Origin of the sequence: Burkholderia sp. Bp9090 (assembly GCF_003857985.1) — a bacterium.
Taxonomy (GTDB): Bacteria; Pseudomonadota; Gammaproteobacteria; order Burkholderiales; family Burkholderiaceae; genus Burkholderia.
The window spans coordinates 1-54512 of record NZ_QTPV01000045.1; the positions used below are offsets into that span (position 1 = coordinate 1).

The following is a 54512-nucleotide window of genomic DNA, read 5'->3' on the forward strand; positions in this document are numbered from 1 at the left end:
GTCGAGAAGATCTTCGAAGTGGTGCGCGAGATCTCGAAGGAGGGCATCACGGTGCTGCTGGTCGAGCAGAACGCGCGGCTCGCGCTGCAGGCGGCCGACCGCGGCTACGTGATGGATTCCGGCACGGTCACGATGGAAGGCGACGCCAAGCAGATGCTCGACGATCCGAAGGTGCGGGCTGCGTATCTGGGTGAGTAAATGAGCGGGCCCGGCGCGGCGGCGGATGCCGGCGTGCCGCGCAAGGGCTTTCGAAAGGCTGTCACGGGATACCGTGACAGCCTTTTTTTCGTGCGGCGCGCCCGGCGGCGAACTGCGCACGCGGATGCGACTCCATGCATTCGACCGTGACGCCGACCATGCGGTGCGGGACACGGTAGCACGAACGCCGTCCGCTACCTGCCGTCCACCAACCGTCACGCAGGCTGCGTAGCATGGTCGGTTCATCGGGACACGGAGAGCACCCATGAGTCTGGATTACGGTTTCGTGAAGGCGAAGGTGACGTCGGTGGCGCAGCTGAAAGGCTCGCCACACGGCAGCGAGATCCAGTATCACATCCACCTGACGCTCGCATTGCCGTCCGGCGACTGGGACGTCGCGATCAACGTCGGCACCAACGACGCGGACGACCTGCTGAACTACAAGCTCGTCTACGATTTCCATCATCCGGTCACGGCGACGCTCGCGGCCGCGGCCGAAGGCTATACCGATCTCACCGGGCAAACCGCGCTGCCGGCGCTCGACTATCTGCGCAGCGACATCCTGAACGAGACGGGCGCATGGCGTGCCAGCGCGGTGATGGACGGCACCGAGAACGCGGAGCCGATCCCGTCGCTGCTGCGACTCGTCAATGCCGCGCAGTCGCAGGGGCTCGACGTCGTCGTGTTCGGCCGCACGTATAGGGAGGGCAACGGCATCCACGACACGCACATGAACCAGGGTTCGACAGGCGCGAACTACCTGCATCGCGCGGGCAACGACCACAACGATCACAACGACGTGTGGCAGGACGGCGCGTTGATCGTGCGCGTGAGCGAGTCGCAGTGGGCCGCGTATTTCGCGGCGTTCGAGCAGCAGGCCGTGCCGACCGACGCGCTCGGCAATCCGCTGCCGGACGCGGGGCCGATCACGCGCTGAACGTGGCGGCTGCCGGCGGCGTCACGCGGCCGGCAGCGTCTTGCCGAACGAGATGCGTTCCTCGACGCGATAGCCGAGCGCCGCATAGAAGCGGCATGCATCGTCGTTGCCGGGCAGCACCTGCAGGTTGATCTTCAGGCAGCCGCGCGCGGCGAGCGCGCGTTCCGCATGCGCGATCAGCGCGCGGCCGATGCCGAGCCGCCGCGCGTCGTTCGACACGCCGAACGAGTAGAGCCAGCCGCGATGTCCGTCGAAACCCGCCATCAGCGTGCCGACGACCCGCGCGCCGCACGTCGCGACGAAGAACAGCTCCGGCTGCGTCGCGAGCTTCAGCTCGATCGAGCGCAGCGGATCGCGGTGCGGCGGCGCGCCGGCTTCGTCGTACTGCGGGAACGCATCGCGCCACACGGCCAGCACGGCATCGGTGTCGGTGCGTTCGAACGGGCGGATCGCGACAGCATCGGCGGCGGCATCCATCGCGGTGGTTTCCTTAGAGCGTGTCGAGGATCGACCGCAGCATCGCCATCATCTGGTCGATTTCCTCGGTCGTGACGTTCAGCGCGGGCATGAAGCGCAGCAGGTTCGGGCGCGCAGCGTTCAGCAGCAGGCCGTCGGGCTGCATGTCGCGGGCCTTCTCGACGATCTGCGGGCCGATGTCCTTGCCGAGCAGCAGCGCGCGCAGCAGGCCTTCGCCGCGTTCGCCCTCGAAGCCGCGTTCCTCCGACAGTTCGAGCAGCCTGCGCTTCAGGTATTCGGCGCGCTCGCGCACGCCTTCGAGGAAGCCGGGCGCGACGAGCTGCGAGATCACCGAATAGCCGACCGCCGTCATCAGCGGGTTGCCGTTGTACGTGCCGCCCTGGTCGCCGGCCTCGAACACCGCGACGTCGGCCTTCGACAGCAGCGCGCCGAGCGGTGCACCGCCGCCGATGCCCTTCGCGAGCGTCATGATGTCCGGCTCGATGCCGGACAGCTCGTACGCGAACAGCGTGCCCGCGCGGCCGCACCCGCTTTGCACTTCGTCGACGATCAGCAGCAGGTCGTGCTGCTTCGTCAGCGCGCGCAGCGCCTGCATGAATTCACGCGTGGCCGGGATCACGCCGCCTTCGCCCTGGATCGGCTCGAGCATCACCGCGACGGTCTTGTCGGTGATCAGCTTCTCGACGGAGTTGATGTCGTTCAGCTCGGCCTTCGGGAAGCCCGGCACCTGCGGTGCGTAGATCGTGTCCCAGCCCGGCTTGCCGCTGGCCGACATCGTCGCGAGCGTGCGGCCGTGGAAGCTGTGGTCGAACGTGATGATCTCGTACGCGCCGTTCTTGAACTTGCGGCCCCACTTGCGCGCGAGCTTGATCGCGCCTTCGTTCGCTTCCGCGCCGCTGTTCGTGAAGAACACCTTGTCGAATACGCTGTGCTGCGTGAGCAGGCCGGCGAGCTTCGCCATCGGTTCGTTGTAGAACGCGGGCGACGGGTTCAGCAGCTTCTCCGCCTGCGTCTTCAGCGCTTCGACGATGCCGTCGTTGCAGTGGCCGAGGCTGTTGACGGCCCAGCCCTGAATGAAGTCCAGATAGCGCTTGCCCGTGTGATCGTAGAGCCACGAACCCTTGCCGTGCGTAAACACGATGTCGGGGCGGTTCGTGATGTACATCAGCGAGTCGATCGGGTAATCGTTCAGGGGCATGGCAGCAGACTCCAGCGGACGTTGAAAGGTAAGCGGGCAATAAAAAAGCCACGGAAGGCCGTGGCTGGTGGGTCGAACAGCTTGTGCGTAACCGGTGAAGCGGAGGAGTAGGTTACGCGCGAGTCCGTGACGAGCCGGCGGCATCCGGGCGGAGCGGCGAGCGGCGACGTCGAAGTGCGGACAGGAAGCGGTTCATGTGCGCAAGCATAAGGCATCCCGCGCCCCACTGTAAACCGCCGCGATGCCACGGATGTGACACGGCGGCGCGCAGCGGGGCGCGCGGGCGCGTCCGGTGCTCAGACCGGATGCGCGAGATCGGCGGCGCTCGTGAACGAGTCCGCGTAGAACTCGTCGGCCGGCAGCGCGTGGTGCTGCGTGAAGTCGCGCTGTGCGGATTCGACCATCACCGGCGCGCCGCATGCGTACACCTGGTGGCCCGACAGATCGGGCAGGTCCTCGATCACCGCGCGATGGACGAAGCCGGTGCGGCCGGTCCACTGGTCGGCGTCGTCCGGCTCGGACAGCACCGGCACGTACTTGAAGTTCGGGATCTCGCGCGCCCATTGCTCGGCGAGCTCGCCGAGGTAGATGTCCTTCTTGCGGCGTGCGCCCCAGTAGAGCGTCATCGGACGCGTGATGCCCCGGTGCTTCACGTGCTCGACGATCGCCTTGATCGGCGCGAAGCCGGTGCCCGATGCGAGCAGCACGATCGGCTTGTCGGAGTCCTCGCGCAGGAAGAACGTGCCGAGCGGGCCTTCGAAGCGCAGGATGTCGCGTTCCTTCATCGCGCCGAACACGTGGTCGGTGAACTTGCCGCCCGGCATGTGGCGGATGTGCAGCTCGATCGGGCCTTCCTCGTGCGGCGCGTTCGCCATCGAGTAGCTGCGTCGCGAGCCGTCCTTCAGGATGAACTCGACGTACTGGCCCGCGAGGTATTGCAGGCGCTCGTTGGCCGGCAGCTGCAGCTTCACGACCATCACGTCGTCGGCGCGGCGCTCGAGCGCGGCGATCCGGCACGGCAGCTTCTTCACCTGCACGCCGTCGACACCGGCGATTTCACGCACGTCGATCTCGAGGTCGCATTGCGCCTTCGAGCAGCACAGCAGCGCGAGGCCGCGCGTGCGCTCGTCGTTGGACAGTGCCGACGCGGCGTGCGGGCCCTGTTCGATCTGGCCCGACACGATCTGGCCCTTGCAGGAGCCGCACGCGCCGTTCTTGCACCCGTACGGCAGATGGACGTTCTGGCGCAGCGCCGCCGCCAGCACGGTTTCGTCCGACTCGACCTGGAACTGCCGGCCGCTTTGCTTGAGAGTAACGTTGAATGCCATAGAACCAAATAGAACAAAATGTGGGGACCGTGCATATCGCGCACGGCAGCTACAATGCAAACCCGTTGCGCGCCGCGCAACGGTGGCTACTGATTTCGCAACCAACATGATCGCGACTCGAATCCTGCGCCGGCCGCGCGTCCTGATCGTCGGCTGCGGCGACGTCGGCCTGCGCTGCGTCGCGCAATGGCGCGATGCGCGCCGCAACCTGCGCATCGTCGCGCTGACGAGCCATCCGGGCCGCCGCGACGAACTGCGCGCGGCAGGCGCGACGCCGCTCGTCGGCGACCTCGATCGCCGGGCGACGCTCGGACGTATCGCGGGCCTCGCCCGCACGATCCTGCATCTCGCGCCGCCGCAATCCGACGGCCGCGACGATCGCCGCACCCGTGCGCTGATCGCCGCATTGTCCGTGCCTGCGCGGCGGCCGTCCGCACCGGCGGTGTCGTCGGTCGGCCGGCTCCGCACGCTGCGCGCCGCGACCCGACAGGCCGGCGTGCCGGTGCGGGAAGCGCGTATTGTACCCGACGCCCTTCGCGCGCCGACGCTCGTCTACGCCAGCACGACGGGCGTCTACGGCGACTGCGGCGGCGCCCGAATCGACGAAACGCAGCCGCTGCGCCCCGCGAATCCGCGCGCGTTCCGGCGCGTCTCGGCCGAGCGTCAGCTGCGGGCGGCGACGGTGCGCGGCGTGCTGTCCGCGCGCATCGTGCGCATTCCCGGCATCTACGCGGCGAACCGGTTGCCGCTCGCGCGGCTCGAGCGCGGCACGCCGGCACTCGACGCGGCCGACGACGTCTACACGAACCACATCCACGCCGACGATCTCGCGGCGATCCTGCGTCGTGCGGCCGTGCGGGGCAAGCCGGCGCGCGCCGTGCACGCGTCGGACGACAGCGAACTGCGGATGGGAGAGTATTTCGACCGGGTCGCGCAGGTGTTCGGCCTGCCGCCGCCGCCGCGGATCAGCCGCGCGGACGCCGAGCAGCAACTCGAGCCGGCGCTCCTGTCGTTCATGCGCGAGTCGCGGCGCCTGTCCAATGCGCGGCTCAAGGCCGAATTGTGCGTGACGTTGCGCTATCCGACCGTAGACGAATTCCTTCAAACGCTCGCGCCGGGCGGCGCGTCAGGTCAGCGCCGGTAACGCCTCGATCAGCAGGAAGCACAACAGCGCGCCGATCAGCGCGCCGATCAGGTTCGGATGGTATTTGTGCTTCATGTGCATCATGGCCAGCAGCGCGCCGATCACGATGGCACCCACGACCGCGAACGCGATCGTCACGTACGACAGTTCGAAAGAATGGTTGAAGTTCATGATGTCTCCCCTGCATTGCTGCTCGTACAGCTTGTGATTTCAGTATAGCGGGGGATCGGGCGGCCGCGACGCGGCCCGACATCGAACGATCGTGCGGATTTTCCCTTACAGGGTTTTGACGGGATTGCGCAGGGCTGAAAGGTCGTCTTCCCCGAGCCAGCGCCACGCGCCCGGCGCCAGGTCGTCCGGCAGCCTGAACCCTCCGATGCTTTCGCGGTGCAGCGCCTCGACGCGATTGCTCGCGGCCGCGACCATGCGTTTCACCTGATGATATTTGCCTTCGAGGACGGTCAGCGCGAGCGCGTGCGTGTCGCGCGCGTCGGCGGCGACCGCCGCGATCGGCTTCGGCTCGCCGTGGAGCTGCACGCCGGCGCGCAGTGCGTCCAGCTGGGCGTCGTCGAGCGGGTGGCGCACGGTGGCGACGTAGGTTTTCGGCACCTTGCGCTTCGGCGACGTGTACGCGTGCACGAACTGGCCGTCGTCGGACAGCAGCAGCAGGCCCGTCGTGTCCTGGTCGAGGCGGCCGACGCACTGCACGCCGCGTGCGACGAGCGGCGCGGGCAGCAGGCTGAACACGCTCGCGTGGTGTTGCGGCTCGCGCGAACACTCGTAGCCGGCCGGCTTGTTGAGCGCGAGATACGCGCGGGCGTGGAACGGCCACGCGGTGTCGTCGACCGTGAACACGAGGCCGTCGGTGTCGAACGACGCGTCGGGGTCGGTCGCGCTCGCGCCCGCGACGGTGACGCGGCCCGTTTCGATCAGGCCGCGGCACTGGCGGCGCGAGCCGAAGCCCTGCGTGTAGAGAATGCTTTCGAGATCCATAGCGCGCGCATTCTATCAAGCCACGCGCCGGCACCGGCACGAACCCGCCCGCGCTGGTAAGCTGCCGGAGCGCCGCGCCGCACGTTTGTTCTTCACGGAAAGTGGACGTCGCATGCAAGGGGCGTACGGCTTCAGCGTGAAGTCGCGCCACGACGGCGGCACGCCCGTACCCGGGCTATCGCCGTCTCCATCCGACACGGAGTTCGCCGCATGAATCCGACGACGCTCGATGCACTCGCCGATTTCCCCCGTCAGCTCGAAGCCCATTTCGCCGCCGTGCCGGACGGCTACGCGCGCTGGACCCCCGACGACTGGAGCGGGATCCCGAGCGAGCATTTCTCGCCGCTCGGGCAGCTCTGCCACGTGCGCGACATCGAAATCGACGGCTACCACGTGCGGCTGCGGCGGATGCTCGACGAAGATCACCCACTGCTCGTGTCGGTCGACGGCGATGCGCTCGCGCTCGAGCGCCGCTACGACGCCGCGTACGCGTCCGACGTGCTCGCGGCGATTCGCGACGCGCGGCGCGAGACGCTCAACCTCGTGTCGCGCCTCACGCCCGGGCAGTTTGCGCGCACCGGCGAGTTCGAAGGCTACGGCGCGCTGACCGTGCGCGGTCTCGTCCATTACCTGTGCAGCCACGACCAGCAGCATCTGGCCGGCATGCAGTGGCTGCTTGGCAAGATCGACGCCGCGCTGTACGCGCGCTGAACCGTACGGCCCGGCGGCCGTGCATCGTGTCGCGTCGAGCGGATTTCGTCGCGTTCGTCGGTGGGGCAGCCCACCGTTCCGGATGCCTGATTGGATCGTTTTTCTGGATAATTCATCCAGCCGTGCCCGGCTGACCGGCACGTCGCGCGTGCCTACACTCCTAGCTTCATTCAACGCAAACAGGAGTCAACCGTGGCTACTCATACGCTCGCAGACAAGGTCGTCCTGATCGCAGGCGGCGCCAAGAATCTCGGCGGGCTGATCGCCCGGGACCTGGCCGGCCACGGCGCGAAGGCGGTGGCGATTCACTACAACAGCGCGGCATCGCAGGCGCAGGCCGAAGAGACGGCCGCTGCCGTGCGCGCGGCCGGCGCGGAAGCCGCGACGTTCCAGGCCGACCTGACGACGGCCGCCGCGGTCGAGAAGCTGTTCGGCGATGCGAAGCAGCGCTTCGGCAAGATCGACATCGCGATCAATACCGTCGGCAAGGTGCTGAAGAAGCCGTTCACCGAAATCACCGAGGCCGAGTACGACGAGATGTTCGCGGTGAACAGCAAGTCGGCGTTCTTCTTCATCAAGGAAGCGGGGCGGCACCTCGAGGATCACGGCAAGCTCGTCACGCTCGTGACGTCGCTGCTCGGCGCGTTCACGCCGTTCTATGCGGCCTACGAAGGATCGAAGGCGCCGGTCGAGCACTTCACGCGCGCGGCGTCGAAGGAGTACGGCGCGCGCGGCATCTCGGTGACGGCGGTCGGGCCCGGCCCGATGGATACGCCGTTCTTCTACCCGGCCGAAGGCGCCGACGCGGTCGCGTATCACAAGACGGCCGCCGCGCTGTCGCCGTTCAGCAAGACGGGCCTCACCGACATCGAGGACGTCGTGCCGTTCATCCGTCATCTCGTGACCGACGGCTGGTGGATCACCGGGCAGACGATCCTGATCAACGGCGGCTATACGACCAAGTAACCGACGCGGTAACGGGCCGTGCCGGCGGTCGTCGTGTGCGCGGCGACCCGCAATGGACCGTTTGCATGGACAATGGACGGGCGCGCGGACACAACGCCGCGCGCCCGTTTCATCTGTGCCGCCGGAATCGGCCGCGACGCGCGGCGCCTGCCGGCCGCGGTCGTCCGAACCCACGTTCTCTGCCTGCCGATGGACAAGCTGGATCAGGTCAGAATCTTCCTTCAGGTTGCCGAGATGGGCAGCTTCATCAAGGCCGCCCACGCGCTCGACGTGCCGCGCGCGACCGTGTCGGCCGCCGTCCAGCAGCTCGAGACCGCGCTCGGCACGCGCCTGTTGCACCGTACGACGCGGCAGGTCCAGCTGACTGCGGACGGCGCGCTGCTGCTGGAGCGTGGCCGGCGCCTGCTCGCGGAAGCCGACGAGCTCGACCGGCTGTTCCGGCGTCGCGATCGCGACGTGATCGGGCGGCTGAACGTCGATGCGCCGAGCCGCATCGCGCGCCGCGTGATCGCCCCCGCGCTGCCGTCGCTGTTTCGCCGCTACCCGAAGCTGCAACTGTCGCTCGGCTCGACCGACCGCTCGATCGATCTCGTGCAGGAGGGTGTCGACTGCGCGATCCGGGTCGGGCGGCTCGCGGACAGCAGCCTCGTCGTGCGGCCGCTCGGGCAGTTCGCGCTGATCAACTGCGCGAGCCCCGACTACCTGCGCGAATGCGGCGTGCCCGAGCATCCCGATGCGCTTGCGCACGGGCACTGGGCGATCGGCTATGCGTCGCCGACGACCGGCCGCGAGCTCGGCTGGGAATACTGCGCGGACGGCGGGCGGCATACGCTGACGCTGCCGAGCCGCGTGATCGTCAACAACGCTGAAACCTATATCGCGAGCTGCATCGCAGGCATGGGGCTGATCCAGATTCCGCGCTTCGACGTCGTGCATCTGCTCGACAGCGGGGCGCTGGTCGAGGTGATGCCCGGCCATCGGGCCGCGCCGATGGACGTGTCGGCCGTATATCCGCATCGGCGGCACCGGTCGAGGCGGCTCAACGCATTCGTCGAATGGTTCGGGGCGTTGATGGCGGATGCATTGAACGACACGGGCGCGGCCGGCAGCGGCGACTGAAAGCGGCGTCGTGGCCGCAACTGCGGGCCGCCCGCCATTCGCCGGCCGGTGACGCCGATCGATCGGCGTCGGTGCGACGCGGCATGCGCGGGTATGTCCGGCACGTGCGGCCATCGCGTCGCGTGCACTCAGGCGGCGAACTGCCGCGTGCGCCCGGTCGTCCGCACCGCGTCGATCAGCGCGGCGCAGGCGCCGTCGGGCTTCGACGCGAACGCGTAAAAGCACGCGGCCGGCAACGCCGGCAGGCCGTCATTCGCCCCGCACGTGCGCAGGCCGTCGCGCAACTGGCTGCGTGCGAGCGCCGTGACCGCGAAGCCGGCGAGCGCGGCCGATATGCAGCCGGCCATGCTGGCGCTTTCGAACAGCACGCGAAAGGGCCGCAGCGCGGCCGCGAGCGAGGACACCGCGGCTTCCCGGTACACGCACGGCTCCGGAAACAGCGCGAGCGGCACTTCGCCTTCGGTGTCGATTGCCATATCCGACGCGAACGCCCATACCAGTGGTTCTTCCCACAGCAGTTCGCCCGGCGCGTCGACCTGCCTGCATTGCTTGCCGAACACGACGTCGAGCCGGCCCAGCGTCTGCTCGCGCAGCAGCGCCGCGGTGATCCCGACCTTCAGTTCGATCGACGTGCGCGGATGGCTGTCGCGAAACGTGCGCAGCACTTGCGGCAGCCATGCGCCCGCGAAATCCTCCGACGCGCCGACCCGCAATCGCGCGTGCGCCGGCGCGCCGCGCAGCCTCGCGCGCACTTCGCGCTCCATGTCGACGATGTTGCGCGCGTACGCGTACAGCGTGTCGCCGGCCGGCGTGAGCGCGATGCGGCGCGTCGTGCGCGCGAGCAGCACCGTGCCGGCCGCCTGCTCGAGCCGCTTGATGTGGCCGCTGACCGCGGACGGCGTCAGCGCGAGGCGCTCCGCGGCCGGCGCGAAGCCGTGGCTGTCGACGACTTCGAGGAAGGTACGCAACAGCGCGATGTCGAGCGCGGTCGACGCGGGATCGGTCAGCGGTTCCATCGGTTGATTCACCACGATACTTGAAGAATTAGTCATGATACGCCGCGAATCGTGATGAGAGACGGGCCTACCATCGGGCATTCAGGCTGACCAACCGGAGTGCACATGACCGCTTACCGCTATGCGACGACCGCGTCGCTCGAACTCGCCTATCTCGAATGGAACCCGCGCGGCGAACGCGTGGCCGTGCTGCTGCACGGCTGGCCGGACAGCCCGGTCGGCTGGGAGGCCGTGGCTCGAACGCTGGCCGCACGCGGCTACCGCGTGCTCGCGCCCGCGCTGCGCGGTTTCGCGCCGACCCGCTTTCGCGATCCCGCGACGCCGCGCAGCGGCCGGCTCGCGGCGCTTGGCCGCGACTTGCTCGAATTCATCGACGCGCTCGGCATCGAGCGGCCCGTGCTGGTCGGGCACGACTGGGGTGCGCGCGCGGTTGCGAACGCGTGCGGGTTGCGCGACGGCGCGGCCTCGCATCTGGTGATGCTGTCGGTGGGATACGGCACGAACGACCCGGCCCAGCCGTTGTCGCTGCCGCAGGCGCGCAACTACTGGTACCACTGGTTCCTGGCGACGCCGCGCGGGGAGCAGGCGCTGCGCGACGATCGCCGGGCGTTCGCGCGCCTGATGTGGGATACGTGGTCGCCGGCCGGCTGGTACGACGCCCGCGACTTCGACGCGGCCGCGACTGCCTTCGACGGCCCGGACTGGATCGACGTGGTGCTGCACTCGTACCGTTATCGCTGGGGATTCGTCGACGGCGGGGCCGCGTATGCGGAAGACGACGCGCAACTGACACCCGCACCGGTGCTGTCGGTGCCGACGCTCGTGCTGCACGGCGGCGCGGACGCCTGCAACGGGCCCGAGACTTCGGCCGGGCGCGAGCGGTTCTTCACCGGCCGCTACGAGCGCGTCGTGCTGGACGGCGTCGGGCATTTTCCGCAGCGCGAGGCGCCGGCGGCCGTTGCCGACGCGATTCTGCGGTTCTGCGAGCGCGGTTGACGGGCCGGCCGGCGCGGCGCGCAAACGGCGCTCAACCGCCGACCCGGGGCGCGAGCAGATCGGCGAGCCCGATATTCCTGAACATTTCGCGGCGGATTCGATCGCCGATGCGGAACACTTCCTCCGCGCCGTCCTGCGACGGATCGACGAATACGCGGTAGGGGCGCTTGCCGGGCTGCGCCGCGACGAGCTCGACAATCGCCGTCGCGACGGCGCCGGCGTCGGCGTCCGCCGGTTCAAGCGCGGCGAGGCCGCTCAACGCCTGATCGGCGACGCCCGCGTACGGCCCGCTGTCGTAGGCAGCCTGCACGGCGGTATCGGCCGGCTTGCCCGCATGGAGGAAGTGATTCGTGCCGCGGGTGAACGCGCCCGGCACGACGATCGATGTTTCGATACCCCAGCGGGCGAGTTCGGCGGCGTAGGACACCGCGAGCGAGTCCATCGCGGCTTTCGCGGCGAAGTAAGGGGCAAGGAATGGCGGGGTGCCGCCGCGCGCCGACGACGACGAAACCCACACGAGCAGACCGCGGCCCTGACGGCGCAGGTGCGGCAGCGCCGCGCGGTTGACGCGCTGGGTCGACACGACGTTGACGTCGTAGAGCTGCGTGAGCTGCTCGGGCGTGAATGCTTCGGCCGGCCCGAACGCCATGTGGCCGGCGTTGTGAATGACGACGTCCAGACGATCGTTGTCGGCGATCACGCGGTCGATTGCTGCGCCGACCGATGCGTCGTCGCCGACGTCGAGTTCGAGGCTGCGCAGGTCGACGCCGTGTTCCTGCGCATAGGCAGCGATGGCGGCGACGCGCGGCGCATTGCGCCCGGCGCTCTCGCGCATCGATGCATAGACCGTGTGACCGGCGCGGGCGAGCGCCTGGGCCGTCAGCAAGCCGAAGCCGCTGGACGCGCCGGTGACGAGGACAACTTGCTTCATGAGCGATCTCCTGGAGGAAAGCGAGGCGGCTGCGAGCGGTCCGTCAGCACATCCCGCCGTTGGCGCGGAGGATCTGGCCGTTGATCCACGCGCCGTCCGGGCTGGCGAGGAAGGCGACGACGCGCGCGATGTCGTCGGGCTGGCCCAGCCGCTCGAGCGGGTTCAGCTTCGCGAGCCGATCGACCAGCTCGGGGCTCTTGCCCTGCAGGAACAGTTCGGTGGCGACCGGCCCCGGCGCGACGGCGTTCACGCGGACACCGCGCCCGCGCATTTCCTGCGCGAGTACCTGCGTGAGGCTTTCGACCGCCGCCTTGCTTGCCACGTACACGCCGTAAGTCGGCATGCGCATGCCGATCACGCTGGTCGACAGGTTGATGATGCGTCCGCCGTCGCGCACGCGCCTTGCCGCTTCGCGGCATACGTTGAACGCGCCTTTCACGTTGATGGCGATTGTTTCGTCGAAGAGCGCATCGTCGCAGTCGGCGATCGCCGCCAGCTTCATCACGCCCGCGGAATTGACCACCACATCCAGGCCGCCGAATGCCTCGTGGGCGGCGTCGAACAGCGCGGCCACGGCCGCCGGGTCGGCGACGTTCGCCTGCACGGCGACGGCATGGCCGCCGTCGGCGAGGATCGCATCGACGACTTCGCGGGCCGGCCCGGCGCCGCCGGCATAGTTGACGACGACCCGGAAGCCGTCCCGGGCGAGCTGGCGGGCGATTTCCGCACCGATGCCGCGCGACGAACCTGTGACGAGGGCGACCTGTTCCGATGTGCTCATTTCCTGCTCCTGATGAGGGTTGAATGCCGTTCCATCCGGCGACAGGACTAATGTAGGCTTCTTCGATCAATAAAAATAATGAATAATGGTCAGTCAATGAATGACTGGAAGTATGTCTTATGGGGTTCGACAGCAGGCTGCTCAGCGGTATCGGCGTGCTCTCCGCGGTGATCGAGGCCGGCACCTTCGCGCGGGCAGGCGAGGCGATGGGACTGACCCAACCGGCAGTGAGCCGCGCCGTCGCCCGACTGGAACAACGCGTCGGCATCCGCATCTTCAACCGGACGGCGCGTGCGATCACGTTGACCGACGAAGGGCGACGCTTTTACGAGGCGGTCGCGCCGCTGCTGGCCGGCATCGAGGAGGCGGCGCTCGACGCCGGCCAGTCGAAGGCGCGCGTGAGGGGGCGGCTGCGCGTGAACGTGGACGGCACGTTCGGCCACTACGTGCTCGCGCCGCGGATGGCGGAATTCCTCGACCGCTTTCCCGACCTGTCGGTCGAGATCAGCGCGCGGGATCGGATGGGCGACCTCGTCGCCGACGGATTCGATGTGGCAGTGCGCTTCGGCATCCCGGAGCCGTCGTCATATCGTGCGCGACTGCTGCTCGAGACGCGCGTGCTGACCTGCGCGTCGGCCGCGTACGTCGCGCGTCATGGCGAACCGCGACACCCGCGGGATCTCGCGGCCGGTCACCGGTGCGTGCTGATTCGCGATCCGGTGACGGGGCGACCGTACGAATGGGAATTTCATCGCGGCAAGGAAGTCGTGCCGGTCGACGTCGCCGGCAGACTGATGGTGAATGACACCGGCGGGCTGCTCGGCGCGTGCGTTGGCGGCGTCGGCATTGCGCAACTGCTGGAACTCTATGCCCGCGACGTCCTGGCCGAAGGGCGGTTGGTCCAGCTGCTGCCGGAATGGGCGGACGAGACGTTCCCGCTTTATGCGTATCACCATGCGTCGAACCTCGTTGCCGCGAAAGTGCGGGTGTTTCTGGAGTTCGTCCGCGAGTTGATGGCCTGAGTGCGTCGGGCGGCGGGGCGCCATCGGTTCACTCGGTGCGGTGCGGGATGCTGTCCGGGAACGGGTAGGGCGCGTGCGGCCCTGGCCAGTCGGGCACGGGCGGCTCGCGCAGCAGGTCGCATCCGCCCAGCATGATCGACAACAGCGCGGCAAGCACGCAGCGGCGGATCGGGCTCGAAAAGAAGACGCGCGTGGACATGAGCGGCCTCCGTGCTTGCGTGTCCTGATGCTTGGACCGCCGGGCAAGGGCGTGCGTTGCGGCGTGCGTGGCGCGCGCAACAAACAAAAAACCCGCGAAGCGGCGAGCTTGCGCGGGTTTCGACAGTGCAGCGCATTGACGCTGCGAAAGACTGGTGCCCAGGGCCGGAATCGAACCGGCACGCCTTGCGGCGGGGGATTTTGAGTCCCCTGCGTCTACCAATTTCACCACCTGGGCTTTGATCCTGGCCGCGCATGCGATTCGTACTGATTGTGCGCGGCGAAGCGCGAATTATGGCGGAAAACGGGGCACCGGGCAAGCTGTCCGGCGACCGCCCGTGCGTTACTGGCTCAGATAGACGAATCGGCCCTGCTTCACGATCCCCATCACGCTCGCGCGCTGATCGAGCCCCACGTGATCCTTGTCGCTGGTGTTGACGACGCCGTTCGGCACGACGAGTTCGTGCGCGCGTTCGAGTTCGCGCCGCAGCGCCGCGCGGAAGCCCGGCGTGCCGGGCTGCGCGGCCTTGAGCGCGCGGCCGACCGCGTCGGCGAGGCGCGGGTACACGCCCGCCGCGTCGCCCGCGAACTGGGTGACCGTGCCGGCGCCGTATTTCGCTTCATACGCATCGACGAACGCGAGCGCGGCCTTGCGTGCCGGATGGTCGGCAGGCAGCGTGCGCGCGACGACCACCGGCTGGGTCGGGAACAGCGTCCCGTCGACGTCCTTGCCGCCGAGCTTGATGAATTCCGGCGTGGCGATCCCGTGCGTCTGGTAGATCTCGCCCTTGTAGCCGCGCTCGATCAGCGTGCGTTGCGGCAGCACGGCCGGCGTGCCCGAGCCGGCGATCAGGATCGCGTCGGGCTTCGCGGCGATCAGCTTCAGTGCCTGGCCGGTGACGCTCGCGTCGGTGCGGTTGAAGCGTTCCGTCGCGATCACGCGGATCTTGCGGACTTCCGCGAAGCGCGTGAATTCGTTCAGCCAGCTGTCGCCATAGCTGTCCGCGAAGCCGATGAAGCCGACCGTCTTCACACCGTGGTTGGCCATGTAGCGCGTCATCACGTCGGCCATCGCGCTGTCGCTCTGCGCCATCTTGAATGCCCAGGTCCGCGCGCCTTCCTGCGGCTCGACGATCGCGCCGGAGCCGACCAGCGTGATCATCGGCGTCTGGGCGGCGGCTACCGCGTCGAGCGCCGCGAGCGCGGCCGGCGTGATGTTCGGCCCGACCACGACGTCGACGCGATCCTCGTCGACCAGCTTGCGGATGTTGCGCACGGCCGCGCCCGGGTCGGACGCGTCGTCGAGCACCGTCACCTGCACCGGCTGCCCGGCGATCGTCTTCGGCCACATCAGGATTGCGTTCTTGCTGGTGATGCCGATCGCGGCGGCCGGGCCGGTCGACGACAGGTCGACGCCGACCTTCAGGTCGGCATGCGCGGCCGCGCAGGCGAGCACGAGGGCGGCGCCGGCGGCGCGGCGCAACAGGGCGGGAAGCGTCATGCGGAAATCTCCGTCGGGCAATAAAAAGGGGCGCGATTTGCGCCCCTGTCGTTATACCTGTCTGTCAAAGCTCGTACGATTCGGATTCGCCCTTGAGCGCCTGCTCGATCAGCTTGCGGTTCAGCGTCGGCGACAGCAGCTCGACGAGCGTATACACATAGCTGCGCAAATAGGCGCCCTGCTTGAGCGCGACACGCGTCACGTTGCTGCCGAACAGGTGGCCGACCGGAATCAGCCGCAGGTTGCGGTCGCGCTCCGGGTTGAATGCGATGTCGGCCATGATCCCGACGCCCAGGCCGAGTTCGACGTAGGTCTTGATCACGTCGGCGTCGATCGCCTCCAGCACGATGTCCGGCGACAGCCCGCGCAGCGCGAACGCATGATTGATCTTCTTGCGGCCGGCGAACGCGTCGTCGTACGTGATCAGCGGGTACTGCGCGAGATCGTCCAGCGTGACCGGCTTGCGTTCGAGTAGCGGATGGTCGGCCGGCACCACGGCCGCGTGATGCCACTGGAAGCAGGGCAGCGACACGAGTTCCTTGTAGTCGGCGATCGCCTCGGTCGCGATCGCGAGATCGGCCTGGTCGTGGATCACCATCTCGGCGACCTGCGTCGGGCTGCCCTGCAGGATCGACAGGTGCACCTTCGGGAAGCGCTTCTTGAACTCGGCGATCGCGGCCGGCAGCGAGTAGCGGGCCTGCGTGTGGGTGGCGGCGATCGTCAGGTTGCCCTGATCCTGCGCCGCGTAATCTTTTCCGACCCTTTTAAGGCTTTCAACTTCCTGCAGGATCCGCTCGACCGATGCGAGGATGATCCTGCCCGGCTCGGTGAGCGAGCGCACGCGCTTGCCGTGCCGCGTGAAGATCTCCACGCCGAGCTCGTCCTCGAGCTCGATGATCGCCTTCGACACCCCCGGTTGCGACGTGTAGAGCGCCTTGGCGGCCTCGGTGAGGTTGAAATTCTGCCGGACGGCCTCGCGCACGAAGCGAAATTGGTGCAGGTTCATTTATAACCCTTCCGCATATCAACAGAATTTTTTAGTCGTTTGAAATATAAGGCGAGTTTATTACGATTCACCGGAGTTTTTCAAATATGGATATCTGTTTTCGTCATTAGCAATCCAGCCGGGCCGCGCAAGGCCGGCGATGGCGGCGGAACGGAGATTCGGGCGCGACGTGGCTAGGACGTCGCGCGGTCACCACGAAAACCCCTGGGGTCCCCGAATGTATCAGTACGACCAATACGACCAGACGATCGTCGACGAGCGTGTCGCGCAGTACCGCGATCAGGTGCGCCGCCGGCTGTCGGGCGAGTTGAGCGAAGAAGAATTCCGTCCGCTGCGCCTGCAGAACGGCCTGTACATGCAGCGCCACGCGTACATGCACCGCATCGCGATTCCGTACGGCAACCTGCGCAGCGACCAACTGCGGATGCTGGCGCGCATCGCCCGCGAACACGACCGCGGCTACGGCCACTTCTCGACCCGCTCGAACATCCAGTTCAACTGGATCCAGCTCGAGGAAACGCCGGAGATCCTCGCGAAGCTCGCGTCGGTGCAGATGCACGGCATCCAGACCTCGGGCAACTGCATCCGCAACATCACGGCGGACCAGTTCGCGGGCGTCGCCCAGGACGAGGAAATCGATCCGCGTCCGTGGTCGGAAATCCTGCGCCAGTGGTCGACGTTCCATCCCGAATTCGCGTGGCTGCCGCGCAAGTTCAAGATCGCGGTGTCGGGCTCGACGCACGACCGCGCGGCCGTGCAGATCCACGATCTCGGCGTGTACCTGAAGAAGAACGCGCAGGGCGAGGTGGTCGCGAGCATCCTCGCGGGCGGCGGCCTCGGCCGTACGCCGATCATCGGCGCGGTGATCAAGGAAGACCTGCCGTGGCAGCACCTGCTCACCTATTGCGAAGCCGTGCTGCGCGTATACAACCGCTACGGCCGCCGCGACAACCTGTACAAGGCGCGTATCAAGATCCTCGTGAAGGCGCTGTCGCCCGCGAAGTTCGCGCAGCAGGTCGAGGAAGAGTGGCAGCACCTGAAGGACGGCCCGTCGACGCTCACGCAGGCGGAAGTCGACCGCGTGTCGCAGTACTTCCAGCCGCCCGTCTACGAGAAGCTGGCCGACACCGACGCGTCGTTCGAACAGCACCTGCTCGAGAACAAGGCGTTCGCGCGCTGGGTCGAGCGCAACGTCGCGCCGCACAAGGTGCCGGGCTATGCCGCGGTCACGCTGTCGCTGAAGGACCACCGCGTCGCCCCGGGCGACGCGACCGACGCGCAGATGGACCTGGTGGCCGACTGGGCAGACGCGTACTCGCTTGGCGAACTGCGCGTGTCGCACGAGCAGAACCTGATCCTCGCGAACGTGAAGAAGCGCGACCTGTTCACGGTGTGGGAAAAGGCGAAGGCGGCCAGCTTCGCGACGCCGAACGTCGGCCTGCTGACCGACATCATCGCGTGCCCGGGCGGCGATTTCTGCTCGCTCGCGAACGCGAAGTCGATCCCGATCGCGCTGGCGATCCAGCAGCGTTTCGAAGATCTGGACTACGTGTACGATCTCGGCGACCTGTCGCTGAACATTTCCGGTTGCATGAACTCGTGCGGTCATCATCACGTGGGCAACATCGGCATCCTCGGCGTCGACAAGGACGGTGCCGAGTGGTACCAGGTGTCGCTCGGCGGCGAGCAGGGCACGGGCCGCAACGGCGCGCGCCTCGGCCGCGTGATCGGGCCGTCGTTCTCCGCGGAGGAAGTGCCGGGCGTGATCGCGAAGCTGATCGACACGTTCGTCGAGGCACGCATCGACGGCGAGCGCTTCATCGACACGTACGACCGCATCGGCATCGCTCCGTTCAAGGAGCGCGTGTATGCGGCGCGCCAGGCAGTCAACGCGTAACCAACCGGGTAGAAGGAATTTGCAGATGGCTTCGATTATCAAGAACCGCGCAGTGATCGACGACGCATGGCAGGTCGTGCGCGCGGCGGAAGACGGTGCGCTGCCCGCGGTCGACGCATTGCCGGCCGGCAAGGTGCTGGTGCCGTTCACCCTGTGGCAGGCCGAGCGCGCGGCGCTCGTCGCCGCGAAGGCGAAGGACGAACTCGGCGTGTGGCTCGCGCCGGACAGCGAGCCGGCCGATCTGGTGGCCGACTTCGGTGCGATCTCGCTGATCGCCGTCGATTTCCCGCGCTTCGCGGACGGCCGCGGCTACAGCATCGCGCGCCTGCTGCGCGAGCGCCACGGCTGGACCGGCGAGCTGCGCGCGATCGGCGACGTGCTGCGCGACCAGCTGCTGTACATGTCGCGTTGCGGCTTCGACGCGTTCGCGGTGCGTGCCGACAAGGACATCCACGATGCACTGAACGCGTTCGGCGAATTCACGCAGCGTTACCAGGGCGCATTCGACGAGCCGGCGCCGCTGTTCCGCCGCCGCGCGGCCGCGGCCGACGCGAAGGTGAGCGCATGAGCGCCGCGACCGCACTGACGCCCGAACTGGCCGCGAAGGTCGAGCGCCTCGACGCGCTGCTCGCGCAGATCGGCGCGCGCCACGAGAAGGTGAAGTTCGCGAGCAGCCTCGCCGCGGAAGACATGCTGCTCACGCACGCGATCCTGTCGAAGGGCGTGTCGATCGGCATCTTCTCGCTGAACACCGGCCGCCTGCATGCGGAAACGCTGGACATGATCGACCGCGTGCGCGAGCGCTACGGCTACGAGATCGAGCAGTTTCATCCGCAGCAGGACGCGGTCGACCAGTACGTCGCCGAGCACGGCCTGAACGCATTCTACGAAAGCGTCGAGCTGCGCAAGTCGTGCTGCCACATCCGCAAGGTCGAGCCGCTGAACCGCGCGCTGGCCGACGTCGGCGCGTGGGTCACGGGCCAGCGTCGCGAGCAGTCGGTCACGCGTGCGGAGCTGCACGAGGAAGAACAGGACGAAGCGCGCGGTATCGCGAAGTACAACCCGCTCGCCGACTGGACGGAAGCCGACGTGTGGGCGTACCTGAAGGCGTTCGACGTGCCGGTCAACCCGCTGCACGCGCGCGGCTATCCGAGCATCGGCTGCGAGCCGTGTACGCGCGCGATCCGCCCCGGCGAGGACAGCCGGGCGGGCCGCTGGTGGTGGGAGTCGCGCGACACGAAGGAATGCGGGCTGCACATCACGATCACGCCGATTCCCGCGAACGCCGAAGCCGGCGCCGCGCACTGAAAGCCGACAAGAAACCGAATATTGCGCCGCCCGCGACAGCGGGCGGCACGAACCCAGAAGAGAAGGACTGAAATCATGAGCACGACGCTCGAGCAATCCGCCTTTGCCCCGCCCACCGGTGCCGACGACCGCATGGGCCACCTCGACTGGCTCGAAGCCGAGTCGATCCACATCCTGCGCGAACTCGTTGCCGAATGCAGCAAGCCGGCGCTGTTGTTCTCGGGCGGCAAGGACTCGGTCGTCGTGCTGCACCTCGCGCTGAAGGCGTTCGGCCTCGGCGCGAACCGCAAGACGACGCTGCCGTTCCCGCTCGTGCACATCGACACGGGCCACAACTACGAGGAAGTGATCGACTTCCGCGACCGCCGCGCGCAGGAGCTTGGCGCCGAGCTGGTGGTCGGCCACGTCGAGGATTCGATCAAGCGCGGCACCGTCGTGCTGCGCCGCGAAACCGATTCGCGCAACGCCGCGCAGGCCGTCACGCTGCTCGAGACGATCGAACAGCACGGCTACACGGCGCTGATCGGCGGCGCGCGCCGCGACGAAGAGAAGGCGCGCGCGAAGGAGCGGATCTTCTCGTTCCGCGACGAATTCGGCCAGTGGGATCCGAAGGCGCAGCGCCCGGAACTGTGGAGCCTGTACAACGCACGCCTGCACAACGGCGAGCACCTGCGCGTGTTCCCGATCTCGAACTGGACGGAACTCGACGTGTGGCAGTACATCGCGCGCGAAAACCTCGAACTGCCGTCGATCTACTACGCGCACCAGCGCGAGATCGTGCGCCGCAACGGGCTGCTCGTGCCGGTCACGCCGCTCACGCCGATGCGTGACGGCGAGACGAGCGAACTCGCGCAGGTGCGCTTCCGTACCGTTGGCGACATCAGCTGCACGTGCCCGGTCGAGAGCGACGCGGACGACGTCGAGAAGATCATCGCCGAGACGGCGGTGACCGAGATCACCGAACGCGGCGCGACCCGGATGGACGACCAGGCATCCGAAGCCGCGATGGAACAGCGCAAGAAGCAAGGTTATTTCTGAAGCACACGAGGACATTCACATCATGAGCATCATCGAGAACAACGAAGACCTCGGCGTGTTGCGCTTCATCACCGCGGGCAGCGTCGACGACGGCAAGAGCACGCTGATCGGCCGCCTGCTGTACGACAGCAAGGCCGTGTTGTCGGACCAGCTGTCCGCGCTGTCGCGCGCGAAGAACAAGCGCACGGTCGGCGACGAGATCGACCTCGCGCTGCTGACGGACGGGCTCGAAGCCGAGCGCGAGCAGGGCATCACGATCGACGTCGCCTACCGCTATTTCGCGACCGCGAAGCGCAAGTTCATCATCGCCGACACGCCGGGCCACGAGCAGTACACGCGCAACATGGTGACGGGCGCATCGACCGCGCATGCGGCGATCATCCTGGTCGACGCGACGCGCGTGACGATCGAGAACGGCGTCGCGGAACTGCTGCCGCAAACGAAGCGCCACAGCGCGATCGTGAAGCTGCTCGCGCTGCAGCACGTGATCGTCGCGATCAACAAGATGGACCTGATCGACTACAGCGAAGCACGCTTCAACGAGATCCGCGACGCGTACGTCGCGCTCGCGAAGCAGCTCGGCCTGAAGGACGTGCGTTTCGTGCCGGTGTCGGCGCTGAAGGGCGACAACATCGTCGGCGCGAGCGAGCGCATGCCGTGGTACGCGGGCGAACCGCTGCTCGACGTGCTCGAATCGCTGCCGGTCGAGACGCAGGCGCATGACGCGCTGCGCTTCCCGGTGCAGTGGGTCGCACGCCAGGACGGCAGCTCGGCCGACGATTTCCGCGGCTACATGGGCCGGATCGAATCGGGCGAGGTGAAGGTCGGTGACGAAATCGTCGTGCTGCCGTCGAACCGCACCGCGACGGTCGCCGAGATCATCGCGCCGGTGCCGGGCGGCACGGCGGCGGTCGCGCACGCGTTCGCGGGCCAGACGGTGACGATTCGCCTCGAACAGGACGTCGACGTGTCGCGCGGCGACATGTTCGTCACGACCGCCGAGACGGTCGCGCCGGCGAAGAAGCTCGAGGCGGACCTGTGCTGGTTCGACGAGACGCCGCTGTCGCCGCAGCGCAAGTACCTGCTGAAGCAGACCACGAGCACGGTGTTCGCGAAGATCGGCGCGGTCAAGGAAGTGCTCGACGTGCATACGCTGTCGCACGCGACCGACCGCCAGGAACTGAAGATGAACGACATCGGCCGCGTCGCGCTGACGCTGCAGAAGCCGATCGTCTGCGACACCTACGACGCGCACCCGGGCACGGGCGCGTTCGTGCTGATCGACGAGGCGACGCACCACACGGTCGCCGCCGGCATGATTCGGGCGTTCTCGGCGTAACGGGCTTAACCGGCGGTCAGCGCCGCCCTCGCGGCGGCGCGGGCCGGCCGCCGTCCGCACGAGCAGGACCCCAAGCGAAGCGACAAACATGGGCAAGGTATATCTGATCGGAGCAGGGCCGGGCGCTGCGGACCTCATCACGGTGCGCGGCATGCGGCTGCTCGAACAAGCCGACGTCGTGCTGCACGACGCGCTCGTCGAGCCGGCGATGCTCGACTACGCACCGAACGCGCGCAAGATCGCGGTCGGCAAGCGTTGCGGGCAGCGTTCGACCGCGCAGCATTTCATCAACAAGCAGATCGTCGACGCGGCGCGCGAGCACGCGTGCGTGGTGCGCCTGAAGGGCGGCGACCCGATGCTGTTCGGTCGCGCCGAAGAGGAAATGCGCGCGCTCGAAGCGGCGGGCATCGACTACGAGGTCGTGCCGGGCATCACCGCGGCGCTGGCCGGCGCGGCGACGCTGAAGCGCTCGCTGACGTTGCGCGGCGTGTCGCGCAGCGTCGCGTTCGCGACGCACAGCCGCGCACCGGGCAGCGACGAGATTCGCGAGGCCGCGCGCGCCGATTCGATCGTCTACTACATGGGCCGCGACAGTGCGCCGGGCATCGCGCAGGAACTGATCGACGCGGGCCGTGCGAGCGCGACGCCGGTGGCGATCGTCGAGGCTTGCAGCACCGCGCGCGAGCGCACGCTGACGCTGACGCTCGGGCAGATGGCGGCGGGCGGCGCACAGGCGTGGCTCGACCCGGCGGAACCGAGCCTGCTGATGATCGGCGATGCGTTCGCCGAACGCGTGCGGCACGCGAAAGAGGGCGCTGCGTTGCAGGATGCGGCCTGAGTCGAACGTGCGATCCGCAGGCAAAAAAAGCGCCGGCTTCCGAAGCCGGCGCTTTTTTGTTTGGGCTCGCCGCTTCGGCCAGCGATGCGCTTACGCGTCGCGGCCGAGCTGGTCGATGCAGTAGCGCGCGATCGCATCGAGCACGCCGTCGTCTTCCCCGACGGCCGTCGCGCAACGGATCTCGACGCCCGGATGCGTGGCGCGGCACGCGTCGACGAGCTGCGGCAGGTCGCGGCGGACATGTCCGCCCTGACCGAAGAACACGGGCACCACGGTGATGCGCGTGCAGCCGGCCGCGACTTGCGCGGCGACGGCCGTATCGAGCGACGGCGTCATCAGTTCGAGAAACGCGAGCGACACGTGCGGAGCAGGGGAGCCGGCCCCGCGCAGCCGCGCGGCGAGCCGCTCGAACGGCTCGGCCCAGCGCGGATCGCGTGCGCCGTGGCCGAACAGGACGATGCCGTGCGAACTCATGTCGAAGCCTCCGTCGTGACGGCGCTCAGTGCCGGTCGACCCACTTGAGCGCGAACAGGCCGAGCGCGAGATAGATGAGGCCCGGCGTCGCCGCGGTCAGCGGCGCGGGCCACGTGTTCAGCGTGCCGATGTGCGAGAACAGCGTGTTGAGCAGCTGGAAGCTCATGCCGAGCATGATGCCGCCGAACACCTTCACGCCGACCACGCCGGCACGCGTGTGCAGGTACGCGAACGGCAGCGACAGCACGAGCATCACAAACACCGCGAACGGGTAGAGCAGCTTGCGCCACAGCGCGATGTCGTAGCGCTGCGTGTCCTGCTGGTTTTCGCGCAAGTGCTGGATGTAGCGGAACAGGTTGATGAGCGACATCCGTTCCGGCGACACGAGCAGCACCGACAGGATCTGCGGCGTCAGGTCCGAGCGCAGCCGGTATTCGGGCAGCGTCACCTGCTGCGACCGGTACACGGGGTTCAGCGCGTCGGCCGGTTCGCCGCCGATTGGCTTGATCGGCGTCAGTTCGGTTTCCGTGACGCCCTTGAGCAGCCAGTGGCCGGGCGGCTCGTAGCGGCCCGTCTGCGCGATCCGCACGTTCTGCAGCTGGAATTTCGAGTCGAACTCGTAGATGCGCACGTTGCTGATCGTCGAGTCGGGCGACAGGCTGCCGACGTTCACGAAGCGCGTGACCTGCTCGCCGTTCTCGCGGGCCGCGAGCGTGTCCTTCACCCACACGCCCGACTGGAAGTTCGACGACACCGACGCGCCGAGCGCCTGCAGCCGCACGCGTTCGGACAGCTGGTCGGCGTACGGGCCGACGAACTCGCCGATCAGGTAGGTGATGATCACGAGCGGGACGCCGATCTTCAGCAGCGAGCGCAGCGCCTGGTTGGTCGCGAGGCCCGACACGCGGAAGATCGTGAATTCCGAGTTCGCGGCCATCTGCGCGAACACGTAGATCGCGCTGATCAGCGCGGCGACCGGGATGATCTCGTAGAAGCGCGACGGGGTCTGCAGCGCGACGCGCAGCACCGCGTAGCCGAACTTGTAGTTGCCGTGCCCGACCGAGTTCAGTTCGCTGATCAGGTCGAAGAAGAAGAACAGGCCCGAGAACGCGAACAGGATGAAGATGAACGTGACGTAGATCTGCCGCGCGAAGTATTTTTCATAGAGCCGCATCGATCATGCTCCCGAGCGGCCGAACAGCGCGCGTGTAAACAGCGGACGATTGCGCACGCGCAACCAGAAGATGAACGCGACGATCGCCGCGACGACCAGGTGCAGGCCGACGAGGCCGACGCCGAACGACATCTTGCCCTGCTCGATCTGTGCCTGCACGACGTTCAGCAGGTTCGAGTACGTCAGGTAGATCAGCACGGCCATCACGAGGTTGATCGTGCGGCTGCGGCGCGGGTTCTGGTACGACAGCGGAATGCCGAGCACCATCAGGTTGATCGCGATCAGCGGCAGCCCCGCGCGCCACGCGAATTCCGCGAGATTGTCGCGCGTCGGGTTGCGCAGCAGGTCCGGTGTCGGCGTGCTGTTGGTGGTCGGCACGTTGGTGACCGGGGTACTCGTGATCTTCACGCCGTAGCGCTGGAACTCCATGATCTTGAAGTTCGGCTGGCCGGGCGTGCCGTCGTAGCGGCGGCCGTCTTCCAGTACGACGAAGCGATCGCCGTCTTTCGTTTCGGTATGGCCGGTGTGCGACACGACGACGTTGACCTTGCCGTTCTCGGTCGACGTGACGAACACGTTCTGCACCTTGCTCTGGTCCGGCGACATCTTCTCGATGAAGAACACGCGATGGTTCGAGGCCGATTCGCGGAACTGGCCCGGCGCGAGCAGCGAGATCTCGTCGCGCTGCTGGAAGCGCGCCTTGATCATCTTGCTCTGCTGGTTCGACCACGGCCAGCCGACGAACGCGAAGAACGCGATCAGCAGGACGATCGGCGTGGCGAACACGCCGATCGGCTTGATCAGGCGCGTGAGGCTCACGCCGGATGCAAGCCAGACCACCATTTCGGAGTCCCGGTACCACCGGGTCAGCACGAACAGGATCGACACGAACAGCGTGACGACGAGCATCACGGCGAGGTAGCCGATCACGGTCAGGCCGATCAGCACGAGCACGTCGCGCGGATCGATTTCGCCGGACGCGGCATAGCCGACGATGCGGATCATCATCGTCGTGAGCATGATCGTGAGCAGCACCATGAACACGGCGCCAGCCGTATACGCAAGCTCGCGCTGGAGGGAGCGTTCGAAGATCATTCTTGATGAGAAGAGGGCGGGAGGCTGCGCACGCGTGGTGGAGCGCTCGCGCCGCCACGGGAAAAATAGCGGATAATTGCGGCTTTCATCCTTAGCCCAGATTTTATCCGAGGACAAGCGCGATGGACTTTAGCATAAAAGGCTGTGATTGGAGCAAAGGCGAGGCCAAGGGGTTCCTGACCGGGAAGTCCGACTGCATCGTGCTCGGCATCTTCGAGGCGCAGACTCTCTCGGGCGCGGCGCTCGACATCGACACGGCCACCAAGGGGCTGATCTCGCGCGTGGTGAAGGCCGGCGACATGGACGGCAAGCGCGGCAAGACGCTGTTCCTGCACGAAGTGTCGGGCATCGGCGCATCGCGCGTGCTGCTCGTCGGCCTCGGCAAGCAGGATGCTTTCAATCAGAAAGCCTACAACGACGCAGTGACGGCCGCATGGCGCGCGCTGCTCGCGACCAAGGTCGGCCAGGTCACGTTCTCGCTCGCGCAACTGCCGGTCGACGAGCGCGGCTCCGACTGGGGTGTGCGGGCGGCGATTCTCGCGCTGCGCAACGAGACGTACCGCTTCACGCAGATGAAGAGCAAGCCGGAACCGGCGTCGCACACGCTCAAGCGCGTCGTGTTCAGCGTCGATCCGGCCGATGAGAAGGCCGCCAAGCTGGCGGTCAAGCAGGCCGTCGCGCTGGCGAACGGGATGGATCTCACGCGCGACCTCGGCAACCTGCCGGGCAACGTGTGCACGCCGACCTATCTCGGCAACACCGCGAAGAAGATCGCGAAGGATTGGGGTCTGAAGGTCGAGGTGCTCGGCCTGAAGCAGATCCAGGCGCTCAAGATGGGCTCGTTCCTGTCGGTCGCGCGCGCGTCGGTCGAGCCGCCGCAGTTCATCGTGCTGCACTACCAGGGCGCCGCCGCGAAGGCCGCGCCGGTCGTGCTGGTCGGCAAGGGCATCACGTTCGACACGGGCGGCATCTCGCTGAAGCCGGGCGAGGGCATGGACGAGATGAAGTACGACATGTGCGGCGCGGGTTCGGTGCTCGGCACGATGCGTGCGGTCGCCGAAATGGGCCTGAAGATCAACGTCGTCGCGATCGTGCCGACCTGCGAGAACATGCCGGGCGGCAACGCGACCAAGCCGGGCGACATCGTCACCAGCATGAAGGGGCTGACGATCGAGGTGCTCAACACCGACGCCGAGGGCCGCCTGATCCTGTGCGACGCGCTCACTTATGCGGAGCGCTTCAAGCCGGCCGCGGTGATCGACGTGGCGACGCTCACGGGCGCCTGCGTGATCGCGCTCGGCGCCCACAACAGCGGCCTGTTCTCGAAGGACGACGCACTCGCTGGCGAACTGCTCGACGCATCGCGCGAAGCGAACGATCCGGCATGGCGCATGCCGCTCGACGACGAGTACCAGGATCAGCTGAAGTCGAATTTCGCGGACATCGCGAACATCGGCGGGCGTCCGGCCGGTGCCGTGACGGCGGCGTGCTTCCTGTCGCGCTTCACCGACAGCTATCCGTGGGCGCACCTGGACATCGCCGGCACCGCATGGAAGGGTGGCGCGGCGAAGGGCGCGACCGGCCGTCCGGTGCCGCTGCTCGCGCAGTTCCTGATCGACCGCGCCGGCCAGTGATGGCAGGTCTCACGACGATGCGGGTACGCGGGCAATGACGCGAATCGATTTCCATTCGAACGTCGGCGATTCGCTCGCATACGCATGCCGGCTGCTGCGCAAGGCCTACCAGGCCGGGCAGCCGGTCGTCGTGCTCGCGGAGCCCGCGCGCCTGCGTGCGCTCGACGAGCGGCTCTGGACGTTCTCGCCGCTCGATTTCATTCCGCACTGCGGCGTCGACAGCGCGCACGCGGCCGGCACGCCGATCGTGCTGGCCGCCGATCTCGACCAGGCGCCGCATCATCATGTGCTGCTGAACCTCGGCGCGGCCGTACCCGCGCAGTTCGCCCGCTTCGAGCGCCTGCTCGAAGTGGTCGGCAATGCGCCGGACGAGCTGGCCGCGGGCCGCGACCGCTACCGCTTCTATCGCGATCGCGGCTACGCGCTGAACAACTACAAGCAGGGCAGTTAGCCGAAACCGTCGACGGAGCGTTCCCGTGACACAAGCCGAATCCTCTTCGATCCCGACGCTGACCGACGTGCTGGTGCCGGGCAAGCCGGTGCCGGCGCGTTCGTCCGCGGCCGACGCGCCGCCGCACGACGTTGCCGCGGTGCCGGTGCTGACCGACGTGCTGGTATCAGGCCATCCGGCTCGGGCGTCCGCCGCGCCGGAGCAGCCGGGCACCGACCCCGAATTCGTGGTGGTCGAGCCGGTGCCGACGCCGGACATCCCGACCGTCGAATTGCCGGGCGACAGCGATGCGCCGGCGCAACCCGGTGCCGCCGGGCACGTCGTCGCCGAGGAGTCGGCCGCGGCGCAGGCGCCGCTGCGCTCCGCGCTGGCCGCCGACGACGCGCAGCAGGCCGGCGTTGCCGCGATGCCGCGCGATGCTGGCGAAGCGATGCTGTCCCACGCGATTGCACCGGCTGCCGGCGGGCTGGCTACCGCTCAACTCACCGGCGCGTCGCATCCGGACGCGCATGTAGCCGCCGCGCTGACGGTGGAGGACACGCAGCATATCGCCGAGCGTCTGCGCAATCGGCTGACGAATTATCTGACCGGCGAAGGGCGCGAGGCCATCGAGGCCCGCTGTCGCGACGCGTTGCACGACCATACGGCCTGGCTCGTCGGCCAGATCACGCGCGAAGTGGCGCTGGCGCTCGAAACCGAAGTGATGGAGTGGGTTCGCGAGGCGGTCGATGCGGAGATCGCCCGCCGCCGGACCGGTCATTCAGGCTGAGCCCGCCGCACGTTTTGTGCGCGGCAGCCGCGGGCGCGGCTCCGGTCATCGTCGCTGACGATTGCCGGCCGGTTGCAACGACAAGCGCGGAACGCTGCCGGGTGCAGGGCGCGGCGCGCGATGCACGCACCCGGTCATCCGGTTCAGCGCAGCGACAGCACCCATTGCGAGAGCGTGTGCGCTTCTGCGCTCGTCAACTGCGTATTGGCGGGCATCGGCACGCCACCCCACACCCCGACGCTGCCTTTCACGATCGATTGCGCGAGGTAATCGACGGCGTCGGTGCGCGCCACGTACTTGCCGGCGATGTCGTGGAACGACGGGCCCATCAGCGGCTTGCCGACCGCATGGCAGGCCATGCAGTTCTTGCGCTGCGCGAGCGCGAACCCGTCGCCGGCCGAGTCGGCGTGTGCCGCCGCCGCGCTGCCGGTCAGCAGCGCCACGAGCAGCGCGCGCAATATCGTCTGTTTCATGCGGTTCTCCGCCGGCGGAGACGGCCGGCTTCACGGTCCGCGCATTATAAAAGCAAAGGGAAAGCGCGTTTTGCGCGTTTCCCCGGCGGCCGTTCGCAATGGGGTCGCATGCCCCGTGCGCCGCATCAGCCGGTGACGGCGCCCTGGTTCGCCGGACGCGCGAGCGCCGCGAACTTGGCGAGCACGCCGCGCGTGTAGCGCGGCGCCGGCTGCTTCCACGCGGCGCGCCGGCGCGCGAGTTCCGCATCGTCGACGTTCAGCTGCAGCACCAGCCGGTGCGCGTCGATCGTGATCGAGTCGCCTTCCTGCACGAGCGCGATCGTGCCGCCGACGAACGCTTCGGGCGCGACGTGCCCGACCACCATCCCCCAGGTGCCGCCCGAGAAGCGGCCGTCGGTGATGAAGCCGACCGATTCGCCGAGCCCTTTGCCGATGATCGCCGACGTCGGCGCGAGCATTTCCGGCATGCCGGGGCCGCCTTGCGGGCCGAGATAGCGCAGCACCAGCACGTCGCCCGCGCGGATCCGGTCGCCGAGGATCGCGTCCATCGCGCTTTGCTCGTCGTCGAACACGCGCGCCGGGCCCGTGATCACCGGGTTCTTCAGACCGGTGATCTTCGCCACCGCGCCGTCCTCCGCGAGATTGCCCTTCAGGATCGCGAGATGGCCTTCCTGGTACAGCGCGCGATCGATCGGGAAGATCACCTTCTGGTCCGCGCGCGGCACGCCCGGCACGTCCTTCAGCTCCTCGGCGAGCGTGCGGCCGGTGATCGTCATGCAGTCGCCGTGCAGCAGCCCCGCATCGAGCAGGATCCGCAGCACCTGCGGGATGCCGCCGGCCTGGTGCAGGTCGGTCGCGACGTACTGGCCCGACGGTTTCAGGTCGCAGATCACCGGCACGCGCTTGCGGATGCGCTCGAAGTCGTCGATCGTCCAGTCGACCTCGGCCGCGTGCGCGATCGCGAGATAGTGCAGCACCGCATTGGTCGAGCCGCCGGTCGCCATGATCAGCGATACCGCGTTCTCGATCGACGCCTTGGTGATGATGTCGCGCGGCTTCAGGTCGCGCTTCACGGCCTCGACCAGCACGCGTGCCGATTCGGCGGCCGAATCGACCTTCTCCTGATCGGGGTTCGCCATCGTCGACGAGTACATCAGCGACATGCCGAGCGCCTCGAACGACGAGCTCATCGTGTTCGCGGTGTACATCCCGCCGCACGAGCCCGACGTCGGGCACGCGTTCTTCTCGACCCCTTCGAAATCTTCCTGCGACATCCGGCCCGCGGTGAACTCGCCGACCGCCTCGAACGACGACACGATCGTCAGGTCGCGGCCCTTCCAGTGGCCGGGGCGGATCGTGCCGCCGTACACGTAGATGCCCGGCACGTTCAGGCGCGCGAGCGCGATCATCCCGCCCGGCATGTTCTTGTCGCAGCCGCCGACCACCACCACGCCGTCCATCCACTGGCCCTGTACGCAGGTCTCGATGCAGTCGGCGATCACCTCGCGCGACACCAGCGAGTACTTCATCCCCTCGGTGCCCATCGACATGCCGTCCGAGATCGTCGGCGTGCCGAAGATCTGCGGGTTGGCATCGGCCGCCTTCACCGCCGCGACGGCGGCATCGGACAGCCGCTGCAGGCCCGAGTTGCACGGCGTGATCGTCGAGTGGCCGTTCGCGATGCCGATCATCGGCTTGTCGAAATCGTCCTTCTGGTAGCCGAGGGCGTAATACATCGAGCGGTTCGGCGAACGGGCCACGCCTTGCGTGATGTGCTTCGAGCGACGGTTGTACGGCATGGGGGACTCCATCGTTGTATTGGCGACGCCCGCGATCGGCGCACCGGTTCGGATCAATCAAGCATGGAGTTTCCGGTTTGGGATGTCCAATATATTATTTGTCGCTTATTAAGTCGTTTTACGAATGAGTGAGACATGGCCGAACCGACGCCGGACCTGCGCCAGTGGCGCTATTTCGTGACCGTGGCCGACGAGCGCCATTTCGGCCGCGCGGCCGAGCGCCTGTCGATGACGCAGCCGCCGCTGTCGCAGGCGATCCGGGCGCTGGAGGACACGCTCGGCGTCGCGCTGTTCGCGCGCACCAAGCGCTCGGTCGCGCTGACGGCGGTCGGTGCGGCGCTGTTGCCCGACGTGCGCCGGCTGCTCGCGTCGGCCGACGCGCTGCCGCCGCTCGCACGGCGCCTCGCGCGCGGCGAAGCCGGTTCGCTGTCGCTCGCGTTCGTGTCGACCGCCGATTACGGGCTGCTGCCGTCGCTGCTGCGCGCGTTCGGCGCGCGTTATCCGCAAGTGCGGCTGCAGCTCGCGGAGGCGACGAGCGACGTGCAGATCGACGAACTCGTCGCGGGCCGCATCGACGCGGGGCTCGTGATTCCGCCGGTGCCGCCGCGCCACGCGGCCGGGCTGTCGTACCTGCCGGTCGTGCGCGAGCCGCTGGTGGTCGCGATGCCGGCGGCCGCGGCGCACGGCGTGTCCGAAGACGAACCCGTGCATCTGGCCGACCTGGCCGCGCTGCCGCTCGTGATCTTCCCGCGTCGTTTGGCGCCCGGCTTTTATGACATCATTACGGGCTGCTACGGCGCGGCGGGGGAAACCCCGCGCATCGGCCAGGAGGCGATCCAGATGCAGACGATCGTCAGCCTCGTGTCGGCCGGCATGGGTGTCGCACTGGTGCCGCAGTCGCTGCGTAACCTGCGGCGCACCGGCGTGGTCTACCGCCCGCTCGCCGGCGATGCGCCGGTCGTCGAAACCGGCCTCGTGTGGCGCACGGGCGACGTCAGCCCCGTGCTCGCCGGCTTCATCGACGTCGTGCGCGCGCAGGGGCTGGCCACGTGACGCGAACGATGGCGCGCCGGCGCCGTCCAATGCGCGGTGCGGCGCCGGTGCGAGCGCCGTACCGCATTCGAAAACTTCATCGCTAACCCATGATCATTCACCCGAATTTCGACCCCGTAGCGATCCACCTCGGGCCGCTGGCCGTGCGCTGGTACGGCCTCATGTATCTCGTCGGCTTCATCGCGGCGATCGTCGTCGGCCGGATCCGCCTGAAGCTGCCGCACGTCGCGGCGCAGGGCTGGACCGCGAAGGACATCGACGACATGATGTTCTACGGCGTGCTCGGCACCGTGCTCGGCGGCCGGCTCGGCTACGTGCTGTTCTACAAGGCCGACTTCTACTTCTCGCATCCGCTCGACGTGTTCAAGGTGTGGGAAGGCGGGATGTCGTTCCACGGCGGCTTCCTCGGCGTGACGCTCGCGATGGCGCTGTTCGCATGGCAGCGCAAGCGCCACTGGCTGCAGGTCACCGACTTCGTCGCGCCGATGGTGCCGACCGGGCTCGCGGCCGGGCGGCTCGGCAACTTCATCAACGGCGAGCTGTGGGGCCGCGTGACCGATCCGAACGCGCCGTGGGCGATGCTGTTCCCGGGCGCGATGCGCGATGACGCGGCATGGCTGCCGAAGCATCCGGCGCTCGTCGAGAAGTGGCATCTGGCCGACGTGTTCATGCAGTACCAGATGCTGCCGCGCCATCCTTCGCAGCTCTACGAAATCGCGCTCGAAGGCATTGCGCTGTTCTTCGTGCTGTTCTTCTTCTCGCGCAAGCCGCGGCCGATGGGTGCGATCTCCGCGCTGTTCCTGATCGGCTACGGGCTCGCGCGTTTCACGGTCGAATTCGCGCGCGAACCGGACGACTTCCTCGGCCTGCTCGCGCTCGGCCTGTCGATGGGGCAGTGGCTGTCGTTGCCGATGATCCTCGCGGGCGTCGCGTTGCTGGTGTGGGCGTATCGCCGTCGCGCGGCGAATGCGGTCGCGTGATGTCGCGGCGTGATGCGGTTGCGTCACGCGCGAGTCGTGTGATGCATGGCACGTGATGCGTGATGCCTGATGCGATGCGGACGCGCACGATCGGCGTGCGCGTCGATCGCAGGATCGCAAACGAAAAACGCCGGCCCGAGGGCCGGCGTTTTCACATCTGCCGCGTGTTGCGCAATGCGCGTTACTTCATCTGCACCGAGCCGTTGACCGTGACCGACACGGTCGCCTTGCCGCCTTCGACCGAAATCGGCGCGCTCATCTTCGCGCTGTCCATCGGTGCGGCGGCCATCGCCATCATGCGCGGGTACGGCTGCACGTTGCGGCTGCCGCCGACGTTCACGTCGCGAATCGAGTAGCTGTTGTAGCCGAACGCCTTCGCGGCTTCGTCCGCGCGTGCGCGGAACGACTTGATCGCTTCGGTCGTGAGCTTCTGCTCGGCCGCGCGCTGCGCTTCGGGTGACAACGAGAACTCGACGTTCGCGATCTGCATCTGGTTCGACAACTGGCCCGCGAGCTTCGACGCCGCCGCGAAATCGCGCGATTCGAGCACGACTTCGGTACGACCGCGCCATGCGGAGATCTTCCCGTCGCGATCGGTGCTCGGATAGACGGAGAACGCGCCGGTGTGCGCGGTGACGCCCGACACGCCCTTCGCCTGCGCCAGCGCCGCGTCGGCGCGCTGGTTCAGCGCCGACGTCAGGCTGCCCGGGTCTTTCGCCTGCTGTTCGTAGAACAGCGTGATGTGGATGATGTCCTGCGGCACGTCGGCGCTGGCCTGCGACGACAGCGACAGCACGCCCGCCGGCTCCGGGAAGTGCGGGTTCGCGGTCTGCGCATGCGCGGCGGGCGACGCGAGCGTCAGCGCGACGGGCACGACGGCGGCGAGGGCGAGCGACAGCGCGAGTGCGGATTTCTTGGTCATTGTTGGACTCCTTGTGCGAGGGCGCGCACGCGGATCACGCGTGCGCGACGCGGGCGTACCGCGCGACGAAAAACGGCCGCCGCCCGATCGCGGCGACAGCGGTTGCTTAGGCTGCGCGAACGCGCCGCGAGTTCCGTGGCGGTGGCGCGTGTTGACCGGATTTGACCTTTGGCGTGTGCTTGCTGCGTACGCCTACTTCATCAGCTTTTCGGTGATGAAGCGCCACTCGGCACGCGTGACGGGCGTGATCGACAGCCGGTTGCCGCGTGCGAGCACGCGCATGTCCGCGAGTTCGTCGTGTTCGCGCAGCGCGGCGAGCGGCACGAGCGGCGACTTCTTCACGAAGCGCACGTCGACGAGCAGCCAGCGCGGTGCTTCCTGCGTCGACTTCGGATCGTAATACGGGCTTGCCGGATCGAACTGGGTGGGGTCGGGGTAGGGCGTCGACGAGACTTCGGCGAGGCCCGCGATGCCCGGTTCCGGGCAGCTCGAATGATAGAAGAGCACGCCGTCGCCGATCTTCATCGTGTCGCGCATGAAATTGCGCGCCTGATAGTTGCGCACGCCGGTCCACGGCAGCGAGTGCTGCGGCGCGTGCGCGAGATCGTCGATGCTTGCTTCGTCCGGTTCGGACTTCATCAGCCAGTATTGCATGGATCGTGATCGACGCAGAAAGGGCTGCTGCAAAAGGAAACGGCATCGGGACTTCCCGATGCCGTTGAATAGGCCCCCGCCTTGGCCGCTAGGCCGGCATCCTGAACCTGGGGTTCAGAATTGGTCGCAGTTAGCAGCACTTCGGGTACATCAGACAGAGTGACGCGCGCGCCCGTGCTACAAATTTCCGCAACCGTGCACATGGCATTGGTTCAAGGAATATATGACCTTGGCGAACCAGGCAGGGAAGCTGACTGAACTGTGTTTCGTTGCGCCAATTTGACCACCGTTGATCGCCGAGATCAAGGGGAATCGACGCATCGATCAAACGTTACTGCGTCTCGTGCTGTGCGAGCACCGCGCCGAGTTGTTCGTTCATCTGGTGCATTGTACGACGGATTTCTTCCGCCGGAAATGCTTCACCGTGACGCACGCTCGTTTGCAGCCGCAGCAATTCGGACGCGAGCGACAGCGCGGCCATGACCGCGATGCGGTCGGTGCCGCGCACCGAGCTGTTCGCGCGGATCTTCGACATTTCTGCGTCGACGCGTGCGACGGCCTCGAGCAGCGCCGCTTCGGTCTCGGCCGAACAGGCGAGCCGATAGGGCTGACCGAGAATCGAGACTTCGATCTGCTTGGTGCTCATGCATGTTCTCCGTGGCTGGCCGCGTCGTCGCTGTCCGTGCGCGCCTGCGCATCCAGCAGGTCGAGCTGGTTGTCGGCTTGCTCCGCGCTCTTCGTGCGCGGCAGCTTTTCGAGAATCGCATTCAGTTTGACCTGGGCGTCGTCGATCTTTGCCGACAGCGTGTCGCGCTCGGCCGCGAGCGCATTGCGTTCGTCGCGCAGTTGCGCGAGTTCCGCGCGGACCGTGTCCGCTTCCGCGCGCAATTGCGCGACCTGCTCCTCGAGCGCGAGCCGTTCCGAGTGATAGCGCTTGTTCAGCGAGATCAGACGGCCAATATTTTGAGATAAAGTTTCGAGTTCGTTGAGCATTTGCTGCGTCCTCTAAAGACCCAGCATTTTAGCGCGGAATAACGCGCATTCCGACATCTGTAACGTTTCCAGTCGTAACACCCCCGCTTCTTGCCGCGAATACACGGGTCCGGCACGTGTTCCGCATGCGTCCGGACGCTTCCTTGACGCTCGCGCGGCCCGCTCCTAAACTGGCGCCGCCTCGGTGCTCGCGCGTGCGTCGCGCGGTTAAACGGGAAGCAGGGCGCGTGCTCCGCCCGGAGTTCGCCAACCTGCGCTGCCCCCGCAACGGTAAGCGGCCGCGTCGCATGACGCAGGCCGGCTCGGGCGCGTTTCGCGTGCAGGTCGCACGCTGGCGCGGGCCACTGCGCGTGATACGCGCGGGAAGGCGAGCCGGTACGCCGCCAGCCCGGATACCGGCCGAGGCGAGGAGCCTGCACGGCTTCATGACGCACGGCCCGCGGGGAAGCGGGGCGCGCAGTGCTTCACGGGACTTGTCTTCGATGCTGACCCCAATCGTCCGCACGGCGTGCGGCGCACGCTGCGCAATGTCGCCTGCCGCCATCGCGCGGAGCGCAGCGCACGCCGATTCGTCCGGATCGGCGACGACGCCGGTCGTCGCGGCACCGCGCCCGGTCGCTTGGCGCGGCGCTGTCCCCTTGCTGCCGGCCGCCGTGGTTGCCGCACCGAGCGTGCCTGACGGTGACGCAAGCGCGATGCCGATCGACCCGCTGCGGCGGCATCCACTATATTGCGCAGAACGTGGGCCGCGCGAGGATGCGGCTCGACGGATCGCGCGCGTGTCACGTCGGTGCGACCGTCACGCGGCCGGCCGCCGCATCGCGGGTCCCGGGCGACGAAATGCGGAATCCGGGTGCCGATCGTCGCGCGCGGTATGGGGCGTCGCCGGCCGTGAATCATGCGTCATGCCGCGCATGGCATCCTGACCGTGCGTGCGATGACATCACCGGGCACGGTTCGTCCGTGCACGCATCAACAACCTGTTCGACGAGGATGACGAGCTTGCGTATGCCTACGACACGCCGGAGCGCGACGCCGGTGCCGCGCCCGGCCGGCCATGACGGTCAGCGAAAGCGTCACGCGTCATGCGCGATGCCGTGCGGCGCATGAGCGCCGCGCGTGCCGCCGCGATCTGGGTCGCGCTCGCGGCCGTGGTCGCGTTGCTGTTCGTCGCGTCGCTGTCGATCGGCAGCGTGCCGATGTCGCCGTGGCAGGCGCTCGCGTCGCTCGTGCCGCACGGCGGCGACGCACTGCTCGCCGACATCGTGCGCACGTTGCGGCTGCCGCGTGCGCTCGCGGGCTTCGCATGCGGCGCGCTGCTCGCGCTGGCCGGTGCGCTGCTGCAGGTGCTGTTGCGCAATCCGCTCGCGGAGCCGTACGTGCTCGGCGTGTCGGGCGGCGCGGCCGGCTTCGCGCTCGTCGCGATGATCGGGGGCGCCGCGTGGTGGCTCGTCGATGCGGCCGCGTTCGCCGGCGCGCTCGTGTCGGTCGCGCTCGTGCTCGGGCTTGCGCGCCGCGAACTGTGGCGCGGCGATGCGCGCGACGCGTCGCCGCGGCTGCTGCTCACGGGGGTCGTGATCGCTGCCGGGTGGGGCGCGCTCGTCACGCTGCTGCTGTCGCTCGCGCCCGACGCGCGGCTGCGCGGCATCATCTTCTGGCTGACGGGCGATCTGAACGGCGTGACGGCGCCCTGGTTCGCATGGGGCGCGCTGCTGCTGGCCGCCTGCGTCGCGCTGCCGGCCGCGCCGCAACTCAACGTGCTGCTGCGTGGCGACGCGACCGCGCTCGCGCTCGGCGTGCCGGTCGCGCGGCTGCGCATGCGGATCTACCTCGTCGCGTCGCTGGCCGCCGCGGCCGCGGTGACGACGGCCGGCACGATCGGTTTCGTCGGCCTCGTCGTGCCGCACGCGCTGCGGCTCGCATTCGGCAACGACCAGCGCATGCTGCTGCCCGCCGCGATGCTCGCGGGCGGCGGCGGCGTGATGGCGGCCGACCTGCTCGCGCGCACCGCCATCGCGCCCGCGCAATTGCCGGTCGGCGTGATGACCGCGTTGATCGGTGTGCCGGTGTTCCTGTGGATGTTGCTGAGGAGACCGATGCGATGACGCATGCCGCACCGCACACCGCCGGCGACGTGACCTATGCGGCGCTCGACCTCACGCTGAGGGCCGGCGCACGGACCCTGCTCGACGGCTTCACGCAGGTGTTCCGGCCCGGCGAGATCTGGTGCGTCGCGGGGCCGAACGGCGCCGGCAAGACGACGCTGCTCGCGACGCTCGCGGGCCTGCAGCGGCCGGCCGGCGGGCAGGTCGAGATCGACGGCCGGCCGCTCGCCGCCTGGCCGCCCGAACAGCTCGCACGGCGCCGCGCGCTGATGCCGCAGCAACTGCACGACGCTTTCAGCGCGACGGTATTCGACACTGTGCTGCTCAACCGCTTTCCGTATCTCGGTGGCTGGGGCTGGGAGCGCGAGGCAGACCGCGCGGCCGCGCGCGACGCGCTCGCGACGTTCGGGCTGAGCGCGCTCGCGTCGCGCGACGTGCTGTCGCTGTCGGGCGGCGAGCGGCAGCGTGTCGCGCTGGCCGCGACGCTGTGCCAGGACGCGCCGCTGATGCTGCTCGACGAGCCGCTCGCGCATCTCGACCTGCATCATCAGATCGACGGCCTGACCGCGCTGAGCGTGTGGCTCGACGCGGGCCCGCGCACGGTGCTGTTCTCGTGTCACGACCTGAATCTTGCGCGGCGTTTCGCGACGCACGCGCTGTTGCTCGACGGCCGCGGCCATGCGTGGGCGGGCCCCGTGCTCGACGTGCTGACGCCGGCGCGCGCGAGCGACGCGTTCGGCTATCCGCTCGTGCTGATCCGCGAGAACGGTCGCGATGCGCTGCTGCCCGCGTGGCCCGAGCGACGATGAACTTCCTTCTTTCGATGCGCGGCAGCGGCCGCACCAACGAGGCAACCTTCCGATGACGAACCCGACCGACTTCCCGCCCGCGATCGCGCCGCTCGACGACACGCTGCGCAAGCGTCTGCAGCATGTGATCGATCACAAGACCAAGCCGCCCGGCAGCCTCGGCCAGCTCGAGGCGCTCGCGCTGCAGATCGGCCTGATCCAGCGCACCGAGCGGCCGCACGTGCAGCGTCCCGTGACGATCGTGTTCGCCGGCGACCACGGGATCGCGGCCGAGGGCGTGAGCCCGTATCCGCAGTCGGTCACCGCGCAGATGGTCGCGAACTTCCTGGCCGGCGGCGCGGCGATCAATGCGTTCTCGGGCGTCGCGCAGAGCGTGCTCGAGATCGTCGATGCGGGCGTCGCGTCGCCGCTGCCGGTGTCCGACCGGCTCGTGTCGCTGCCGGTCGCGCGCGGCACGCGCAATTTCGCGGTCGAACCCGCGATGACGCACGACGAGGCGAAAACGGCGCTCGCCGCGGGTGCCGCGCGCGTGCGCGTGCACGCGTCGCTCGGCACGAACGTGATCGGCTTCGGGGAAATGGGGATCGCGAACACGTCGTCGGCCGCGTGCCTGATGAGCCGTCTGCTCGACGTGCCGATCGACGCGTGCGTCGGGCGCGGCACGGGTCTCGACGACCAGGGGCTCGCGCACAAGCGCGCGGTGCTCGGCCGCGCGCTCGTCCGGCATTCGCATGCGATCGCGCCGCTCGACGTGCTCGCGACGTTCGGCGGCTTCGAGATCGCGATGATGACGGGCGCGTATCTCGCGGCCGCGAGCGAGCGGATGACGATCCTCGTCGACGGCTTCATCGCGACGGCCGCCTTGCTCGTCGCCGAGCGCATCGCGCCCGGAGTGCGCGACTACTGCGTGTTCTCGCATGCGTCGCACGAGGCCGGGCACCGGCGCATGCTCGAGCATTTCGGCGCGAAGCCGCTGCTCGCGCTCGACCTGCGGCTCGGCGAGGGCACGGGCGCCGCGCTCGCGCTGCCGCTGGTGCGCGCGGCGGCCGCGTTCCTCACCGAGATGGCGAGCTTCGAATCCGCGGGCGTCGACAATCGTGACGCCTGAACGCGCGCAGGGCGTACGCGCCGAACTGCGCTACTTCTTCGTCGCGCTCGGCTATTTCACGCGCGTGCCGGTGCCCCGCGCGATCGGCTACGCGGCCGGCGATCTCGATCAGGCCGCACGCTACTTCCCGCTGGTCGGTGCGTGCGTCGGCGCATGGGGCGCGCTCGTCTATCTCGCGGCGCTGCGCGTGCTGCCGGCGTCGATCGCGGTCGGGCTGTCGATGGCCGCGACGCTGCTCGCGACCGGCGCATTCCACGAGGATGGCCTGGCCGACAGCTGCGATGCGTTCGGCGGTGGCTACGCGCGCGACGACGTGCTGCGGATCATGCACGATTCGCGCATCGGCACGTTCGGCGCGGCCGCGCTCGTGATCGCGCTCGGCCTGAAGTGGCAGGCGCTCGCGGCCATGCCGCCGCTGCGCGCCGCGTGGACGATGATCGCCGCGCATGCGGCGAGCCGCGCGGCGGCCGTGAGCCTGCTGATGTCGCTCGACTACGTCCGGCCGGAAGGCAAGGCAAAACCGGTCGCACGGCGCATGGGCGCGCGCGCGGCCTGCGTCGTGGCCGCATTCGGGTTGCCGTGGCTGTTCTGGCCGGACTGGCGCGCGGGCGTCGCGGCCGTCGTCGCGCTCGTGCTCGTGCGCGCATGGGCGGCCCGCTATTTCGTGAAGCGGATCGGCGGTTATACGGGCGACTGCCTCGGCTTCGCGCAGCAGTTGAGCGAGCTGGCGATCTATCTCGTGGTGCTCGGATGGATCTCGTCCTGATTCGCCATCCGGCCGTCGCTGTCGAGCAGGGCGTGTGCTACGGACGCAGCGACGTGCCGCTCGCCGCACCGGCCGAGGCGGGGGCGCGGACCATGCGCGAGCGTCTGGCGGCGCTCGGGGCGCCGTTGCCCGCGCAGGTCTGGACGAGTCCGCTCACGCGTTGCGCGTCGGTCGCCGAGCGGCTTGCGCACGCGTTCGACGTGCCGCTGCGGCGCGACGCGGGCTGGCAGGAAATGGACTTCGGCGCGTGGGAACTGCAGCGCTGGGACAACATCGACCGCGCCGCACTCGATGCATGGGCGGCTGACCTGATGCATGCGTGCGCGCATGGCGGCGAGAGTGTCGCGCAGTTCGTCGAGCGCGTGGCGCGCGTGGCCGGCGAGGTCGCACAGGCCGACGCGCCGCAATGGGCGATCACGCACGCGGGCGTGATTCGCGCCTTCGCATCGCATGCGCTGCGCGTGCCGCTCGATACGCTGCTGTCACGATCAGTGCCGACGAGCGGCGTCGTCTGGTTGCGGATGGAGGATGCCGCCCGCACGTGGGAAGTCGTCCACTGGGACGCGTAGGCAGTTGCGTGCTCGTCTGACGCGCGCAAGGGCATCAGGGCCCGAAATCAGCGTCGGATGGGGGATGCCGCCCGCATGTGGGAAGTCGTCCACTGGGACGCGTAGGCAGTCGCGTGCTCGTCTGACGCGGGCGAGCGCATCAAGGCCCGAAATCAGCGCGCCGGCCGCCGCGCCCGCGCCGCGTCGAGATCCTCGCACAGCGCGGCCGCGCCTTGCGCGATCCGCGGCGACGGCCGCGTCAGCAGATCGCCGTCGATCGCGAACAGGTTGTTGCGCGCCACGGCCGTCAGCGCGGGCCATGCACGCCAGCGCGCGAGGCTCGGCAGCGGCGCGTCCGAGCGTGTCGCGCCGGCGCTCGTCGTCACGATCGCTTCCGGATTCGCCGCAAGCACGGCCTCGTCGGTGACGGTCGGCGCGAGCGGCTTCAGCGCCGCGAACACGTTACGGCCGCCGCACAGCGTGACGACGTCGTTGAACAGATGCGCGCCGTTGAGCGTCGTCAGCGGCCGGTCCCATACCTGGAAGAACATCGTGACGGGCGGGCGCGCCGCGTAACGCGCGCGCAGCGCCGCGATGTCGCGCGAAAACGATGCCGCGGCCGCGTCGGCGACCGGTTCCGTGCCGAGCAGCGTGCCGAGACGGCGCAGCGACGTCGCGACGTCGTCGAGATGCTTCGGTTCGCTGAAGAACAGCGGAATGTGCAGCGCACGCAGCGCATCGGTCTGCCGCTCGGCATTGCCGTGCCGCCAGACGACGATCAGGTCGGGCTTCAGTGCGGCGATCCGCTCGAGGTCGAGCGCCTTGTTGTCGCCGACGCGCGGCACGGCCTGCGCGGCGGGCGGGTAGTCGCTGTACGTGACCGTGCCGACCAGCTTCGTGCCGCCGCCGGCCGCATAGACCAGTTCGGTCGCATGCGGCGCGAGGCTGATCACGCGTTGCGCCGGTGCGGGCAGCGTGACGGCATTGCCTGCATCGTCGCGGGTCGTGATGTCGGCGTGAGCGAAGGGCGCGAGCGCGACCAGCATCGCGAGCGCCGGCAACCGGCGCAACGGGCGGGCGTTCATGCGGATGCCCGTTGCAGCGTCGGCACGCACTGCGCGAGCGCGTCGGCGACGCGCAGCCATTCGGCTTCGTTGCCCGGCAGGCCGACGCGCACGCTCGACGGTTGCGCGAAGTGCCGCGTCCAGATTCCGTGCGTGGCGAGTGCCGTATGCAGCGCGGCGGCGCGCGGGTCGTCTGTCCAGCTGAACAGCGGCGTCGCGTGCACCGCGAAGCCGTGTGCGCGCAGCAGCGCGGCGAGGCGTGCGCCGTCGGCCGCGAGCCGCTCGCGCGCGGCGGCCTGCCATGCGCGGTCGGCGAACGCGGCGGCGACCGCGTGACGCGCGGGGCCGCTGACGGTCCACGCGCCGAGCATGTCGCGCAGCGCGGCGATCAGCTCGGGACGCGCGAGCACGAAGCCCGCGCGAATGCCGGCGAGCCCGAAGAACTTGCCGACCGAGCGCAGCACGACGAGGCCCGGACGATCGGTGTACTGCGCGAGCGATGGCGTGGTGCCCGTATCCGCGAAGGCCTCGTCGACGATCAGCGTGCCGCCGCGTGCCGACAGTTGCGCATGCCAGCCGAGCAGCCGTTCGGTCGGAACGAACTCGGCAGTCGGATTGTTCGGATTCCCGACGATGACGTGACGCAGCGTCGCCGGCAACGCGTCCGAGGCGATGTCGAGCGGGACGACACGATGGCCGTGGCGCGCGAAGGCAGGCGCGTATTCGCCGTACGCGAGCGGCGCGACGCCGGCGTCGCCGGCCGGCAGCAGCGCGGGCAACGCGCGGATCGCGGCCTGGCTGCCGGCGACCGGCAGCACGTGCGCGGCATCGGGTGCGCCGTAGTAGCGGGCCGCGCATGCGGCGAGCGTGTCGCCGTCGTCGGGCAGCCGGCGCCATGCGTCGGCCGGGACCGGCGGCACCGGATAGCCGACCGGATTGATGCCGGTCGACAGGTCGAGCCAGGCGTCATACGGAATGCCGTGGCGGCGCGCGGCTTCGTGCAGGTTGCCGCCGTGCGGGATGCGTGCGTCAGACATGATGGGTTGCGAGGATGAGTGCGCCGCTCGCGACGAGCAGTGCGAGCCACAGCGCGAGCGTGCGCGTGACGAGCGACAGCGCGGCGACGACGTGCGCGGCCGTCGCCGGTGCGCCGGTGCCGAGCGCGGGACGGTCTTCGATTTCGCCGTGATAGACGGCCGGGCCGCCGAGCTGCACGTTCAGGCTGCCGGCGCCCGCGGCCATCACGGGGCCCGCGTTCGGGCTGTCCCAGTGGCGCGCCTGCGTGCGCCAGCAGCGCCACGCGGCGGCCGTGTCGCCGAGCAGCGCGTAGCTCGCGGCGGTGAGGCGTGCGGGAATCCAGTTGAGCGCGTCGTCGAGTCGCGCGGCGGCCCAGCCGAAGGTCAGGAAGCGCGGCGTGCGATAGCCCCACATCGCGTCGAGCGTGTTCGCGAGCCGGAACAGCAGCGCGCCGGGGCCGCCGGCGACGACGAACCAGAAGAGCGCGCCGAAGATCGCGTCGTTGCCGTTCTCGAGGGCCGATTCGACGGCCGCGCGCGACAGCGCGCCTTCGTCGGCTGCGCTCGTGTCGCGCGACACGATCCGTGCGGTCAGCGCGCGTGCGGCATCGAGATCGTGCCGCAGCAGCGCAGCGGCGATCGGCGCGACATGGTCGGCGAGGCTCTTCGCGCCGAGCGCGAACCACAGCAGCGCGACGTGCAGCGCGGCCGCGAGCGGCCAGGGCAGCACGGCCGCGAGCCACGCGGCGACGGCCACCGGCGGCACCACGGCCGCGACCCATGCGGCGACGCCGACCACGCGGCCGCGCCGGCCCGTGTTCAGCGCGCCTTCGATGCGCGCGGCAAGCCGGCCGAACGCGACGAGCGGATGCCAGCCGGCCGGTTCGCCGATCACACGATCGACGATCGCGGCCGCGACCGCGAGCATCGCGACGAGCGGCAGCGACAGCATCAGCATGACGGCGCTCCGGCCTTGAGTTCGAGCGGCAGCCCGGCGACCAGCAGCGTCACGCGCGTCGCGAGCGCGGCGACGCGCTGGTTCAGGCGCCCGAGTTCGTCGACGTAGCGGCGCGTGACCGACCCGAGCGGCACGACGCCGAGCCCGATTTCGTTGCTGACGACGATCACCTTCGCACGCGCGCCGTGCAATGTGTGCTCGAGCCGCCCGACCTGCGCCGCGTACTGCGCATCGTCGAGCGGTTCGCCGTCGAGCGGGCACAGCAGGTTCGTGAGCCACAGCGTCAGGCAGTCGACGAGCAGGCACGCGTGCGGATCGTCGAGCCGCGCGAGCGTGCCGGCGAGGTCGACGGGCGCGTCGGCGAAACCCCAGTCGGCCGGCCGGCGCGCGCGGTGATGCGCGATGCGCCGTTCGAATTCGGCGTCGGCGGCCGTCGCGGCCGCGGTCGCGATGTAGGTGACGGGGCGGCCGCTGTCGGCGGCGAGCCGCTCGGCGTGCGCGCTCTTGCCCGAGCGCGCGCCGCCGAGGACGAAGGTGAGGTCGTGCGGAATCATCGCGTGATTGTAACGGCGCGGGCGGCCGCACGCGGGCGATAATGCGCGTTTGCTTCGCCACGACTTTGCACACGATGAACGCACCCGAACCGCAGCCGCACGGCACGTTGATGATCCAGGGCACGACGTCCGACGCGGGCAAGAGCACGCTCGTCGCGGGCCTGTGCCGCCTCGCGCGCCGTGCGGGCGCGCGGGTCGCGCCGTTCAAGCCGCAGAACATGGCACTGAACAGCGCGGTGACGGCCGACGGCGGCGAGATCGGCCGCGCGCAGGCGCTGCAGGCGCTGGCCGCCGGCGTCGCGCCGCATACGGATTTCAATCCGGTGCTGCTGAAGCCGACCAGCGACCGCGGCGCGCAGGTGATCATTCACGGCAAGGCGCGCATGAACCTCGACGCGCGTGCTTACCACGACTACAAGCCGGTCGCGTTCGACGCGGTGCTCGAGTCGTACGCGCGGCTGCGCGCCGGCTACGACACGGTGCTCGTCGAAGGCGCGGGCAGCCCGGCCGAAATCAACCTGCGCGAAGGCGACATCGCGAACATGGGCTTCGCCGAGCGTGTCGACTGCCCGGTCGTGCTGGTGGCCGACATCGACCGCGGCGGCGTGTTCGCGCACCTGGTCGGCACGCTCGCGTGCCTGTCGGACAGCGAGCGCGCGCGCGTGCGCGGCTTCGTCATCAACCGCTTTCGCGGCGACATCAGGCTGCTCGAACCGGGCCTCGACTGGCTGCGCGCGCAGACGGGCAAGCCGGTATTCGGCGTGCTGCCGTACCTGCACGGGCTGATGCTCGATGCCGAGGACATGCTGCCGTCGCAGGCGCGCAGCGCCGCCGCGCGCGGCGATGCCGGCGTGCTGCGCGTGGTGGTGCCCGCCTTGCCGCGGATCAGCAACCATACCGATTTCGACCCGCTGCGTGCGCATCCGCAGGTCGAGTTCACGTACTGGAAGAGCGGCCCGGTGCCGGACGCCGACCTGCTGATCCTGCCCGGCTCGAAGAGCGTGCAGCGCGATCTCGCGTGGCTGCGCGACACGGGCTGGGACGCGGTGATCCGCCGGCACCTGCGCTATGGCGGCAAGGTGATCGGCATCTGCGGCGGGATGCAGATGCTCGGCCGCACGCTGGACGATCCGCTCGGCCTGGAAGGCGTGCCCGGCAGCGTGGCTGGGCTCGGGTTGCTCGATTTCGACACGACGCTGCAGCCGGACAAGACGCTGAAGAACGTGACCGGGCATCTCGCGCTGCCGGGCGCGGCCGTGGTTCACGGCTACGAGATCCACATGGGCGACACGCGCGGGCCCGCGCTCGCGGCGCCCGCGCTGGAACTGGCGGCGGGCGACGCACCGGGCGGCGTGCGCCCGGACGGCGCACGGTCGGCCGACGGGCAGATCCTCGCGACCTACGTGCACGGGCTGTTCGACGCGCCCGACGCGTGCGCGGCACTGCTCGCATGGGCGGGGCTCGACGGCGCGGAACGCATCGACTATCCGGCGCTGCGCGAGGCGTCGCTGGAGCGGCTGGCCGATTCGTTCGCCGAGCATCTCGACCTGCGCGCGCTGTACGCCGAGTTCCGCTGACGCATGGCGTGCCGGCCTGGCATTTTGCGGCGGATCGCGTACAACTCAGATGGGCGGAGGTCCGCCCGAAGGAGCGCGACGATGAAGGGTCGATGGTGGTTGAGTGTGCTGCTCGCGGTGCTGCTGGGCGCGTCGGCGCTTGCGCACGCGTGCGATTCGTATGCACCGGGCGGCGGGCCGGCCGGTTCGGGCGACGCCGCCCAGGGCAAGAGCGGCGGCTGAGGTTCGCAGCGGGGTGCTGGCATCGGGGCATGATCGATCATGCCCTTTTTCATGATCCGATTCGTTCCATTCAGGAATCAGTTAAAGCCGAAATGCATGTTTATTGGTCGAAACGATTCGAATAGAGTGCGATCCATTCCCATCCACTCACGAAGGAATTCGCCATGAACCCCAATCGCCTGAACGATCTCGGCGCGACGCTGCTGCGTGTCGCACTCGGCGTGCTGTACCTCGCGCACGTCGCGCAGAAGGTGTTCGTCTTCACGCTGCCCGGCACCGCGCAGTTTTTCGCGTCGATCGGCCTGCCGGGCTGGCTCGCGTATGTCACCACCGTCGTCGAACTGGCCGGCGGCCTCGCGCTGCTCGCGGGCTTCCGCGTGCGGATCGCCGCACTCGTGCTGCTGCCGTTCATGCTCGGCGCGGTGTCCGCGCATCTGCCGAACGGCTGGAGCTTCGCGTCGCCGAACGGCGGCTGGGAATACCCGGCGTTCTGGGCCGTCACGCTGGCCGTGCAGGCGCTGCTGGGCGGCGGTGCGTTCGCGCTCGGCGCACCGCGCGCCGCGACGCGGACCGCATAAACGGGGCGGGCTTCGGCGCAACCCGTTCCGGTGACACCCCGTTTGCCGATATCATCGCTCCCTGTATCCGCAATCGAGCGGCGCCTGCCAGGGCGGCAGGCGCCGCACGGCTTTTTCGGGGGAATTCATGACGGTCATCGTGGTGGCGAATCCGAAGGGCGGCGTGGGGAAGAGCACGCTGTCCACCAATCTTGCCGGCTATTTCGCGGCGCAGGGCGCATGGGTCGCGCTCGCCGATCTGGACCGGCAGCAGTCCGCGCATGCGTGGCTCGACCTGCGGCCGGCCGGCCTGCCGCCGATCGAGGCGTGGGAGCTCGACCCGGATGCGCCGTCGAAGCCGCCGCGCGGCCTCGAATATGCGGTGATCGACACGCCGGCCGGGCTGCACGGCAACCGGCTCAACGTCGCGCTGCAGCTCGCCGACAAGGTGATCGTGCCGCTGCAGCCGTCGATGTTCGATATTCTCGCGACCCAGCAGTTTCTGGAGCGCCTCGCCGGCGAGAAGGCCGTGCGCAAGGGCAGCGTCGAGGTCGGGATCGTCGGGATGCGGGTCGACGCGCGCACGCGCTCGTCCGACCAGCTGCACCGTTTCGTCGAAGGCCTCGGGCTGCCGGTGCTCGGCTACGTGCGCGACACGCAGAACTACGTGCAGATCGCCGCGCACGGCCTGACGCTGTGGGACGTCGCGAAGAGCCGCGTCGAGAAGGACCTCGAGCAGTGGCGGCCGATCGTCGAATGGGCCGAGCGCCGCGCGCCGAAAGCGGAGAAGGTCGCGAAGGCGTCCTGAGCGCGCGAGGCGAACCCGCGCGGCGCAGCCGGTCGAATTCGGTCGGTTCCCGCTCCAATGAAGAAGGGCCTGATGCGGCAGCGTGCCGGATCAGGCCCTTCGTACGTATGCGGCTGCGCGGCTTCGGCCGCCCAGGCGCGCGGGGCGCCGCGGCAGCGATCCGGCGCGCCGCGATACGCCGGCCGGCCGCGTGAATCAGGTCCAGTTCTGCGTCGGCACGTGGTCGCGGTGGCCCTTGATCTTGTTGCCTTCGTCGATGAACACGAGCTTCGGCTTCCAGCCGGCCTGCAGCTCGGCTTCGTCGACCATCGCGAACGCCGCGATGATCACGAGGTCGCCGAGTTGCGCGCGGCGCGCGGCCGAGCCGTTCAGCGAGATCATCCCGCTGCCGCGTTCGCCCTTGATCGCGTAGGTCGAGAAGCGCTCGCCGTTGTTGATGTTCCAGATGTCGATCCGTTCGTTTTCGATCAGGCCCGCCGCTTCGAGCAGGTCTTCGTCGATCGCGCACGAGCCTTCGTAATGCAGCTCGCAGTGCGTGACGGCCGCGCGGTGGATCTTCGATTTGAGCATGTGGCGCTGCATGGTATCTCCGTGATGCGTGTGAGGCGAGGGCGGGCGGCCCGTCAGATTTCCAGGTTGTCGATCAGGCGCGTCGCGCCGAGCTTCGCGGCCGCGAGCACGACGAGCGGCTCGCCGGCTTCGAGCTCGGCGGCGCTCGGCGCGATCAGGTTCGCGCGGCGGCGGATCGCGATGTAGTCGGGCGCCCAGCCGCGCTCGGCCAGATGCGTGCGCGCGTGCTGCTCGAGCGTGCCGAGGTCGCGCTCGCCGCCGAGCACGCTGTCGCGCACGCGTTGCAGCGTCTTCGCGAGCTCGGGCGCTTCCTTGCGCTCGTCGGTCGTCAGGTAGCGGTTGCGCGACGACAGCGCGAGGCCGTCCTCGTCACGCACGGTCTCGGCCGCGATGATCTCGACCGGCAGCGCGAGCTGCTGGCACATGCGGCGCACGATCATCAGCTGCTGGTAATCCTTCTTGCCGAACACGGCGACGCGCGGCTGCACGCAGGACATCAGCTTGGTGACGACCGTGCACACGCCGGCGAAGAAGCCGGGGCGGAACTCGCCCTCGAGAATCCCGCCGAGGTCGTCGGGCGGCAGCACGCGGTACTCCTGCGGCTCCGGATACATGTCGCGCTCGGTCGGCGCGAACAGCACGTAGACGTTTTCCTTCTGCAGCTTCTCGATATCGTCCTGCAGCGTGCGCGGATATTTGTCGAAATCCTCGTTCGGGCCGAACTGCAGCCGGTTGACGAAGATGCTCGCCACGACCGGGTCGCCGTGCTGGCGCGCGAGGCGCATCAGCGACAGGTGACCTTCGTGCAGGTTGCCCATCGTCGGCACGAACGCCGTGCGGTTCTGTCCGCGCAACTGGTCGCGCAGTTCCTGGATCGAGCTGATGACTTTCATGATCGGGTAGCGGGTTCCTCGCGCAGGCGCGCGTTGGCGCCGCAACAGCGGCGTCGGGGTCGAAGCGGAGAACGCCGGCGCGCGGGCGGCGCATCGGGCGTCGGCGGATTGTAGAGGATTTGGCCGCCGGACGCATCGAAAAAAGTACGATCGTTCACTTTTTACGCGGGCGCGCCGCAGGCAGCCCGCGCGGGCGGGCCCGGCGGCGGGATGCGGCGTGTTTCGGTGTGCGGGGTGAGGCGGGGGCGGCGGGCGCCTTACGCGGGCAGGTAGGCGAGGCGCACGTAGATCGGCGCGAACGGTTCGGGCTGCGTGATCTCGACGAGCGATTCGCGCGCGAGTTCGAGCATCGCGATGAAGTTCACGACCACGACCGGCACGCCGCGCGACGTGTCGAACAGGTCGGCGAACTCCATGAAGCGTGCGTTCTGCAGCTTGCGCAGGATCAGGCTCATGTGTTCGCGCACCGACAGCTCCTCGCGGGAGATCTTGTGGTGCTGGACGAGCTTCGCGCGCTTGAGCACGTCGGCCCACGCGGCGCGCAGGTCGTCCGAGTTCACGTCGGGAAAGCGCGGCGTGATGCTCTGCTCGATGTAGACCTCGGCGCGCAGGAAGTCGCGGCCGAGCTGCGGCAACTGGTCGAGACGTTGCGCGGCGAGCTTCATCTGCTCGTATTCGAGCAGGCGGCGCACGAGTTCCGCGCGCGGATCCTCGGCTTCCTCGCCCGTGTCGGCCTTCTTGACCGGCAACAGCATCCGCGACTTGATCTCGATCAGCATCGCGGCCATCAGCAGGTATTCGGCGGCCAGCTCGAGGTTCGACGTGCGGATCTGGTCGACGTAACCCAGATATTGCGCGGTGACCTGCGCCATCGGGATGTCGAGCACGTTGAAGTTCTGCTTGCGGATCAGGTACAGCAGCAGGTCGAGCGGGCCTTCGAACGTCTCGAGGAACACCTCGAGCGCATCGGGCGGGATGTAGAGGTCCTGCGGCAGCTTGAAGAGCGGCTCGCCGTACAGGCGTGCGAACGCCGCGACACCGTCGACCGTGTCGGGCGTCGAATCGGCGCCCGCGGGCGCGGCGATCGCGTCGTCCTGCCGGGCGGCGCTGGCCTCGTCGGCGGCGCTCACGTCGTCAGAAGTTCTGGTAGTAGACGTAGGACGTTTGCTTCACGCGCGATTCCTGCTGCTCGGCACGCTCGTCGAGGTCGATCGGCTGCTTGTCCCACAGCAGGGAGCGGCCCTTGCGCTGCTCTTCTTCGAGCGTCGGCTTCTGTTGCTTGAGCTGGTTCAGGAATTGCGTGACGTCGGACTGGTACGGCATGGCTTGGCTTTCCGTTTCGGGCGGCGCACGATGCGCCGGATTCGCGATGGCGGGATTTTACCGCATCGCGGGGAACAGCCGGCGGCAATCGCGCGTCGAATCCGCTGGCCGGTGCCCGCGGCGCGGCCGGCCGCGCCCGTGCGCGCGTCGTTGCGCGCAAGCGTCAAAGCGGGGCCCGCGCGGGCACGGCCGCCGCCTTGTGGTCAAATACAGGGTTTTCCACGGAATCACGACAACCGAGGGTGAGGTCATATTTGGCGGGTCACGCGAACCAGCAAGCACACACGACGTATGAGACGAGCCCGCGCGCGGCCCGACACCCCGGTCGTCGCGCACGGCGCGGCGCCGGTGCGGCGGCCCGGGCAGCCCTCGTCGGCTGTCTCGCCGCGTTCGTCGTGCTGCCGGCCTACGCGAAGTACGACGTCGACATCGACGCGCCGCGCTCGATCCGCAAGCTACTCAAGACCCATCTCGACATCGCGCGCTTCGCGAAGCGCGACGACATCAGCGACGACCAGTTCGACTTCCTCGTGACCGCGACACCGCAGCAGGTGCGCGACCTGACCGCGACGGCCGGCTATTTTTCGCCGGTCGTGCGCACCGACGTGCGCACGCGCGACGGCAAGCGTGACGTGCGCGTCGCCGTCGATCCGGGGCCGCAGACCGTCGTGTCGACGGTCGACCTGACGTTCAAGGGCCCCGTCGGCACCGAGGATCCGAAGCAGGAGGCCGCGACCCGCTTCGCGTTTTCGCTGAAGCCGGGCGACCCGTTCACGCAATCGGACTGGGACGTCGCGAAGGGCGCGGCGCTCAGGCAATTGCAGGCGCGCCGCTACCTGGGCGCGAAGATCGCGTCGTCGGAGGCGCGCATCGACCCGCGCACGCAGCGCGCGACGCTGGCCGTCACGTTCGACAGCGGCCCGACATTCACGATCGGCAAGGTCGATGTCGATGGCGTGCGCCGCTACCCGGAGAAGATCGTCACGAACGTCAATCCGCTGTCGGAAGGCGAGATCTACGACGTGCAGCGGATCACCGAGCTGCAGCGGCAACTGCAGAACACGCCGTACTACGCGAGCGTCGCGATCGACGTCGGCGACGATACGTCGAAGCCCGAGCGTACGCCCGTGCACGTGAAGGTCAGCGAGTTCCCGTACAACAACATTCGCGGCGGCGTCGGCTACGCGACCGATACGGGCCCGCACGTGCAGGGCTCCTACACGTATCTCGACACGTTCGGCGCCGCGTGGCCGTTCACCGTGTCGGGCCGGCTCGACCAGATCCAGCAGTACGGCCAGGTCCAGCTGGCGATGCCGCCCGGCGCGAAAGGGTGGACCAACAGCGTGCTCGCGTCGTACACGAACACCAACGTGTCGGACACGCGCATCTACAGCGCGCGGGTCGGCGTGCAGCGCACGCGCACCGGCCAGTTTATCGACTACGCGTACTCGCTGATGTTCTACCAGGACCGGCTCGACCAGAACGGCGCCGGCCCGACCACGAGCCGCGCGCTGGTGCCGCAGTGGGCATGGACGCGCCGCAACGTCGACGATCCGCTGTTCCCGCGCTCGGGCAACCTGATCCACGCGGAGGCCGGCTTCGCGATCAAGGGCGTGTTGACCGACCAGACCTTCATCCGCGGTTACGCGCGCGGCCAGCAGTACGTGCCGATCGGCAAGCGCGACCTGTTCGTGTTCCGCGCGGAACTCGGCGGCGTGTTCACGAGCGGCAGCTCGACCGGCGTGCCGGCATCGCTGCTGTTCCGCGCGGGCGGCTCGAACTCGGTGCGCGGCTACGGTTACCAGAGCATCGGCAACAGCGTCGCCGGCTCCGTGCTGCCGACCAAGTACCTGATGACGGGCACCGCCGAATACCAGCACTGGTTCAACCGCGACTGGGGCGCCGCGACCTTCTTCGACATCGGCACCGCGACCGATGCGTGGGGCGAGCGCGTGTTCTATCCGGGCGTCGGCATCGGCGCGCGCTGGCGCAGCCCCGTCGGCCCGATCAACGTCGACGTCGCGTACGGACTGCGCAACCACAGCGTGCGCCCGTACCTGACGCTCGGCATCGCCTTCTGACCTTGTTGCACGAGCCACGACGAACCGCATGACGAAGGACCCGAACGACACGCCGCCGCCGAACGATCCGGACTCGCCCGAGCGCGCGCCCGGTGCGCCGCCGCGCGGGCCGCGGCGTGTGCGTGCGGGCCGGATCGTCGCGTGGACGCTCGTGACGGCCGTGCTGCTCGTCGTGCTGGCGGCCGGGCTCGTGCTGGCCGCGGCGACGACCGAGCGCGGCACGCGGCTCGCGTGGCAGACGGCCGTGCGCGTACTGGGCGGCCGGCTGGCGGGCACGCTGGACGGCGGCGCGCTCGCGACCGGCGTGCGGCTGCGCGGCTTCGCATGGACGAGCCCCGGCGGCACGAGCACCGAAGTGCGGATCGACCGGCTCGAGGGCCGCTGGGTGCTGACCCGCGCGCCGTGGCGGCTGTCGGTCGCTTACCTGCGCGCGGGCACGGTCGACGTGCGGATCGTGCCGGGGCCGTCGAAGCCGGCCGCGACGCCGCAGGACCTGAGCCTGCCGCTGCAGTTGCGGATTGACGACCTGCGTGTCGACCACCTGGCGATCCACGAAGGCGGCTCGACGACGCAGCTCGACCATCTCGCGCTGAACGGCCGCAGCGACGGCCGTCACCATGAACTCGCGCTCGATGGCGTCGACACGCCGTACGGCGCGCTGACCGCGCGCGCTAAGCTCGACGGCGCGAAGCCGTTCGCGCTGACGGGCAACGCGACCTACGTGGGCAAGGTGGCCAACGAAGCGGTCAACGCGAGCGCGAACGTATCGGGTTCGCTCGAAGCGCTCGTCGCCGACGTCACCGCGAGCGGGATGAAACTGAACGGCCGCGCGCACGTCGAGGCTGCGCCGTTCGGCGCGGTGCCGCTCACGCGCGCGTCGCTCGCGTTCGATCACGTGAACCCGCAGGCGATCGCGCCGGGCGCGCCAGCGGCCGATCTCGCGGTGCGCGCGGAGCTGGCGCCCGTGACCGCGCCGGCCGGCACTGCCCCGGCGAAGGGGTTCGCGGTGACCGGCCCCGTGTCGATCGTCAACGCGAAGCCCGGCACGCTCGGCGAGCACCTGCTGCCGGTCGTCGACGCGCATGCGACCGTCCATCTCGACGCGCACGCGCAGCGAATCGACGGCCTCGCGCTGAAACTCATCCGCGACGGCAGCGTGACCGGCAACGGCACGCTGACGGGCGGCAAGGGCCGCTTCGACCTGAAGGTCGCGAATCTCGACCTGAACGCCTTCATTGCCGAGTTGCGGCCGATGCGCCTGGGCGGGCCGCTCGGCGTGACGCTCGCCGGCGACGTGACGACCGTCGATTTCGACCTGAACGATCCGAAGCTCGCGCTCGGCGCGCGTGCGAAGGTCGCGCTGACGCCGCAGCAGACGGTGCTGACCGATGCACGCGTGACGGCGGGCAAGGGCCGTATCGACCTGACCGGCGTGTTCCGTCACGATGCGCATTCGAGCTACGACGCGAAGGCGACGCTGACCGCGTTCGATCCGCTGCTGCTCGCGGCGATGGGCGCGCCGAAGGCCGGTAGCGGCAAGCCGGCGGCAAAAGTGGCCAAAACAGCGACCAAAACAGCGACCAAAACCGCCGCCGCGGCCAAGGCGCCGGCCAGGCGCGGCGAGACGCGCGTATCGGGCACGCTGACGGCATCCGGCGCGTTCGCGCCGCAGGTGTCGACGAAGGCGACCTTCAGGCTCGGCGACAGCCTGTACGACGGCGTGCCGCTGACCGGCGCGGGCGTCGTGCAGTTCGCCGGCTCGCGGATCCTGCCGAGCAATGCGACGCTGTCGATCGCGGGCAACCACGTCGACCTGCGCGGCAGTTTCGGCGCGCCGGGCGACCGGCTGCGCTTCGTCGTCGACGCGCCGGAACTCGACCGGCTCGGCTTCGGCGTGCAGGGGCTGGTGCAGGCGCAGGGCGAGCTGACCGGCAGCTTCGCGCATCCGAACGTGACGGCCACCTACAAGGCCCAGCACGTCGTGGTCGGCTCGAACCGGATCGGTGCCGCGCAGGGTCGCGCCGACATCCGCGACGGCGCGCACGGCGCGCTCGTGTTCACGGCCGACGCGACCGACATCGCACTCGGCTCGCTGCAACTGAAATCGCTGCGCGCGAACCTCGACGGCACGCGCGCGAAG

At 68.8% G+C, this 54512-nt stretch carries 57 protein-coding genes, 1 tRNA gene, 1 other RNA gene, 1 pseudogene and 1 riboswitch (1 of these 61 running past the window's edge); of the genes and pseudogenes, 30 read left to right on the forward strand and 30 right to left on the reverse strand.

The genetic code is table 11. The annotated features are described in order from the left end of the window. A pseudogene (locus DIE16_RS29565) lies at positions 1 to 198 on the forward strand (ABC transporter ATP-binding protein); the annotation flags it as partial. A 265-nt stretch (positions 199 to 463) separates the two neighbouring features. Further along, a complete protein-coding gene (locus DIE16_RS29570; protein WP_124521516.1) occupies positions 464 to 1135 on the forward strand; it encodes a DUF2278 family protein in 672 nt (223 codons plus the stop codon). Between the two features lie 21 nt (positions 1136 to 1156). On the opposite strand, the gene DIE16_RS29575 is transcribed toward DIE16_RS29570, so the two are convergent. The 3 genes from DIE16_RS29575 to DIE16_RS29585 all read right to left on the reverse strand — a co-directional run bounded on the left by DIE16_RS29575 (position 1157) and on the right by DIE16_RS29585 (position 4138). Then, entirely contained in the window at positions 1157 to 1612 is a 456-nt protein-coding gene (locus DIE16_RS29575) for a GNAT family acetyltransferase (RefSeq protein WP_124521518.1), read from the reverse strand. A 13-nt stretch (positions 1613 to 1625) separates the two neighbouring features. Then, positions 1626 to 2810 carry an acetylornithine transaminase gene (locus tag DIE16_RS29580; protein ID WP_044845607.1) on the reverse strand — a complete coding sequence of 395 codons (1185 nt, stop codon included), beginning with the start codon at positions 2808 to 2810 and terminating at the stop codon, positions 1626 to 1628. Positions 2811 to 3106: 296 nt separating this feature from the next. Further along, positions 3107 to 4138: a CDP-6-deoxy-delta-3,4-glucoseen reductase gene (locus tag DIE16_RS29585; protein ID WP_044845608.1), complete on the reverse strand. Its 1032-nt coding sequence runs from the start codon at positions 4136 to 4138 to the stop codon at positions 3107 to 3109. A gap of 106 nt (positions 4139 to 4244) precedes the next feature. Between DIE16_RS29585 and DIE16_RS29590 the strand changes: the two genes are divergently transcribed. Further along, on the forward strand, positions 4245 to 5282 hold the full coding sequence (locus DIE16_RS29590; protein WP_124893943.1) for an NAD-dependent epimerase/dehydratase family protein: 1038 nt from the start codon (positions 4245 to 4247) through the stop codon (positions 5280 to 5282). Here the strand turns inward: DIE16_RS29590 and DIE16_RS29595 are convergent. Together DIE16_RS29595 and DIE16_RS29600 are read right to left on the reverse strand one after the other, a co-directional pair. Further along, entirely contained in the window at positions 5265 to 5453 is a 189-nt protein-coding gene (locus DIE16_RS29595; RefSeq protein ID WP_044845610.1) for a hypothetical protein, read from the reverse strand. The two genes, DIE16_RS29590 and DIE16_RS29595, sit on opposite strands and share 18 nt — an antisense overlap. Before the next feature lie 105 nt (positions 5454 to 5558). Then, positions 5559 to 6275: a pseudouridine synthase gene (locus DIE16_RS29600; RefSeq protein WP_124572192.1), complete on the reverse strand. Its 717-nt coding sequence runs from the start codon at positions 6273 to 6275 to the stop codon at positions 5559 to 5561. A gap of 210 nt (positions 6276 to 6485) precedes the next feature. Here DIE16_RS29600 and DIE16_RS29605 point away from each other — a divergent pair, with 210 nt between their 5' ends. The 3 genes from DIE16_RS29605 (at position 6486) to DIE16_RS29615 (ending at position 9071) form a co-directional block, all read left to right on the forward strand. Beyond that, positions 6486 to 6986, forward strand: coding sequence for a DinB family protein (locus DIE16_RS29605; protein WP_124893944.1), 501 nt, complete (start codon positions 6486 to 6488; stop codon positions 6984 to 6986). A gap of 192 nt (positions 6987 to 7178) precedes the next feature. Further along, positions 7179 to 7952: an SDR family oxidoreductase gene (locus tag DIE16_RS29610; protein WP_044845613.1), complete on the forward strand. Its 774-nt coding sequence runs from the start codon at positions 7179 to 7181 to the stop codon at positions 7950 to 7952. A 189-nt stretch (positions 7953 to 8141) separates the two neighbouring features. After that, a complete protein-coding gene (locus DIE16_RS29615; protein ID WP_124488483.1) occupies positions 8142 to 9071 on the forward strand; it encodes a LysR family transcriptional regulator in 930 nt (309 codons plus the stop codon). A 128-nt stretch (positions 9072 to 9199) separates the two neighbouring features. On the opposite strand, the gene DIE16_RS29620 is transcribed toward DIE16_RS29615, so the two are convergent. Beyond that, positions 9200 to 10087: a LysR family transcriptional regulator gene (locus tag DIE16_RS29620; RefSeq protein ID WP_124893945.1), complete on the reverse strand. Its 888-nt coding sequence runs from the start codon at positions 10085 to 10087 to the stop codon at positions 9200 to 9202. A gap of 105 nt (positions 10088 to 10192) precedes the next feature. Between DIE16_RS29620 and DIE16_RS29625 the strand changes: the two genes are divergently transcribed. Then, on the forward strand, positions 10193 to 11083 hold the full coding sequence (locus DIE16_RS29625; protein WP_124893946.1) for an alpha/beta fold hydrolase: 891 nt from the start codon (positions 10193 to 10195) through the stop codon (positions 11081 to 11083). A 31-nt stretch (positions 11084 to 11114) separates the two neighbouring features. Here DIE16_RS29625 and DIE16_RS29630 read toward each other — a convergent pair whose 3' ends face one another. After that, complete coding sequence (locus DIE16_RS29630; RefSeq protein WP_124488480.1) at positions 11115 to 12014, reverse strand: SDR family oxidoreductase; 900 nt, start codon at positions 12012 to 12014, stop codon at positions 11115 to 11117. A gap of 43 nt (positions 12015 to 12057) precedes the next feature. Then, a complete protein-coding gene (locus DIE16_RS29635) occupies positions 12058 to 12795 on the reverse strand; it encodes an SDR family oxidoreductase (RefSeq protein WP_124488479.1) in 738 nt (245 codons plus the stop codon). A gap of 119 nt (positions 12796 to 12914) precedes the next feature. Here DIE16_RS29635 and DIE16_RS29640 point away from each other — a divergent pair, with 119 nt between their 5' ends. After that, complete coding sequence (locus DIE16_RS29640; RefSeq protein ID WP_124893947.1) at positions 12915 to 13817, forward strand: LysR family transcriptional regulator; 903 nt, start codon at positions 12915 to 12917, stop codon at positions 13815 to 13817. Between the two features lie 28 nt (positions 13818 to 13845). Here DIE16_RS29640 and DIE16_RS36790 read toward each other — a convergent pair whose 3' ends face one another. The 4 genes from DIE16_RS36790 to DIE16_RS29655 form a co-directional block, all read right to left on the reverse strand. Then, on the reverse strand, positions 13846 to 14016 hold the full coding sequence (locus tag DIE16_RS36790) for a hypothetical protein (protein WP_185500424.1): 171 nt from the start codon (positions 14014 to 14016) through the stop codon (positions 13846 to 13848). A gap of 152 nt (positions 14017 to 14168) precedes the next feature. Next, positions 14169 to 14253: transfer RNA gene (locus DIE16_RS29645), tRNA-Leu, on the reverse strand. A gap of 105 nt (positions 14254 to 14358) precedes the next feature. Beyond that, positions 14359 to 15516 carry an ABC transporter substrate-binding protein gene (locus tag DIE16_RS29650; protein WP_124893948.1) on the reverse strand — a complete coding sequence of 386 codons (1158 nt, stop codon included), beginning with the start codon at positions 15514 to 15516 and terminating at the stop codon, positions 14359 to 14361. A gap of 64 nt (positions 15517 to 15580) precedes the next feature. Then, the gene (locus DIE16_RS29655) at positions 15581 to 16522 is read right to left on the reverse strand and encodes a CysB family HTH-type transcriptional regulator (RefSeq protein ID WP_009689198.1); all 942 of its coding nucleotides are present in this window, start codon (positions 16520 to 16522) and stop codon (positions 15581 to 15583) included. A gap of 217 nt (positions 16523 to 16739) precedes the next feature. Between DIE16_RS29655 and DIE16_RS29660 the strand changes: the two genes are divergently transcribed. From DIE16_RS29660 to cobA, 6 genes are all read left to right on the forward strand, one after another. Continuing rightward, the gene (locus DIE16_RS29660) at positions 16740 to 18419 is read left to right on the forward strand and encodes a nitrite/sulfite reductase (RefSeq protein WP_044845617.1); all 1680 of its coding nucleotides are present in this window, start codon (positions 16740 to 16742) and stop codon (positions 18417 to 18419) included. 25 nt (positions 18420 to 18444) lie between these two features. Beyond that, positions 18445 to 18987, forward strand: a complete 543-nt coding sequence (locus tag DIE16_RS29665) for a DUF934 domain-containing protein (protein WP_124666009.1) — start codon at positions 18445 to 18447, stop codon at positions 18985 to 18987. After that, a complete protein-coding gene (locus DIE16_RS29670; RefSeq protein ID WP_124893949.1) occupies positions 18984 to 19727 on the forward strand; it encodes a phosphoadenylyl-sulfate reductase in 744 nt (247 codons plus the stop codon). The genes DIE16_RS29665 and DIE16_RS29670 overlap by 4 nt, the downstream gene beginning before the upstream one ends. 75 nt (positions 19728 to 19802) lie before the next feature. Next, positions 19803 to 20765: a sulfate adenylyltransferase subunit CysD gene (gene cysD / locus DIE16_RS29675; RefSeq protein ID WP_044845620.1), complete on the forward strand. Its 963-nt coding sequence runs from the start codon at positions 19803 to 19805 to the stop codon at positions 20763 to 20765. Positions 20766 to 20787: 22 nt separating this feature from the next. Next, positions 20788 to 22104 carry a sulfate adenylyltransferase subunit 1 gene (locus DIE16_RS29680; protein WP_124666008.1) on the forward strand — a complete coding sequence of 439 codons (1317 nt, stop codon included), beginning with the start codon at positions 20788 to 20790 and terminating at the stop codon, positions 22102 to 22104. An 88-nt stretch (positions 22105 to 22192) separates the two neighbouring features. Next, positions 22193 to 22942, forward strand: a complete 750-nt coding sequence (gene cobA / locus DIE16_RS29685) for a uroporphyrinogen-III C-methyltransferase (protein WP_124893950.1) — start codon at positions 22193 to 22195, stop codon at positions 22940 to 22942. Between the two features lie 90 nt (positions 22943 to 23032). Here the strand turns inward: cobA and DIE16_RS29690 are convergent, their stop codons facing one another. From DIE16_RS29690 to lptF, 3 genes are read right to left on the reverse strand one after another with little or no spacing between them, the layout of a single operon-like run. Next, positions 23033 to 23416: a sirohydrochlorin chelatase gene (locus DIE16_RS29690; RefSeq protein WP_044845623.1), complete on the reverse strand. Its 384-nt coding sequence runs from the start codon at positions 23414 to 23416 to the stop codon at positions 23033 to 23035. 25 nt (positions 23417 to 23441) lie between these two features. Further along, positions 23442 to 24590, reverse strand: a complete 1149-nt coding sequence (lptG, locus tag DIE16_RS29695) for an LPS export ABC transporter permease LptG (protein WP_124488472.1) — start codon at positions 24588 to 24590, stop codon at positions 23442 to 23444. Between the two features lie 3 nt (positions 24591 to 24593). Further along, positions 24594 to 25685 carry an LPS export ABC transporter permease LptF gene (gene lptF, locus DIE16_RS29700; RefSeq protein ID WP_044845625.1) on the reverse strand — a complete coding sequence of 364 codons (1092 nt, stop codon included), beginning with the start codon at positions 25683 to 25685 and terminating at the stop codon, positions 24594 to 24596. Positions 25686 to 25807: 122 nt separating this feature from the next. On the opposite strand from lptF, the gene DIE16_RS29705 reads away from it, so the two are divergent. Genes DIE16_RS29705 through DIE16_RS29715 form a run of 3 tightly spaced genes read left to right on the forward strand, consistent with a single transcriptional unit; the run spans position 25808 to position 28539 of the window. Beyond that, positions 25808 to 27319: a leucyl aminopeptidase gene (locus tag DIE16_RS29705; protein WP_124521534.1), complete on the forward strand. Its 1512-nt coding sequence runs from the start codon at positions 25808 to 25810 to the stop codon at positions 27317 to 27319. Positions 27320 to 27353: 34 nt separating this feature from the next. Then, on the forward strand, positions 27354 to 27770 hold the full coding sequence (locus DIE16_RS29710) for a DNA polymerase III subunit chi (protein ID WP_006757287.1): 417 nt from the start codon (positions 27354 to 27356) through the stop codon (positions 27768 to 27770). 25 nt (positions 27771 to 27795) lie between these two features. Continuing rightward, positions 27796 to 28539, forward strand: a complete 744-nt coding sequence (locus tag DIE16_RS29715; protein WP_124893951.1) for a DUF2486 family protein — start codon at positions 27796 to 27798, stop codon at positions 28537 to 28539. Positions 28540 to 28682: 143 nt separating this feature from the next. On the opposite strand, the gene DIE16_RS29720 is transcribed toward DIE16_RS29715, so the two are convergent. Beyond that, the gene (locus DIE16_RS29720; RefSeq protein WP_124488469.1) at positions 28683 to 29012 is read right to left on the reverse strand and encodes a c-type cytochrome; all 330 of its coding nucleotides are present in this window, start codon (positions 29010 to 29012) and stop codon (positions 28683 to 28685) included. Between the two features lie 125 nt (positions 29013 to 29137). Beyond that, positions 29138 to 30811 carry a dihydroxy-acid dehydratase gene (gene ilvD / locus DIE16_RS29725; RefSeq protein ID WP_124893952.1) on the reverse strand — a complete coding sequence of 558 codons (1674 nt, stop codon included), beginning with the start codon at positions 30809 to 30811 and terminating at the stop codon, positions 29138 to 29140. 135 nt (positions 30812 to 30946) lie between these two features. On the opposite strand from ilvD, the gene DIE16_RS29730 reads away from it, so the two are divergent. Next, positions 30947 to 31864, forward strand: a complete 918-nt coding sequence (locus tag DIE16_RS29730; protein ID WP_044845631.1) for a LysR substrate-binding domain-containing protein — start codon at positions 30947 to 30949, stop codon at positions 31862 to 31864. Positions 31865 to 31953: 89 nt separating this feature from the next. Then, positions 31954 to 32844 carry a prolipoprotein diacylglyceryl transferase gene (gene lgt, locus DIE16_RS29735; protein ID WP_044845632.1) on the forward strand — a complete coding sequence of 297 codons (891 nt, stop codon included), beginning with the start codon at positions 31954 to 31956 and terminating at the stop codon, positions 32842 to 32844. A 181-nt stretch (positions 32845 to 33025) separates the two neighbouring features. On the opposite strand, the gene DIE16_RS29740 is transcribed toward lgt, so the two are convergent. The 5 genes from DIE16_RS29740 to DIE16_RS29760 form a co-directional block, all read right to left on the reverse strand. Continuing rightward, positions 33026 to 33766, reverse strand: a complete 741-nt coding sequence (locus tag DIE16_RS29740; RefSeq protein ID WP_124571265.1) for an SIMPL domain-containing protein — start codon at positions 33764 to 33766, stop codon at positions 33026 to 33028. Between the two features lie 192 nt (positions 33767 to 33958). Next, positions 33959 to 34420 carry an EVE domain-containing protein gene (locus tag DIE16_RS29745; protein WP_044845634.1) on the reverse strand — a complete coding sequence of 154 codons (462 nt, stop codon included), beginning with the start codon at positions 34418 to 34420 and terminating at the stop codon, positions 33959 to 33961. Positions 34421 to 34489: 69 nt separating this feature from the next. Beyond that, positions 34490 to 34671: non-coding RNA, 6S RNA (gene ssrS / locus DIE16_RS29750), on the reverse strand. A gap of 80 nt (positions 34672 to 34751) precedes the next feature. Continuing rightward, positions 34752 to 35066: a cell division protein ZapA gene (locus DIE16_RS29755; RefSeq protein ID WP_011885730.1), complete on the reverse strand. Its 315-nt coding sequence runs from the start codon at positions 35064 to 35066 to the stop codon at positions 34752 to 34754. Next, a complete protein-coding gene (locus DIE16_RS29760) occupies positions 35063 to 35413 on the reverse strand; it encodes an ATPase (protein WP_044845635.1) in 351 nt (116 codons plus the stop codon). Before DIE16_RS29760 ends, DIE16_RS29755 begins: the two co-directional genes overlap by 4 nt. 165 nt (positions 35414 to 35578) lie before the next feature. Beyond that, positions 35579 to 35832, forward strand: a riboswitch (cobalamin riboswitch). Between the two features lie 687 nt (positions 35833 to 36519). On the opposite strand from DIE16_RS29760, the gene DIE16_RS29765 reads away from it, so the two are divergent. Genes DIE16_RS29765 through cobC form a run of 5 tightly spaced genes read left to right on the forward strand, consistent with a single transcriptional unit; the run spans position 36520 to position 40770 of the window. Further along, on the forward strand, positions 36520 to 37518 hold the full coding sequence (locus DIE16_RS29765) for an iron ABC transporter permease (RefSeq protein ID WP_124893953.1): 999 nt from the start codon (positions 36520 to 36522) through the stop codon (positions 37516 to 37518). Next, positions 37515 to 38327, forward strand: a complete 813-nt coding sequence (locus DIE16_RS29770; RefSeq protein ID WP_124893954.1) for an ABC transporter ATP-binding protein — start codon at positions 37515 to 37517, stop codon at positions 38325 to 38327. Before DIE16_RS29765 ends, DIE16_RS29770 begins: the two co-directional genes overlap by 4 nt. A gap of 52 nt (positions 38328 to 38379) precedes the next feature. Then, positions 38380 to 39435, forward strand: a complete 1056-nt coding sequence (cobT, locus tag DIE16_RS29775) for a nicotinate-nucleotide--dimethylbenzimidazole phosphoribosyltransferase (protein ID WP_124488463.1) — start codon at positions 38380 to 38382, stop codon at positions 39433 to 39435. Then, positions 39425 to 40201, forward strand: a complete 777-nt coding sequence (locus DIE16_RS29780; protein WP_124893955.1) for an adenosylcobinamide-GDP ribazoletransferase — start codon at positions 39425 to 39427, stop codon at positions 40199 to 40201. The genes cobT and DIE16_RS29780 overlap by 11 nt, the downstream gene beginning before the upstream one ends. After that, entirely contained in the window at positions 40186 to 40770 is a 585-nt protein-coding gene (gene cobC / locus DIE16_RS29785) for an alpha-ribazole phosphatase (protein ID WP_124893956.1), read from the forward strand. Before DIE16_RS29780 ends, cobC begins: the two co-directional genes overlap by 16 nt. Positions 40771 to 40922: 152 nt before the next feature. Here cobC and DIE16_RS29790 read toward each other — a convergent pair whose 3' ends face one another. The 4 genes from DIE16_RS29790 to cobU are packed head-to-tail and all read right to left on the reverse strand — an operon-like array spanning position 40923 to position 44341. Then, positions 40923 to 41834 (reverse strand): cobalamin-binding protein, encoded by a 912-nt coding sequence (locus DIE16_RS29790; RefSeq protein ID WP_124893957.1) that lies wholly within the window; start codon positions 41832 to 41834, stop codon positions 40923 to 40925. Beyond that, complete coding sequence (gene cobD / locus DIE16_RS29795) at positions 41831 to 42850, reverse strand: threonine-phosphate decarboxylase CobD (protein WP_124893958.1); 1020 nt, start codon at positions 42848 to 42850, stop codon at positions 41831 to 41833. Before cobD ends, DIE16_RS29790 begins: the two co-directional genes overlap by 4 nt. Continuing rightward, on the reverse strand, positions 42843 to 43787 hold the full coding sequence (gene cbiB, locus DIE16_RS29800) for an adenosylcobinamide-phosphate synthase CbiB (protein WP_124488458.1): 945 nt from the start codon (positions 43785 to 43787) through the stop codon (positions 42843 to 42845). The genes cobD and cbiB overlap by 8 nt, the downstream gene beginning before the upstream one ends. Beyond that, entirely contained in the window at positions 43781 to 44341 is a 561-nt protein-coding gene (gene cobU / locus DIE16_RS29805; RefSeq protein WP_124893959.1) for a bifunctional adenosylcobinamide kinase/adenosylcobinamide-phosphate guanylyltransferase, read from the reverse strand. The genes cbiB and cobU overlap by 7 nt, the downstream gene beginning before the upstream one ends. Positions 44342 to 44415: 74 nt before the next feature. On the opposite strand from cobU, the gene DIE16_RS29810 reads away from it, so the two are divergent. The 4 genes from DIE16_RS29810 to DIE16_RS29820 all read left to right on the forward strand — a co-directional run bounded on the left by DIE16_RS29810 (position 44416) and on the right by DIE16_RS29820 (position 47505). Continuing rightward, on the forward strand, positions 44416 to 45918 hold the full coding sequence (locus DIE16_RS29810) for a cobyric acid synthase (RefSeq protein ID WP_124893960.1): 1503 nt from the start codon (positions 44416 to 44418) through the stop codon (positions 45916 to 45918). An 81-nt stretch (positions 45919 to 45999) separates the two neighbouring features. After that, positions 46000 to 46140: a hypothetical protein gene (locus tag DIE16_RS36795; protein WP_185735533.1), complete on the forward strand. Its 141-nt coding sequence runs from the start codon at positions 46000 to 46002 to the stop codon at positions 46138 to 46140. Positions 46141 to 46304: 164 nt separating this feature from the next. Beyond that, on the forward strand, positions 46305 to 46718 hold the full coding sequence (locus tag DIE16_RS29815; protein ID WP_044849223.1) for a DoxX family protein: 414 nt from the start codon (positions 46305 to 46307) through the stop codon (positions 46716 to 46718). A gap of 127 nt (positions 46719 to 46845) precedes the next feature. Then, positions 46846 to 47505, forward strand: coding sequence for a ParA family protein (locus DIE16_RS29820; RefSeq protein ID WP_044849222.1), 660 nt, complete (start codon positions 46846 to 46848; stop codon positions 47503 to 47505). 195 nt (positions 47506 to 47700) lie between these two features. Here the strand turns inward: DIE16_RS29820 and panD are convergent, their stop codons facing one another. The 4 genes from panD to DIE16_RS29840 all read right to left on the reverse strand — a co-directional run bounded on the left by panD (position 47701) and on the right by DIE16_RS29840 (position 50291). Then, positions 47701 to 48087: an aspartate 1-decarboxylase gene (panD, locus tag DIE16_RS29825; RefSeq protein ID WP_006484038.1), complete on the reverse strand. Its 387-nt coding sequence runs from the start codon at positions 48085 to 48087 to the stop codon at positions 47701 to 47703. Between the two features lie 41 nt (positions 48088 to 48128). Continuing rightward, positions 48129 to 48968 (reverse strand): pantoate--beta-alanine ligase, encoded by an 840-nt coding sequence (gene panC / locus DIE16_RS29830; protein WP_044849221.1) that lies wholly within the window; start codon positions 48966 to 48968, stop codon positions 48129 to 48131. Between the two features lie 257 nt (positions 48969 to 49225). Next, a complete protein-coding gene (locus DIE16_RS29835; RefSeq protein WP_044849220.1) occupies positions 49226 to 50098 on the reverse strand; it encodes a ScpA family protein in 873 nt (290 codons plus the stop codon). A 4-nt stretch (positions 50099 to 50102) separates the two neighbouring features. After that, on the reverse strand, positions 50103 to 50291 hold the full coding sequence (locus DIE16_RS29840; protein WP_044849219.1) for a DUF3460 family protein: 189 nt from the start codon (positions 50289 to 50291) through the stop codon (positions 50103 to 50105). 254 nt (positions 50292 to 50545) lie between these two features. Between DIE16_RS29840 and DIE16_RS29845 the strand changes: the two genes are divergently transcribed. After that, complete coding sequence (locus DIE16_RS29845) at positions 50546 to 52372, forward strand: autotransporter assembly complex family protein (protein WP_124893964.1); 1827 nt, start codon at positions 50546 to 50548, stop codon at positions 52370 to 52372. A gap of 28 nt (positions 52373 to 52400) precedes the next feature. Further along, positions 52401 to 54512: the 5' portion of a translocation/assembly module TamB domain-containing protein gene (locus DIE16_RS29850; protein WP_124893961.1), read on the forward strand. 1974 nt of this gene lie beyond the right edge of the window; only the first 2112 of its 4086 coding nucleotides appear in the window; its start codon is at positions 52401 to 52403; its stop codon lies off the right edge, out of view.

Bases quoted from the DNA above. Each gene is read 5' to 3' on its own strand.
- DIE16_RS29570 (WP_124521516.1), top strand. From the start codon at position 464: ATGAGTCTGGATTACGGTTTCGTGAAGGCGAAGGTGACGTCGGTGGCG.
- DIE16_RS29575 (WP_124521518.1), bottom strand. From the start codon at position 1,612: ATGGATGCCGCCGCCGATGCTGTCGCGATCCGCCCGTTCGAACGCACC.
- DIE16_RS29580 (WP_044845607.1), bottom strand. From the start codon at position 2,810: ATGCCCCTGAACGATTACCCGATCGACTCGCTGATGTACATCACGAAC.
- DIE16_RS29585 (WP_044845608.1), bottom strand. From the start codon at position 4,138: ATGGCATTCAACGTTACTCTCAAGCAAAGCGGCCGGCAGTTCCAGGTC.
- DIE16_RS29590 (WP_124893943.1), top strand. From the start codon at position 4,245: ATGATCGCGACTCGAATCCTGCGCCGGCCGCGCGTCCTGATCGTCGGC.
- DIE16_RS29595 (WP_044845610.1), bottom strand. From the start codon at position 5,453: ATGAACTTCAACCATTCTTTCGAACTGTCGTACGTGACGATCGCGTTC.
- DIE16_RS29600 (WP_124572192.1), bottom strand. From the start codon at position 6,275: ATGGATCTCGAAAGCATTCTCTACACGCAGGGCTTCGGCTCGCGCCGC.
- DIE16_RS29605 (WP_124893944.1), top strand. From the start codon at position 6,486: ATGAATCCGACGACGCTCGATGCACTCGCCGATTTCCCCCGTCAGCTC.
- DIE16_RS29615 (WP_124488483.1), top strand. From the start codon at position 8,142: ATGGACAAGCTGGATCAGGTCAGAATCTTCCTTCAGGTTGCCGAGATG.
- DIE16_RS29620 (WP_124893945.1), bottom strand. From the start codon at position 10,087: ATGGAACCGCTGACCGATCCCGCGTCGACCGCGCTCGACATCGCGCTG.
- DIE16_RS29625 (WP_124893946.1), top strand. From the start codon at position 10,193: ATGACCGCTTACCGCTATGCGACGACCGCGTCGCTCGAACTCGCCTAT.
- DIE16_RS29630 (WP_124488480.1), bottom strand. From the start codon at position 12,014: ATGAAGCAAGTTGTCCTCGTCACCGGCGCGTCCAGCGGCTTCGGCTTG.
- DIE16_RS29635 (WP_124488479.1), bottom strand. From the start codon at position 12,795: ATGAGCACATCGGAACAGGTCGCCCTCGTCACAGGTTCGTCGCGCGGC.
- DIE16_RS29640 (WP_124893947.1), top strand. From the start codon at position 12,915: ATGGGGTTCGACAGCAGGCTGCTCAGCGGTATCGGCGTGCTCTCCGCG.
- DIE16_RS36790 (WP_185500424.1), bottom strand. From the start codon at position 14,016: ATGTCCACGCGCGTCTTCTTTTCGAGCCCGATCCGCCGCTGCGTGCTT.
- DIE16_RS29650 (WP_124893948.1), bottom strand. From the start codon at position 15,516: ATGACGCTTCCCGCCCTGTTGCGCCGCGCCGCCGGCGCCGCCCTCGTG.
- DIE16_RS29655 (WP_009689198.1), bottom strand. From the start codon at position 16,522: ATGAACCTGCACCAATTTCGCTTCGTGCGCGAGGCCGTCCGGCAGAAT.
- DIE16_RS29660 (WP_044845617.1), top strand. From the start codon at position 16,740: ATGTATCAGTACGACCAATACGACCAGACGATCGTCGACGAGCGTGTC.
- DIE16_RS29665 (WP_124666009.1), top strand. From the start codon at position 18,445: ATGGCTTCGATTATCAAGAACCGCGCAGTGATCGACGACGCATGGCAG.
- DIE16_RS29670 (WP_124893949.1), top strand. From the start codon at position 18,984: ATGAGCGCCGCGACCGCACTGACGCCCGAACTGGCCGCGAAGGTCGAG.
- cysD (WP_044845620.1), top strand. From the start codon at position 19,803: ATGAGCACGACGCTCGAGCAATCCGCCTTTGCCCCGCCCACCGGTGCC.
- DIE16_RS29680 (WP_124666008.1), top strand. From the start codon at position 20,788: ATGAGCATCATCGAGAACAACGAAGACCTCGGCGTGTTGCGCTTCATC.
- cobA (WP_124893950.1), top strand. From the start codon at position 22,193: ATGGGCAAGGTATATCTGATCGGAGCAGGGCCGGGCGCTGCGGACCTC.
- DIE16_RS29690 (WP_044845623.1), bottom strand. From the start codon at position 23,416: ATGAGTTCGCACGGCATCGTCCTGTTCGGCCACGGCGCACGCGATCCG.
- lptG (WP_124488472.1), bottom strand. From the start codon at position 24,590: ATGCGGCTCTATGAAAAATACTTCGCGCGGCAGATCTACGTCACGTTC.
- lptF (WP_044845625.1), bottom strand. From the start codon at position 25,685: ATGATCTTCGAACGCTCCCTCCAGCGCGAGCTTGCGTATACGGCTGGC.
- DIE16_RS29705 (WP_124521534.1), top strand. From the start codon at position 25,808: ATGGACTTTAGCATAAAAGGCTGTGATTGGAGCAAAGGCGAGGCCAAG.
- DIE16_RS29710 (WP_006757287.1), top strand. From the start codon at position 27,354: ATGACGCGAATCGATTTCCATTCGAACGTCGGCGATTCGCTCGCATAC.
- DIE16_RS29720 (WP_124488469.1), bottom strand. From the start codon at position 29,012: ATGAAACAGACGATATTGCGCGCGCTGCTCGTGGCGCTGCTGACCGGC.
- ilvD (WP_124893952.1), bottom strand. From the start codon at position 30,811: ATGCCGTACAACCGTCGCTCGAAGCACATCACGCAAGGCGTGGCCCGT.
- DIE16_RS29730 (WP_044845631.1), top strand. From the start codon at position 30,947: ATGGCCGAACCGACGCCGGACCTGCGCCAGTGGCGCTATTTCGTGACC.
- lgt (WP_044845632.1), top strand. From the start codon at position 31,954: ATGATCATTCACCCGAATTTCGACCCCGTAGCGATCCACCTCGGGCCG.
- DIE16_RS29740 (WP_124571265.1), bottom strand. From the start codon at position 33,766: ATGACCAAGAAATCCGCACTCGCGCTGTCGCTCGCCCTCGCCGCCGTC.
- DIE16_RS29745 (WP_044845634.1), bottom strand. From the start codon at position 34,420: ATGCAATACTGGCTGATGAAGTCCGAACCGGACGAAGCAAGCATCGAC.
- DIE16_RS29755 (WP_011885730.1), bottom strand. From the start codon at position 35,066: ATGAGCACCAAGCAGATCGAAGTCTCGATTCTCGGTCAGCCCTATCGG.
- DIE16_RS29760 (WP_044845635.1), bottom strand. From the start codon at position 35,413: ATGCTCAACGAACTCGAAACTTTATCTCAAAATATTGGCCGTCTGATC.
- DIE16_RS29765 (WP_124893953.1), top strand. From the start codon at position 36,520: ATGAGCGCCGCGCGTGCCGCCGCGATCTGGGTCGCGCTCGCGGCCGTG.
- DIE16_RS29770 (WP_124893954.1), top strand. From the start codon at position 37,515: ATGACGCATGCCGCACCGCACACCGCCGGCGACGTGACCTATGCGGCG.
- cobT (WP_124488463.1), top strand. From the start codon at position 38,380: ATGACGAACCCGACCGACTTCCCGCCCGCGATCGCGCCGCTCGACGAC.
- cobC (WP_124893956.1), top strand. From the start codon at position 40,186: ATGGATCTCGTCCTGATTCGCCATCCGGCCGTCGCTGTCGAGCAGGGC.
- DIE16_RS29790 (WP_124893957.1), bottom strand. From the start codon at position 41,834: ATGAACGCCCGCCCGTTGCGCCGGTTGCCGGCGCTCGCGATGCTGGTC.
- cobD (WP_124893958.1), bottom strand. From the start codon at position 42,850: ATGTCTGACGCACGCATCCCGCACGGCGGCAACCTGCACGAAGCCGCG.
- cbiB (WP_124488458.1), bottom strand. From the start codon at position 43,787: ATGCTGATGCTGTCGCTGCCGCTCGTCGCGATGCTCGCGGTCGCGGCC.
- cobU (WP_124893959.1), bottom strand. From the start codon at position 44,341: ATGATTCCGCACGACCTCACCTTCGTCCTCGGCGGCGCGCGCTCGGGC.
- DIE16_RS29810 (WP_124893960.1), top strand. From the start codon at position 44,416: ATGAACGCACCCGAACCGCAGCCGCACGGCACGTTGATGATCCAGGGC.
- DIE16_RS36795 (WP_185735533.1), top strand. From the start codon at position 46,000: ATGAAGGGTCGATGGTGGTTGAGTGTGCTGCTCGCGGTGCTGCTGGGC.
- DIE16_RS29815 (WP_044849223.1), top strand. From the start codon at position 46,305: ATGAACCCCAATCGCCTGAACGATCTCGGCGCGACGCTGCTGCGTGTC.
- DIE16_RS29820 (WP_044849222.1), top strand. From the start codon at position 46,846: ATGACGGTCATCGTGGTGGCGAATCCGAAGGGCGGCGTGGGGAAGAGC.
- panD (WP_006484038.1), bottom strand. From the start codon at position 48,087: ATGCAGCGCCACATGCTCAAATCGAAGATCCACCGCGCGGCCGTCACG.
- panC (WP_044849221.1), bottom strand. From the start codon at position 48,968: ATGAAAGTCATCAGCTCGATCCAGGAACTGCGCGACCAGTTGCGCGGA.
- DIE16_RS29840 (WP_044849219.1), bottom strand. From the start codon at position 50,291: ATGCCGTACCAGTCCGACGTCACGCAATTCCTGAACCAGCTCAAGCAA.